The sequence below is a fragment of the Bartonella chomelii genome (genome assembly GCF_014138465.1).
GTDB lineage: Bacteria > Pseudomonadota > Alphaproteobacteria > Rhizobiales > Rhizobiaceae > Bartonella > Bartonella schoenbuchensis.
In genome coordinates this window covers 1-47,470 of record NZ_JACJIR010000005.1, presented here as the reverse complement: position 1 = coordinate 47,470, position 47,470 = coordinate 1, and the positions used below count along the sequence as shown (strand labels likewise).

General features: G+C 36.7%; 27 protein-coding genes, 5 tRNA genes and 1 pseudogene. 10 read left to right on the top strand and 23 right to left on the bottom strand.

From position 1 onward, the window contains the following. Nucleotides 1-216: 216 nt before the first annotated feature. From GGR10_RS05660 to rplU, 6 genes are all read right to left on the bottom strand, one after another. Complete coding sequence (locus GGR10_RS05660) at nucleotides 217-4,890, bottom strand: YadA-like family protein (protein ID WP_182480296.1); 4,674 nt, start codon at nucleotides 4,888-4,890, stop codon at nucleotides 217-219. A 1,971-nt stretch (nucleotides 4,891-6,861) separates the two neighbouring features. Further along, a tRNA-Ser gene (locus GGR10_RS05655) sits at nucleotides 6,862-6,951 on the bottom strand. A 124-nt stretch (nucleotides 6,952-7,075) separates the two neighbouring features. Continuing rightward, on the bottom strand, nucleotides 7,076-7,648 hold the full coding sequence (locus GGR10_RS05650) for an invasion associated locus B family protein (RefSeq protein WP_182480295.1): 573 nt from the start codon (nucleotides 7,646-7,648) through the stop codon (nucleotides 7,076-7,078). Then, on the bottom strand, nucleotides 7,648-9,858 hold the full coding sequence (locus tag GGR10_RS05645; protein ID WP_182480294.1) for a YadA-like family protein: 2,211 nt from the start codon (nucleotides 9,856-9,858) through the stop codon (nucleotides 7,648-7,650). Before GGR10_RS05645 ends, GGR10_RS05650 begins: the two co-directional genes overlap by 1 nt. 1,937 nt (nucleotides 9,859-11,795) lie before the next feature. Further along, a complete protein-coding gene (rpmA, locus tag GGR10_RS05640) occupies nucleotides 11,796-12,050 on the bottom strand; it encodes a 50S ribosomal protein L27 (RefSeq protein ID WP_007477873.1) in 255 nt (84 codons plus the stop codon). An 11-nt stretch (nucleotides 12,051-12,061) separates the two neighbouring features. Further along, nucleotides 12,062-12,538 (bottom strand): 50S ribosomal protein L21, encoded by a 477-nt coding sequence (gene rplU / locus GGR10_RS05635; RefSeq protein WP_182480293.1) that lies wholly within the window; start codon nucleotides 12,536-12,538, stop codon nucleotides 12,062-12,064. 275 nt (nucleotides 12,539-12,813) lie between these two features. On the opposite strand from rplU, the gene GGR10_RS05630 reads away from it, so the two are divergent. After that, nucleotides 12,814-12,903, top strand: a tRNA-Ser gene (locus tag GGR10_RS05630). 34 nt (nucleotides 12,904-12,937) lie between these two features. Here the strand turns inward: GGR10_RS05630 and pgi are convergent. The 3 genes from pgi to GGR10_RS05615 all read right to left on the bottom strand — a co-directional run bounded on the left by pgi (nucleotide 12,938) and on the right by GGR10_RS05615 (nucleotide 19,055). Further along, entirely contained in the window at nucleotides 12,938-14,587 is a 1,650-nt protein-coding gene (gene pgi / locus GGR10_RS05625; protein WP_182480292.1) for a glucose-6-phosphate isomerase, read from the bottom strand. A 188-nt stretch (nucleotides 14,588-14,775) separates the two neighbouring features. Continuing rightward, complete coding sequence (locus GGR10_RS05620; protein ID WP_182480291.1) at nucleotides 14,776-17,916, bottom strand: efflux RND transporter permease subunit; 3,141 nt, start codon at nucleotides 17,914-17,916, stop codon at nucleotides 14,776-14,778. Then, nucleotides 17,913-19,055 carry an efflux RND transporter periplasmic adaptor subunit gene (locus GGR10_RS05615; protein WP_182480290.1) on the bottom strand — a complete coding sequence of 381 codons (1,143 nt, stop codon included), beginning with the start codon at nucleotides 19,053-19,055 and terminating at the stop codon, nucleotides 17,913-17,915. The genes GGR10_RS05620 and GGR10_RS05615 overlap by 4 nt, the downstream gene beginning before the upstream one ends. A gap of 369 nt (nucleotides 19,056-19,424) precedes the next feature. Between GGR10_RS05615 and GGR10_RS05610 the strand changes: the two genes are divergently transcribed. Together GGR10_RS05610 and rpsU are read left to right on the top strand one after the other, a co-directional pair. Further along, nucleotides 19,425-19,501 (top strand) — tRNA-Arg (locus GGR10_RS05610). Between the two features lie 445 nt (nucleotides 19,502-19,946). Beyond that, nucleotides 19,947-20,180, top strand: a complete 234-nt coding sequence (gene rpsU, locus GGR10_RS05605; protein WP_078662929.1) for a 30S ribosomal protein S21 — start codon at nucleotides 19,947-19,949, stop codon at nucleotides 20,178-20,180. Between the two features lie 269 nt (nucleotides 20,181-20,449). Here the strand turns inward: rpsU and GGR10_RS05600 are convergent, their stop codons facing one another. Beyond that, nucleotides 20,450-21,823, bottom strand: coding sequence for a glutamate--cysteine ligase (locus tag GGR10_RS05600; RefSeq protein WP_182480289.1), 1,374 nt, complete (start codon nucleotides 21,821-21,823; stop codon nucleotides 20,450-20,452). A gap of 69 nt (nucleotides 21,824-21,892) precedes the next feature. Continuing rightward, nucleotides 21,893-22,636 carry a 16S rRNA (uracil(1498)-N(3))-methyltransferase gene (locus tag GGR10_RS05595; protein WP_182480288.1) on the bottom strand — a complete coding sequence of 248 codons (744 nt, stop codon included), beginning with the start codon at nucleotides 22,634-22,636 and terminating at the stop codon, nucleotides 21,893-21,895. Nucleotides 22,637-22,868: 232 nt separating this feature from the next. Here GGR10_RS05595 and GGR10_RS05590 point away from each other — a divergent pair, with 232 nt between their 5' ends. Continuing rightward, nucleotides 22,869-23,012: a hypothetical protein gene (locus tag GGR10_RS05590; RefSeq protein ID WP_182480287.1), complete on the top strand. Its 144-nt coding sequence runs from the start codon at nucleotides 22,869-22,871 to the stop codon at nucleotides 23,010-23,012. Between the two features lie 92 nt (nucleotides 23,013-23,104). Here the strand turns inward: GGR10_RS05590 and GGR10_RS05585 are convergent, their stop codons facing one another. Beyond that, complete coding sequence (locus tag GGR10_RS05585) at nucleotides 23,105-24,985, bottom strand: AsmA family protein (RefSeq protein ID WP_182480286.1); 1,881 nt, start codon at nucleotides 24,983-24,985, stop codon at nucleotides 23,105-23,107. 308 nt (nucleotides 24,986-25,293) lie between these two features. Between GGR10_RS05585 and folD the strand changes: the two genes are divergently transcribed. Then, the gene (gene folD / locus GGR10_RS05580; protein WP_182480285.1) at nucleotides 25,294-26,193 is read left to right on the top strand and encodes a bifunctional methylenetetrahydrofolate dehydrogenase/methenyltetrahydrofolate cyclohydrolase FolD; all 900 of its coding nucleotides are present in this window, start codon (nucleotides 25,294-25,296) and stop codon (nucleotides 26,191-26,193) included. A gap of 68 nt (nucleotides 26,194-26,261) precedes the next feature. Here folD and GGR10_RS07035 read toward each other — a convergent pair whose 3' ends face one another. From GGR10_RS07035 to GGR10_RS05555, 5 genes are all read right to left on the bottom strand, one after another. Further along, a complete protein-coding gene (locus tag GGR10_RS07035; RefSeq protein WP_182480298.1) occupies nucleotides 26,262-26,363 on the bottom strand; it encodes a hypothetical protein in 102 nt (33 codons plus the stop codon). Between the two features lie 602 nt (nucleotides 26,364-26,965). After that, nucleotides 26,966-28,252: an NAD(P)/FAD-dependent oxidoreductase gene (locus GGR10_RS05570; protein WP_182480284.1), complete on the bottom strand. Its 1,287-nt coding sequence runs from the start codon at nucleotides 28,250-28,252 to the stop codon at nucleotides 26,966-26,968. Between the two features lie 11 nt (nucleotides 28,253-28,263). Further along, nucleotides 28,264-29,667: a glutamine synthetase family protein gene (locus GGR10_RS05565; protein ID WP_210268809.1), complete on the bottom strand. Its 1,404-nt coding sequence runs from the start codon at nucleotides 29,665-29,667 to the stop codon at nucleotides 28,264-28,266. Nucleotides 29,668-29,871: 204 nt separating this feature from the next. Then, a tRNA-His gene (locus GGR10_RS05560) sits at nucleotides 29,872-29,948 on the bottom strand. Between the two features lie 103 nt (nucleotides 29,949-30,051). Continuing rightward, the gene (locus tag GGR10_RS05555) at nucleotides 30,052-31,143 is read right to left on the bottom strand and encodes a quinone-dependent dihydroorotate dehydrogenase (RefSeq protein ID WP_182480283.1); all 1,092 of its coding nucleotides are present in this window, start codon (nucleotides 31,141-31,143) and stop codon (nucleotides 30,052-30,054) included. 580 nt (nucleotides 31,144-31,723) lie between these two features. Here GGR10_RS05555 and mscL point away from each other — a divergent pair. Continuing rightward, the gene (mscL, locus tag GGR10_RS05550) at nucleotides 31,724-32,137 is read left to right on the top strand and encodes a large conductance mechanosensitive channel protein MscL (RefSeq protein ID WP_182480282.1); all 414 of its coding nucleotides are present in this window, start codon (nucleotides 31,724-31,726) and stop codon (nucleotides 32,135-32,137) included. Between the two features lie 15 nt (nucleotides 32,138-32,152). Here the strand turns inward: mscL and GGR10_RS05545 are convergent, their stop codons facing one another. Next, nucleotides 32,153-34,420: a PAS domain-containing sensor histidine kinase gene (locus tag GGR10_RS05545; protein ID WP_182480281.1), complete on the bottom strand. Its 2,268-nt coding sequence runs from the start codon at nucleotides 34,418-34,420 to the stop codon at nucleotides 32,153-32,155. A gap of 179 nt (nucleotides 34,421-34,599) precedes the next feature. Further along, nucleotides 34,600-37,185, bottom strand: coding sequence for a DNA translocase FtsK (locus tag GGR10_RS05540; protein ID WP_182480280.1), 2,586 nt, complete (start codon nucleotides 37,183-37,185; stop codon nucleotides 34,600-34,602). Between the two features lie 479 nt (nucleotides 37,186-37,664). On the opposite strand from GGR10_RS05540, the gene GGR10_RS05535 reads away from it, so the two are divergent. The 3 genes from GGR10_RS05535 to rpoH all read left to right on the top strand — a co-directional run bounded on the left by GGR10_RS05535 (nucleotide 37,665) and on the right by rpoH (nucleotide 41,215). Continuing rightward, on the top strand, nucleotides 37,665-39,095 hold the full coding sequence (locus GGR10_RS05535) for an aldehyde dehydrogenase family protein (RefSeq protein ID WP_182480279.1): 1,431 nt from the start codon (nucleotides 37,665-37,667) through the stop codon (nucleotides 39,093-39,095). 35 nt (nucleotides 39,096-39,130) lie between these two features. After that, nucleotides 39,131-40,156 (top strand): RluA family pseudouridine synthase, encoded by a 1,026-nt coding sequence (locus GGR10_RS05530; RefSeq protein ID WP_182480278.1) that lies wholly within the window; start codon nucleotides 39,131-39,133, stop codon nucleotides 40,154-40,156. Nucleotides 40,157-40,288: 132 nt separating this feature from the next. Then, nucleotides 40,289-41,215 (top strand): RNA polymerase sigma factor RpoH, encoded by a 927-nt coding sequence (gene rpoH, locus GGR10_RS05525; RefSeq protein ID WP_182480277.1) that lies wholly within the window; start codon nucleotides 40,289-40,291, stop codon nucleotides 41,213-41,215. 95 nt (nucleotides 41,216-41,310) lie between these two features. On the opposite strand, the gene GGR10_RS05520 is transcribed toward rpoH, so the two are convergent. From GGR10_RS05520 to GGR10_RS05510, 3 genes are all read right to left on the bottom strand, one after another. Further along, nucleotides 41,311-42,759: a hypothetical protein gene (locus tag GGR10_RS05520; RefSeq protein WP_182480276.1), complete on the bottom strand. Its 1,449-nt coding sequence runs from the start codon at nucleotides 42,757-42,759 to the stop codon at nucleotides 41,311-41,313. A 252-nt stretch (nucleotides 42,760-43,011) separates the two neighbouring features. Then, complete coding sequence (locus GGR10_RS05515; RefSeq protein WP_182480275.1) at nucleotides 43,012-44,301, bottom strand: adenylosuccinate synthase; 1,290 nt, start codon at nucleotides 44,299-44,301, stop codon at nucleotides 43,012-43,014. A gap of 337 nt (nucleotides 44,302-44,638) precedes the next feature. Then, on the bottom strand, nucleotides 44,639-45,814 hold the full coding sequence (locus GGR10_RS05510) for a phosphoserine transaminase (RefSeq protein WP_182480274.1): 1,176 nt from the start codon (nucleotides 45,812-45,814) through the stop codon (nucleotides 44,639-44,641). A gap of 400 nt (nucleotides 45,815-46,214) precedes the next feature. Between GGR10_RS05510 and GGR10_RS05505 the strand changes: the two genes are divergently transcribed. Then, nucleotides 46,215-46,290, top strand: a tRNA-Phe gene (locus tag GGR10_RS05505). 110 nt (nucleotides 46,291-46,400) lie between these two features. Here GGR10_RS05505 and GGR10_RS06990 read toward each other — a convergent pair. Next, nucleotides 46,401-46,593: pseudogene (locus GGR10_RS06990) on the bottom strand (helix-turn-helix transcriptional regulator). Nucleotides 46,594-47,470 lie beyond the last annotated feature (877 nt).

Below are 47,470 nucleotides of genomic sequence, written 5' to 3'. Positions count from 1 at the left end.
TTGGTAAAGATTGAAATGTGTTTTATTTCCAAGTGAATCTATGGGGTAAACCACGGTGGTTTTGTGCGGTTTTTCGTAATAATACGTCAAAAAAAGCTGTGGATAAGTTTTTCCTTTCATAAAAAGGTCTTTTTTATTTAAGCCGTTTTATCCAAATCATATCTTTGACGTATGGTATATTAATTCTTAATGTGACGTTATTAATAATGTGGTGTATTAATTCAGCGTAAAGCTTATTCCTGCTCCTACACCCCAGTGACCTCCAGAAGTGGTAACGGAGAAGTTGGAACGTATCTTTCCATCTTCAGATGTATAACCAGTTCCAAAAGCAAGTGCTGATTGACCACGCCATACACCACTACCAAATGCAACACTGAGTATTCCTGGTGTCTCAATGTAATGCAAGTTCGCTACTGCCAAACCGATCGCTGCTGCTTGTCTTGCTTCTTTTTGGATGCCTTCAACTTTATAATTTAAGGCCTCAAACTTCATATCAGTATAGGCATTAGCTTGTGCAACAGCATTATTAACCATATTCCCTATTTTTTCATCTGTATATTTGTTGGCATCTGCGAGAGTAAGTTGTGTTTGTTCTTTAACGTAATCATGCAGCTGCCCACCATTGACTGCTTGTTTTGAACCTTTTTCGATTTCACCATCTGCAACATTGTCAATGAGCACAGGTGTATCATCATCAGTACCTACTAAAGTGATACTATTGATTTTGTTGCCTTGTTCATCTTTATCATAAGTAACAATCCCATCAGTAAGGGTGCCAACTTCGTTAACTATACTATCAACTTTGCCTTCAAGAATGTTAACCTTCTCATTTGTCGCCCAAAGTTGATTACCTGTAACCACATCCGTGGAACCTTGTGCAATTGTACCATCTGCTACATCGGTTATCTTACTAGCCTGACCATTATGATTAGCGCTATAGGCATCTTTGCCATCATTCCAGTTTAAACTATTAGAATTCACCTGAGTTTCAACCTGTTGAATACGATCATCGAGATTAGACATACTGTTATTAACAGCCTCAAAAGCATCAGCTACATTATTATATGCTTGTTTTTCATTCTTGCTCTGCGCACCAAAATCCGTAATCGTAAACGTTGGATCTATCCACTTTCCATCCTGATAACCAGCTCCTCCACCGAAATAAGCTGCTAGCTGTTTATTTAGCACATAAAGTTGATTACCTGTTATCGCTTCCGTCGAACCATCTACAATATCCCCATCTAAAAGAAACTTTAGCTTGTTATTTTCTGCTACCCCTCGCCCTTCTCCTTTATTCACATGAAGCGCAACAAAGGCTTCCTCCTTATCACTCCAAAATAAAGCATTTTCCTTAACCGCTGTAGTATTTGTATTGATATTATTCTGCAACTTCGTCAGTGAAGCATCAACACCGGCAAAAGCAGCTCCAACATTGTTATAGCTCTGTTTTTGAATAGTGTAAGTCGGTGAAACACCCTCTAGTATGTTGGCACCACCACCTAAATACTCATTAATATTTGTATCAAGCTTTGTCACATTCTCTTGCACATCAAACATTGTGCTCGTCAACGTCTCAACATTTTTCTTGACTCCATAAAGCTGCTTGCCATTAACTGCCTCTGTCGAGTCTTCTGTAACAGCCCCATCAGTTACCCCAGAAAGTGCCCGAGATTCTCCTTCTTTATTAGCAATAGAGACTTCATTACCACCTGTTTTGGCACCAATGGTGATCTTACGCGTCCCTAGCTCTTGTTGGACAAGGTCGCCACGTACTACATCATCAATTCTATCAACAAGCTGTGTCAGTGTATCATCAACAGCTACAAAGGCAACTCCGACATCACTATATTCTCCATTCTGAATAGTATACGTCGGTGCTTTATTCTCCAATATATTTGCACCACCACCTAAATACTCTGAAATATTTGTATCAAGAGTTGTAACATTCCTCTCAACTTCTAATATAGTGCTTTGCAAATTGGTAACACTTTGCGTAACTCCATGAAGCTGCGAACCTGTTATCGCCTCTGTTGAGTTTTCTGAAACATCTCCATTTGCCAAGCCAGTAAGTTTCCGAGATTCTTTATCTTTGTTAGCAATAGAGATCTCATTCCCACCTGTTTTGGCACCAATAGTGATGAGCTCAAATATGGAATCTTGCTGGACAAGACCATTATTCAACACATTTACAACACCATCAATCTTACCAGAAAGCTGTGTTAATGTATCATCAACACCAGCAAATGCAGCTCCAACATCATGATGATCCTTCTCCTGAATTGTATACGTCGGCGCTGTATCTGCAAGTACGCTTGCACCCCCACCTAAATACTTATTAATATTCTTATCAAGCTTCGTCACATTCTCCTGCACACCAGACACTGTGCCTGCCAATACATCAACGCTTTGCTTGACTTCATGAAGCTGCGAACCATTAACTGCATCTGTCGAATCTTCAGTAACTTCCCCATTCTTCAAACCTGTAAGCTTCCGAGATGCTCCATCACTGTTGCTAATTATGATCTCACTGCCCTCCACTTTAGCACCAATGGTGATCTTATGCGTGCTTTGTTCTTGCTGAACAAGGTTGCTACCTACCACATCATCAATTCTACTAGAAAGCTGCGTCAGTGAAGCATCAACACCAGCAAAGGCAGCTCCAACATCATTATGAGTTTGTTTTTGAATCGTATACGTCGGCGCTGTATCTTCTAGTATGTTGGCGCCACCACCTAAATACTGAGATATATTACTGCCCAGTTTATAAAGCTGCGAACCATTTACTGCCTCTGTCGAATTTGCAGAAAGATCTCCTACCTTCACACCAGAAAGCACCCGAGATTCTCTGTCTTTATTAGTAATGGAAATCTCATTGCCTTCAACTTCATTACCAATTGTAATCACCTTCGTTCCTGAATTTTGGTGCACAAGAATGTTTTCAACTTTACCAAAAAGCTGTGTCAGTGCATTATCAACGCCCTCAAAAGCACTACCAACATTACCGTATTCACGACTTTGTATTGTATAAGTTGGTGCCTTATCTGTCAGTATATTTGCACTACCACCCAAATACTTTGAAATGTTCGTATTAAGTTTTGTGACACTAGTATCAAGGCTTGCCATTTCCCCTTCAACTTTTGATACAGTGCCACCTAATGTCTTAACACTTTCATCCACCTTATAAAGCTGAGCACCGTTAACTGCTTCTGTCGAACGTGCAGAAAGATCTCCGTCCTTCACACCAGAAAGTACCCGAGATTCTCCTTCACGGTTAGTAATTTCGATCTCAGCACCATCGGTTTTGGCACCAATGGTAATCCGCCTTGTTCCTGAATTTTGCTCTACGAGAATGCTATCTACCACATCGTTAATTTTTCCAGAAAGCCGCGTCAATAAAGTGTCAACACCTGTGAATGCATCTCCAACATTATTATACTCTTGACTTTGAATTGTATAAGTTGGTGCCACATTTTCTAATACGTTTGCATTACCCCCTAAATACGTTGCAATCGTACTGTTCAGTTCATAAACCTGACCGGCATTAACTGCATCTTTCGACCCTCTGAGGAGAATTCCATCCGCCACACTTACAACTTTCATATCTGAAGCATTGATTCCAGCAGTAGTCACTGATGGACCATTCAGAATAAATAAGCCACTGTCTATTAAGCGGACATTTCTTGTCCAGACACTCGTCAGTACAAGAGTCTCAGCTAAATCAAATGTTACCCTATTGCCACTTTTGACAATCTTAATATTGTTACTTCCAGCAACTAAATCGAGATTACTGTCTTTATTAACTTTTGTAGCATCTTGACCGTTAACAGAAAGCTGCCAAACACCACCTTCTTCTTCTATCCATGTTTTTAATGCTTTCAGCTGGGCAATATTTACTGCATCAGTCTCTTTAAAACCAGCGGCTACTCCTGTAATTTGTCGTGTTTTTCCACTGTTTACATCACCAACACTAACTGCACCTACAGTACCTCTCCATACCGGTGACGTGTCCATTGAAGCGATGCCACTTCCAGGATCATAACCTGAAACCCATTTTCCAACTTCTGCTTTAGAATCATCACCTAAAGCAACACCGCCCTCCACAGATGATTGTGCATGATCACCAAAAGCAGTACCTAATTTAGCCTCAGCAAAAGGCCCTATGGCTATTGCCTTCATCCCCTCCGCTTTAGCAAAAGAACCTATAGCTATTGTCTTCATTTCCGCTGCACTTGCGTAATTGCCTATAGCAATAGAATGTATCTTAAAAGCCTTACTAGTTAAACCTAGAGCCATAGCACCACCACCCTTAGCCCATGCACTTACACCAACTGCAATATCCTCTTTGGTTTCTGCATTCGCATTAAGACCAAGCTGAGTACCAACCCCCCTAGCTTCAAAATAACCCTGTATTCCCTCTGACGTTGTGGCAACTTGTCTCATATTCACACCAGCAGCAATAGCACTGAACATAGTATTCGTATCATCACTACAAGTAACTGGTTGAATTACAGAAGCATTAGGATTATAATTAACAAACTGTTGATTAACGTTCAATTTCTTATACTGCTCTTCTGCAGATACTTTCTTACCTGATGACAAACCACGGCTAACAACTTGGTCCACCCCACAAGAACGGTCACCATTAGCCACCCCAACACGCCCACCAACACGCCCATGAGCAACGTTAGCAGAAACCACACCTGCACTGACACTTACACTTTGAACTGTCGATCCCGTTGAAGAAAGATGAGAAGCAAAAACTGGAGAAACACTCGACAAAAGCCCAGCCATTACCGCCCCTAATGAAACAGCTCTAACCAAAGATACCTCACAAAGAGGCCTTGGAGCATTGAAGCTTTTGTCTTTTGGAGCGATATGTACTTTTTTCATAACAAATCTTTCAAAAATAAAAAAACATATTTGGACATCAAAAAGTCACAATTGGGCGCTATGTGATTTGACAATGGGTTTTGTGTTGCAAAAAAAAACATAAAAACAAACCATAAAGCGGAGCCAATTTCGTAGCTAAAAAACAAAAGAGTGCAGTTTTTCAGTCTTCAAATAAGCTTTCGTGTCAACAATAATTAGTAAGGAAAGAAGACCTTTAAGAGCCTATCCTTACAAAGGGCGTGTAAATTTAAGTGTGTGTGTTTTTCATAGCAAATCCTCCAAAATAAAAATGTTAAGTAGTACAGTTGGGTAGCAGAAGTTATTTAGTCGCCATGAGGTTAAGTTTAGTCCTTGTTAGCTTAAAAGAGTGTGTGTGCTTTATTCAAACAAAGAGAAAAGTAGTGGTGTTGGATCTTTGAAAGAATAAAGTTATATGGGTGGGTTCTTAATAAGCGTTAGTGAAGAATCTTTTTCTCTTTAATGTGGGGGTGTTGGAATATTTAAAGAGAGGGTATTTTGTTTTTCAAAAGCGTTATTTAGAAAGCTAAACATAACTAATGGGGCGTGTTTGTTTTTTGTATCTCCTTAATTTAAAGCAATTAACCTGAGTGCAGTTAACTGGAGTGCAGTGGTTACCTTTAACTCTGTTCGGAAAGCGACTTGGCTTTATGTTAAAGGGTAAGGGGGTATATGTATAACGAGCAAAAAATTTAAAGGGGGTGCTTCATTTTTTCAAAACGAATTCCTAGTAAAGTATTTTTCGTAATGTATTTATTCTTAAATTGAAGCTGGCCTTGTCTTGTAGGTATTTATTGGGATATTTCGTTAAATAAATTGGGGCATTTTCAATTTCTGTGTAATGAAATAAATGGTTTATAAGGGGTTAATTTGCAGAGTAGTGTAATTATTTGAGAAATTTTATAATACTGTGTTGGTAAATGTCTTTTATTTGGAGAGGGTGTTAAGAATTTTGGGTAAATTTGTTTATCAACAATACCAGTAACTACTGAGTGTGGTTGTTTGTGTAAAATCTCTCTCTTACGAGAAATGTTTACAAATGGTTTAGCTATCCTGATGCACTTGAAATAAGATCTCTTTCTATCTCAACAACTTCCCTTTTTGTTGTGTTTGGGTCCATCAGTCATCACAATAGCTTCAAATGCTAGCAATACTAATTAGCTCTACTATTACGGAAGTAGACATTTTTTGATATAGACTTTGGCTGTGATCTCTTTTCTATTACCTTCAATGATTATATAAGGCGCTTCTCCATAACCACTTCCATTCTCCTTAATGCTGGCCCACTTCTCCTTCTGAAACACTGGCTCTTGTCTCAACATCTCCTGTTATTTTAACAGGAGTTTGTGTATAATTGTTTTGTTGCCTTGCAACTTTTACAAAGCTCACACCAGAAAAGTGTTTGTAGGTAAACCAAGAAAAGTCAAAATGCATAGCGTTTGCCTAACAAGTAGATTGTGCTCTTATCAAAGAGTCGACACCTTCGTAAGAACAAGAACCATCAGCGTTATGGTTGAAAAATCGTAACGAACAATATTATTTATTTAAAGATAGAAAAAACGCAAATTCCAAACAGATATTCTTCTTCCCATCTTACCTAAATCAGTAAAAGCACTTGGGATTGATCATATGGGTGATGAAATATTCATCAGCGACAAGTAGAGCAAGAAACTTATCAAAGAAACCCCTTGGTAACTCGCTTAGAAAAGTATGTAATGCAGCGAACATTAAAAATCAGCTTATAGATTAAAAACACAACCTATAATAAAGCTAGCTCATACAGAGATATAATTTCACGCATAGAAGCAATTTTGGGTGAATAGCAAAAGAACGGCGTCTCTTTATAAAGAGTGCTAACTACAAAAAGGCAAAAGATAGCATCTGAAAATTTAATAAAATCAAAGCAATAAAAATTCTCTAACTTCTACATAACTATTTGATTATATTATATTTTGGCGGAGAGAGAGGGATTCGAACCCTCGATATGGTTTCCCATATACACGCGTTCCAGGCGTGCGCCTTCAACCACTCGGCCACCTCTCCAGAGGTTTGCACTATATTCAGAAAGAAATAACCTGCAAGCTTAATTATATACTTTAAGCAATAAAAAATTACTTTATTCATTAAAACAATGCTGAAATAGGTACAATAATATTTTTTGATTTTATTATTGCAAAGAGAGAAGCGCTTCCCCCAAACCCTTAAATGGGGCTAGAAAGGAAAGCATCTTTCCCTCTTTAAGCTGATAAGAAATGCGTACATTGCTACTCTTACTTATCTGTTTCATTAAAACAGGCCCTACAGGATACTGCGCTAAACAGATTTCTTGATTGCACTGCTTATAACTAATAAGAAGCGGCTTTTTGACACCTTCCATAAAGACTTGAATAGGAGCATCTGTATTAGCGTTTGGCAATGTCCGTAACAGCATAACCGGTTGACCATTTTTTGTAGAAACAAGAGACCAGCTAAAAACTTTGTTACCTTCTTTATCATCATGGATTGTCTGAGTTACATTACAGATGCCCTGTTTTATTGTTTTGTTTTCATCGCAAATTAATGTCCAGTAATCAAACTGCATAATAATCCGGCGTGTTTCACCAGGCTTTCCACCGGGCACTGATAATTGCGGTGGATGCACTGTATAAACACTCTCTTGCTCTTCAGCAAAACTTACAGCCTTTCCTAAAAAAACAAGAACAAACAAAAGACCTGCAATAATTTTCCGATTTCTCATCATTATTTTAATGCTAAGCTTAATCCTGCTCCTACACCCCAGTGACCTCCAGAAGTGGTAACGGAGAAGTTGGAGCATACCGTTCCATCTTCAGACATATAACCAGTTCCAAAAGCAAGTGCTGATTGACCACGCCATACACCACTACCAAATGCAATACTGAGAGTCCCTGGTGTATTAATGTAATGCAAGCTAGCTATTGCCAAACCAATTGCTGCTGCTTGTCTTGCTTCTTTCTGGACACCTTCAACTCTATAATTTAAGGCTTCAAACTTCATATCAGCATAAGCGTTGGCTTGTGTAAAAGCAGCACTAACCATATTTTCTATTTTCTTATTTGCATATTTGTTTGCATCTGCAAGAACAACGCCCATCTGTTCTTTCAACTGCCCACCATTGACTGCTTGTTTTGAATCTTTTTCAACTTTACCATCTGCAACATTGTCAATGAGCACAGGCTCATCTTCTTTACCACCTACTAAAGTGATACTATTAACTTTACCACCATGTTTATCTTTATCATAAGTGACAGCTCTATCACTGAGATAGTCAACTTGATCACTCACATTATCAACTTTGTCTTCAAGTTTATTAACCTTCTCTTTTGTCTCCCACAGCTGATGACCTGTAATCACATCAGTAGAACCCTTTTCAATAGCACCATTCGCTACATTAGTGATCTTACCAGCCCGACCATTATGGTTAGCATCATAAGCCCCTTGGCTATCATCCCAATTTAAACTATTAGATTTTACCCAAGTTTCAACTCGTTGAACACGATTGTTAATACCGAACATGCTATCATTAACAGCATCAAAAGCAGCAGCTACATTATTATATGCTTGTTTTCCATTCTTGCTCTGCTCACCAAAACCCGTAATTGTAAACGTTGGATCTGTCCACTTTTCACCCTGATAACCAGCACCACCGCCGAAATACTGTGCTATCGTGGTATTCGTCTCATTAAGCTGCGCACCTGTAATAGCATCAGTGGAGTTATGAGTAATATCTCCATTTGCAAGAAAAGTAATTTTGCTATTTTTTCTTTCTCCTCCTTCTGTATGAAGCGCAACAAAAGCTTTGTCACGTTTATTCCATAACAAAGTACTATGCTTAAATTTTTCAGAAATCTTATCAATCGCTTCCGTAAAATTACCGGACACATATTTTAGATGATTATTTACATTCTTGATATTTGCATCAAGTTCTATAAAAGCACTACCAACATCATTAAAATCAGCCTGCTCCACAGTCCCATCTGTAGAAACTTTAGACAAAATATATCGTGGCCCGAAAAAACCATCCTCACGAACCGCTGCACCACCACCTAAATGAGTTGCAAGCTGGTTGCTTATTGAATAGAGCTGTGCACCATTCACTGCATCTGCTGATTCTTCAGTAATTTTTCCTTCTGCCACATTTGTAATATTTTTATTTCCAGCATCAATCCCATTGCCATCTATTTTCAAACCAGCTTTTTCTATTGAAATGCTCGATACTTGAAGTTCATCAGCCAAACCAAATGTGACTTTATTATTGCTTTTTGTAAGCTTAATATTGTTACCTCCAGCTAAATCAATTTTGTTTTTTGATGTAACTTTTATAGTATCTTTTATAGTATCTTTGCCATTTACAGAAAGTTTCCAAGTGCCACTTTCTTTTTCCATCCATTCTCTTAACGCTTTCAGTTGTGCAACGTTTACTACATCAGTATCTTCAGTACCAGCCGCTACCCCTACAATTTGTCGTGTTTTCCTACTATTCACATCGCCAACACTAACTGCACCCTCAGTACTTTTCCATGCAGATGACGTGTTTAATGAGGCTCCATCCTTTCCAGGATTATAACCGGCAATTCCTCCCTTAACATCAGCTTTAGAATTACTGCCTAAAGCAACACCACCCCACACAAGCGATTGTGCATAATAACCAATAGCTGTATCTAATGTAGTTCCACTGGGATCAACCATAGTAGTAGCTAAAGTACCTATAGCTGTCCCGCCATGACCCAACGCTTTTGCGTACCTACCTATTGCTGTAGAATTTAACTGCAAAGCCTGACTAGAAGAACCTACAGCCGTAGCACCGTCCCCCTTAGCATCAGCTTTCTCGCCGATTGCAGTATCTGATTGCTTCTCTGCTTTTGCACCTGAACCATATTTAACACCCTGATCAGTAGCAAAAACTGGAAAAACACTCGATAGAAATATCATCACTGTAGCCCCTAATGAAACCACCTTGATCCAAAACGATTTATAGAGAAAATGACAACAATTCGATTCATTGTTTTTTGAGCTTAAATACAATTTTTGCATAACATCCCTTGAAATAAGGCAATATATTGAAGCACCAAAACAGAGACCAACATCATCACAAAAAGCAAAGAAAAGCCTTTCGCAAAGCCACTGTTGCGCACTAGGAAAAAATGAAAAAAGGTAAAAACAATTCTTTCGATGCTACGGTTTATTTCAGCATCGTTCTAAAATCTCTTAAAAATATTGGAGCTTAGAAAAGATTAAAGCCTTTTTAATTAAAGGCTTTCAAACAAAGAAAATATACAACTTATTCTTAAAAATATTGCATAACCTCCATTAAATATAATCCATTTTGCTGCAAAAATTTCTTTATTAAAGATCAATTTGTTTTTTAAATAACGCACATTAATAAAATGGCAAGAGCACCAATAAATAATTTTTTGTGTATTTTATAAGATGGGTTCCAACGAACACTGAAATGCATTTTATGTTCAATGATATCTACAGCACACCTTTAAAATCTTGGAACTTACATAATAATAGGCTGAAAAAATAATCGTTATTATAGCCAACGATACAACTATCAGACAATTTCAAAAAATCTTTCAGTATTGCTAATTTTGTTTTATGGAAAAATACTGTACAGATGTAATTGATTGTTTTTATAATAAAAATATTGCTATTTTAACTTTATATTTTATTATTATATATTTATTTTTGTATAACATATAAATAGCATAATGTTCTTATCAGTAAAATCATTAGAAATTAATGGAAAGACTGTTCAAAAAACATTTCAATAATACTTAAACACTCACCTAACGACGACATTAAAACTACAAAGTACCATCATCAGGATAATTCTCGTGTAAAAATACCTACTTTGTAGCTATTTTCATTTTGTATAAGTGAAGTAAAATCCTTAAAATCTGTAATTAATTCAGAAATCCATTTATAGCCCACACAAGAATGAAGTGAAACTTTTTTATGTATCAATAAATAACCCTAAATAAAAATTACCAATTTATTTCATTACGATTTTTCTCGTTCAAATAATTCAGAAATACTCAATAGAAAAGAATTGATACCATAAACAGGATCATGTTTTTCATCGTTGTGGTAATTAACTTAATAAACAAATTTTCAGATAGTTTTAATATAATGATAGTACTTATGGTTATCTCTTCATCAGATCAGTTATCATAAAAGCTACCTATATCACTTACTAAGCAATACCTACTTAATCTTAACACTAAAATTGATTCTTACAGTAAAAATTGCTGAAATATTAAGTGTATACTAATAAAATAGCTATATGAAATATTATCCCCTAATATCGTTATCAACCTCACAACTTTTGTGCAGTCAAAGCCAAACTGCATCAAAAATAATAAATTGTCTGTAAAATGATACTAAGTGAAATATCATTTAAAATGAATAACTTATACTGTGGATTTGAGTTCAGTTAAATTAAATACCCAACAATTCAAGAGAGCACATCTCAATAAAGAACCATTTATCTTTAACATACACTTACGAAGTGCCTACCTGCTCGATTCTTCTAAGATCAAGCAATACCACGGCATTCCATTCTCAAAGGACAAACTTGAGCAATCAAAGTTTCATTTTCAAGTAAAATTGTATAAACAGAAAAAATCTGTTGTAGAATCCAAATTATCACTCAATATCTTCAGATAAAGGAAACCTAAAATGAATCTTTCAGCAAGATAATTAGAAAATTCTGTTTTGCGTCAGTTTCTTATATAGCTCTAACACTTATCGTATATCTAGAATAAAAAGATGGGACATTATTTTTTTAATGCCCCAAAATTTTAAAACCGAAATCCAATATATACTGATCTATTTAAAGAATACTCAGATTATTTCTATCCCCATCACATAGGAATGACTGAAACATAAGCACGGTTATCTGCTTTCTTACGAAAAGAAACTTTCCCATTTGAAAGAGCAAAAAGAGTATGATCTTTCCCAATACCAACATTCTCGCCAGGATGCCAACGTGTACCACGTTGACGTACGATAATGTTTCCAGCAATAACAACTTCACCACCAAATTTCTTAACGCCAAGACGTTTTGATTCTGAATCGCGGCCATTACGTGAGGAACCGCCAGCTTTTTTATGTGCCATGGAATTCTCCCTTAGTCTTCTTTACTTTTTGATATCGCAACTGTTTTTTGTGACGCAACCTTCTTTTTAGCAGTTTTTGTGGCAGTTTCTTTAGGAGGAGTAGAAGCTTTTGCCTCTTTTGGTACAGCTGCTTTCTTCTCAACCGACTTAGCTACTGCTTTTTTAGGCTTTGAACCATCTGCTAAAATTTCTAAAATACGAAGTGTCGTTATTTCTTGGCGATGACCACGAGTACGCTTCGAATTTTGGCGACGCCGTTTCTTAAATGCAATAACCTTACGAGCACGCCCTTGTTCTACAATTTCAGCTGTAACTAAACCCTCAGCGATAACAGGCGCACCAATAGTTACACTCTCCCCCTCACCCATCATCAATACATTGTCGAATTTAACGATATCACCAGCGTTGCCAATGATCTTTTCAACTTTTAATACCTGGTTAGCAACAACACGATATTGCTTACCACCTGTTTTAATGACTGCGAACATTTTTTATCCTTTCGTTCGATCCCGCTCTTATTTCACTTCTGCTTTAGTTCAGTAGGGAAATAGGCTTCTTTTTATCAGTCGTAATAATTTAAAAGGGATAAACAGCACCTTTTAGAGCACAAACTCCCTTAATGTTTCATATATGATAGAATTTCTATTCTCTGTCAAGAAAAGCCAACAAAGAAACAAAAAAAGGTTGTACTTAAAACAATTGAAGATTATCAAGCATCCATACACAAATTATATAACGGAAAAACTTTATTGCATTTACATATGGAGAGATGGCTGAGTGGTTGAAAGCACCGCACTCGAAATGCGGCATAGGGGCAACCCTATCGGGGGTTCAAATCCCTCTCTCTCCGCCAGTACTAAGAAAATTGAGATAAGTTTCAAATCTTTTTATTCAACACGTCTCGCTTGAATATGCGCCAACAGTCCTAATGTTGAACTATCGCGGTTATTAGTTTTAGATTCTCCACGTATAACGGGTAACAATTCATTTGCTAATTCTTTACCAAATTCAACACCCCATTGATCAAATGAATTAATATTCATTAAAACACCTTCAATAAAAACACGATGCTCATAAAGCGCCATTAAACGACCAAGCGCAAAGGGTGTTAATAAATCCTGAATTAGCATAATGCTTGGCCGGTTCCCTCTCAAACTTTTATGAAGCACTAAATTATCTGCTTCACTACCATCAATTGCATTATTAACAACAGTGTTCCAACTGTCTTTAATAATGTGGCCTTTCATCAAGGCCTCTGATTGCGCCAAACAATTAGCCATTAATATATCATGCATATGACTTAAATGTGGTTCATGCCCTTTGATAAATAAAACAAACTCCACAGGAATGATATCCGTTCCTTGATGCAGAAATTGAAAAAAAGCATGTTGTCCATTTGTTCCCGAATCGCCCCAAACAACTGGACTACTTGAAAAGCCTATTGGCTTGCCATCTAAAGAAATATGCTTGCCATTTGATTCCATATCAAGCTGCTGTAAATAAGCTGGAAAGCGCACTAAACGCTGCGCATAAGGAATGACTGCACGTGATGAATAACCACAAATAACACGATGCCAGAATCCTAAAAGAGCAAATCGAATCGGAATATTTTTATGCAAAGGTGCAGTTTTAAAATGCTCGTCCATCTGGTGCGCACCCTTGAGAAACTGGCGAAAGTTTTGACCACCAATTGCCAACATAACAACAAGACCAATCGCTGACCAAATTGAATAACGCCCCCCAACCCAATTCCAAAATTCAAAAATCCTTGAAGAATCTATACCAAATTCCATCACTTTATCGGTTGCGCTGGAAACACCAACAAAATGCATTTTTACCGCTTCTTCTCCTAAATGTGAATGGATCCATTGGCGTGCAACTTTAGCGTTTGCTACTGTTTCAGATGTTGTAAAAGTTTTAGAAGCAATAATAAAAAGTGTTGTTTTCGGATTCAAATTAGCAAGAACATCAACAATATGTGCACCATCCACATTAGAAATAAAATGACAACGCGGTCCATCATGATAAGGTTTTAAAGCATGGGTAACCATTGCAGGTCCAAGATCAGACCCTCCAATACCAATATTTACAATATCAATTATTCTCTCACCACTATACCCTCTATAGTTACCACAACGAACCATTTCAGAAAATTTTTCCATACGGGTAAGAACGGCTTGGATGTCCTGAACAATATTACGCTCATTTAACATAAAAACTTCATCAGCAGACAAACGTAACGCAGTGTGAAGAGCCGAGCGTTTTTCAGTTACGTTAATAGCTTCACCCGAAAACATCGCCTTACACTTGCCTGAAACATCTGCTGCAATAGCAAGATTATCTAGGAGTTTCAGCGTATTTAACGTTACACCACACTTTGAAAAATCAAAAAGGAAATCATCAAGTCTTAAAGAAAAACGAGTAAAGCGCTGTTCATCTTCTGCAAAATGTCGACGAATATCACAAACCTCGTCTTCTATAATATGCCTTTTCAAAGCCTTCAAAGCTACTTCAAAGGCTCTTTCATTGCGAACCATAATTATTTTCCCACGGTCATTTACAATAATATCAAAACACAAATGACTCTAAAATAGAGGATAGTTCCTATACTCTAACCTATTTTGACTGCTCACATATGAAATAACACAAAAATAGAAAGATAAGCACTCAAATGGTATTTTTAGACAAAAGTAAAAAACTGCATCAATCGTCTGTTTAAAAGCAGTTATTTGACTTGACTTAATTCTTTTGTCAAATGTTCAGCTTCTTCTGCTTTTGATTTTATAAAACGTCCAAGAAATAGATAAACAACTGGCGTTACATAAAGGGTAAAAATAGTTGCCAAACCCAAACCACCAACAATAACCCAACCTAAAGCTACACGTGCTTCTGCACCAGCACCCTTTGCTAAAACCAAAGGAATACCTCCTAAAATAGCGCAAATCATCGTCATACAAACTGGTCTAAGACGAACATTAGCTGCTTCTTCTACAGCTTCACGTACACTTTTACCTTGATCGCGCAGTTGATCTGCAAATTCAACAATCAGAATACCATTTTTAGCCATAATACCAATTAATAAAATCAAACCAATTTGACTATAAATATTGAGACTAACACCACCCAAAAGCATGGCAATTACTGCGCAACCAACTCCTAATGGTACAGTAGCCATTATAATAAAGCCTGAAATAAAGCTTTCAAACTGCGCAGCTAAAATTAATAAAATAATTACAAAAGCAATTCCAAAAACGATCATTAAATCAGAAGACGTTTCACCAAGAGTTGCTGCATCTCCTAAAGGAATAATATAATTTCCCTCCGACAATAAAGGAAGCGCAGCTTCTTTTACAGTCTTATAAGCACTTCCTAAAGAAACTCCTGGAGCAAGATTTGCACCTATAACGACAGCACTCATGCGTTTTTCTCGTTTTAATTGAGGCGCAATAGCTTTTTCATGTAAATCCGTAATAACCGACAAGGGAACATATTTACCGTCTTTAGTTTTTAAAAAAACATTCTCTAAATCAGCAGGATTATTAATAGGATTTTTACGCGATGTAAGTTTTACATCATAGGCATGGTCATCCACATAAATCGAGCCAATCTGCTTTCCGTCCACCATTGTTTGCAATGTATTACCCAAATTAGTGATATCAATCCCTAAATCAGAAGCTTTTTCTCGGTCAATTTCAATAAAAAATTGAGGTTGCGTCGCATCAACAGTAAGCCGCGGACGAACAAACTGTGGATCAGTACGCAAAATGCTTACAAGCTTATCAGCAATTGATTGTAGTTGGGTGTAACTATCTCCAACAACCGCAAATTGCAATCCTTGGCCAATTCCTGAAACCCCTAAAGAACTAATTTGTGCAGCAAACGCAAAAACTCCCGGAAACTGCCTAACTTTTGCATTAACATCCTTTAAAATTTCCTGCTGGCTACGCGAACGCTTGTCCCAAGGCGAAAGCAACAAAATAAGAAAACCATTATTAGATGAACCTCTAGCTCCAGAAATAGAATAACTGTTAACAATCTCACCAGCATCACGCAACGGTTTTAAGCTCGCTTCAATTTGCTGCACTTGTTCATTCAGATACTGTACTGAAATATCTTGCGGCCCACTAACAACTAAAAAAATAATTCCTCTATCTTCTGCTGGCGTTAACTCCTGCTTAAGCGTCATATAGCCCCCAAGACAGAAAACAAAGAAAATAAGCGAACCAAAGACAACAGTCCAAGGTCGTTCCAAACATTTATGCAAACTATGAGCATACCCCCTACTAAAGAAAGCACTCATCCGAGACAGAAAAATTAAACGATGTTCCTTTTGTTCATCATCTTCAACATGCTTTTCTTCTTTAAGAAAGCGTGAAGCAAGCATAGGACAAAGAGTTAAAGCAACAACCGAAGAAAGCAGAACAGACACTGCCAACACAAAACCAAATTCTCTAAAAAGTCCCCCTATCTGCCCAGGAAGAAAGGAAATAGGCACAAAAACAGCCACCAAAGTTAATGTCGTTGCCACAACAGCAAAAAATACTTCCTGTGTTCCCAACACCGCTGCTGACCGAGCACCAAATCCCATATTGCGCCACCGGACAATATTTTCAAGAACAACAATTGCATCGTCCACAACAAGCCCTGTTGCTAAAACAAGCCCCAAAAACGTGAGAATGTTTAGAGAAAAGCCTGCAAGATAAATTGCAGCAATTGTCCCAATCAGAGCTACTGGAATAGACACAGCGGGTATAAGTGTTACACGAACATCTCCTAGAAATAAAAAAATGATCAAAACAACACTAAGCACAGCAATAACTAATGCAACCTCAACTTCATGAAGAGCACTCTTAATAAAAATAGCATCATCATTAGGAATACTTATATGAACAGAAGAAGGAAGAACATTTTTAAGGCGCTCAACAACTGCCCGAACATTTTTGGAAATATCAAGAGTATTAGATTGCGCCTTACGCACAATACCCAACCCAATCCCCACCTTTCCGTTTACACGAAGAATAACTGTTTCTACATCAGGGGACAAAGTAACATGCGCCACATCACCAAGACGTACATGAGGCTTTAACACAACTTGTTCAAAAGCTTCTGGTGTTGTTAAACGAGCGGTTGCACGCACAATTAAAGCCTGCTCGGAATTACGCAATGACCCCACAGGTGCATCAGTGGTCATATCAGACAAAACACGTGAAATATCCCCTACAGTTAACCCATAACTGGCAAGCTTTGCTTGATCAATATCAATTTGAAAAATCTTCACACGTGCGTTATCAACCTGCACATCACCAACACCATCAACAGCAGAAAGTGCATCAACAATTTGATCGTTTACAACCGTTGTTAAATCATCAATATTCATCGTTGGTGATGTTACAACCAAATACATCATCGCAGCAGCATTTGAATCTGCTTTAATGATTATAGGTGGCTCCGCATCTTTTGGCAGAGAATAAGTAATACGAGAAATAGCATCGCGAATATCAGATGCTGCAACATTCAAATCAACACCAACATTAAATTTAACCTCCACATGGGAACGACCAAAAGAGGAAGTTGAAGAAATTGTTTTAACACCTGATACACGAGAAACGGCATCTTCTATAACTTTTGTAATTTCACGATCAATTGTTTCTGCTGACGCACCAGTAAAAGCCGTCTTAATTGTTGCCACTGGAATATCTACATCTGGCAATTCACGCACATCAACGCTCATCCATGCAGAAATCCCTGCAATCACAATCATAGCATTTAAAACAAAGGTAAAAACTGGCCTGCGAATAAAAAACGCCATTATACCGGTTTGTTCTGACTTTGTTAAAGATTGTTGCTTCTCAACTTCTTGACTCATTGCCCATCCTGCCCATTAGGTTCTGATAATTGCTTTTGATGAGCCTTTGAATCATTAATAATGACATGACCACCTGGACGAAGCATTTGTACCCCTTGAACGACAATCTGATCACCATCTTCCAAGGGAGCTTTTACAAATACTTGATTTTCTCTATGCTGAATAATCGATACTGGAACATATTCTACTTTATCCTCTCTCACACGCCAAACGAATGACCCCCTACTGCTCCATTGAACGGCAAGAGGATCAACAACCGGGAAAGAACCATCATGAAATTGAAACGTTACAGAAAAAGACATACCAGACATAAGTACATTTTTTTCATTCTGGATTTCAATTTGAACGTGAAGTGTGCGGCTTTGTGCATCAACCATATTATCAAGCGCATACACATGGCCAACAAAAGTCTTATCCGGCTGGGCTATTAAGGTTGCAGTCACTTCATCCCCTTTATGGATCCGTGATGCATATCGTTCAGGCACCCAGATATCAACCAAAATACGGTCGTTATTCTCAATACGACCTACCACAGTATCAAGACCAACAGAATTTCCCACATCAATAGGTAAAATACCAACAATTCCACTAATTGGTGCACGAATTGTTCGCCGATCAAGTGCTAAATCAGCATCAGACAAAGTTAAATTTGCATTCTCTAATTCCAAGCGCGCAGTAATCTCTTGAACCTCCGTTGCTGTATTAGTCGCACGTAACTTAAGAATACGTGAAAGCGTTAAGGCACTATTGTCGCGTTGAACTTTCGCTCTTGCAGCTGCTATTTCTTCCTTTTTAGAATCAAGCTTTACAATTGCATCACCCGCCTGCACTTTTGTACCAGCAGACACAAAAATCTTATCAACAACACCTCCTGACCAAGGAGTTAAATTGACCTCTGCAATAGCCCGTCCACTACCAATAGCATTAAGACGTTCATAAAAATCCTGAACTTTAACAAGATCAACGACAACATTGACCGGCGGCATTCCCATTGATGCTTTTGATACAGCATGTGGTGCATTTTTTGTTGTACCTTCTGTATGAACAAGGTACTCTATATTGTGTTTTGGCCAAAAATAAATGGCAATACAAATAACACCCAAAAGCATTAATGGAATGATCTTTTTCAGCGACTCCATACATCTATCCTTGCTTTGTCGTTTACTTACACCAATGCATTTGAAATAGTCTCCAGCAGCAACATTCGAATTTTGCAAAAATCGAATCGTAAAGAGTGTAACCACACTGCAAAAACGTATCTCATCTATATAATCCTATTAATTTGACTATCTTTCATAAAACAGACCGTCAAGTTAACTATCGTTCATCTTAGATTCTTACCATGAACCAAATGAAGAAAATAATAATACTACACAGAAGCTTTATAGAAATCATAAATACCTTAAACTTTAAACAAAAAAACTTTTTTACCAAGTTTTACTTGCAATTCATCAACGAAACGATTAGGAACCCCATGTCTTAACGATATTAAGAGACTGAAAATTTATGCACCCGTAGCTCAGCTGGATAGAGCACCAGACTACGAATCTGGGGGTCAGGAGTTCGAATCTCTTCGGGTGCGCCAAATATCAGTAGAATCAAAAAGCTATAGAGAAATTAAAGGCTTTTGATTTTGTTAGTTTTAATGAATTCTTGATTTCTCCCTCTCCCATATTTTTTGCAGCTTTTAATTGTTTTTATGTTGAATCGCTTTCTATTAGCCACCTTGGTATAGAGCAATTGCTAGAATAGCATAATCTATGTCTAACCCTACTTGTCACTGAAAATTCATCTTGATTTTTGATTTAAACAATGAAATTAGCAATTTTTATAAACACATATTTGTAAGTGCAATTGTTCATTGTAAAAAACTGCGTACAGCAAAAAAAATAGAGTTTTTGAAAAGCAATATAGACAACCACCTTATTTATATGATATGCGCATTGTTAATGTAATCCTTTTGACTTTGTTCAAAGGGTGATAGGTTTTTATCTATTTATTTAGAACATTGAAACAAAGTAAGGTAAACTGTGCAAGTACTCGTTCGTGATAATAATGTTGATCAAGCATTGCGTGCGCTAAAAAAGAAAATGCAGCGCGAAGGCATCTTTCGTGAAATGAAGATGCGTGGATATTATGAAAAACCATCGGAAAAACGGGCTCGTGAAAAGGCTGAAGCTATTCGTCGTACACGTAAACTTGCTCGTAAACGTGCGCAAAGAGAAGGCCTTATTAGTAACGGTCGAGCTGTTTTTGTACGATAATATATTTTTTGTTTATGCGCTACAAAATGGCTCAAACGAAAGAGTTACGTGATATTAAATATCCAGTCTTAAATGATAATTTGTAAATAGAATTCTCTTTTTATTTTAAATAAACTTTACTCTGTACCTAAATATGATTACCGATTCTCATTATTTGTTGAGAGCTTCATAATTACAAATATTTTAGCTATTCTTAAAGAATAGACAAAAGAAAGTGTGTATGGTTTTTTTACCACAAAGACACAAAAAGTTTCTCCTACTTTAAAAATCTAATAAGCACATTCTAAAAACACTGGCTCTACAGACCCGCTCCAAATAGAATGATACTTAGATAACAATCTATCAGCATCCGTTTGACCCACTGCAATCATTTCTTCTAAAGGATTAAGAAAACTTTCTTCATCATAACCGCAAGTATCATATTGCTTGCGATTTCTTAATCCCTTGCGTGAAATCGCAATAGCCTGACGTGCTAATTCTAAAATCATTGTTTGACGAAAAGGCGTTTGTAATCCCTCTTTTGGAACACGTCTACGCATATCCAAAACTTCTTCAAAACACCAATCTTTCGTTAAAGCTTCTGCTTCATTAAGTGCTTCGCTATCATAAAGAAGACCAACCCAAAAAGCAGACAATGCACAGATATGTCGCCAAGATCCACCATCAGCACCTCTCATTTCTAAAAAGCGCTTTAAGCGCACTTCAGGAAACAAAGTCGACAAATGACCTACCCAATCTCCTATATTAGGTGTTGAATCTACAATTTGCCCTTTTAATGCTCCATTCATAAATTGGCGAAAAGTTATATGTGTACAATCATGATAATGCCCATCGCGTATAATAAAATACATGGGTACATCAAGTGCCCATTCAACATAATCAGCAAACCCAAAGCGTTCGGAAAATATAAAAGGAAGTATTCCTGTTCTTTGATCATCAGTATTACACCAAACATGAGAACGCCATGATAATAAATCATTTGGTCGCCCCTCAACAAAAGGTGAACTAGCAAATAATGCTGTTGCAATGGATTGCAATTTCATTGACACTTGCATTTTCCGCCGCATATCAGTTTCAGATGAAAAATCAAGATTTACTTGAACAGTCGCTGTTCTATACATCATATCAAGACCATTATGACCAACTTTTGGCATGTATTTAGTCATAATTTGATAACGTGATTTGGGCATTTGCGGTGTTTCAGCTAAAGTCCATTTTGGACTAGCCCCAATACCTAAAAAACCGATACCTAATGGTCCCGAAATTTTTTTGAGGAGAGTCAAATGCTCCATCAGCTCACAATAAGTGTGGCCAACCGTTTTCAATGGTGCACCAGATAGCTCAAACTGCCCACCAGGTTCTAAAGAAATTGCACCTTGACCCGCTGACTCTACAAGCCCAACAATATTTCCTTCATCTAAAATAGCTTTCCACCCTAGAGCTTGTTGCATCCCCTCTAAAAGTGCACGAATACCTTTTGCACCTTCATATGGAACAGGACGAAAACCATTTATATAAAATGGAAATTTTTCATGCTCTGTACCAATACACCAGTCATTTTCTGCTTTACAACCCTCTTGGAGATAACCAACTAGAGAATCTAAATTGTAAATTTCACTTTCATCAGCTGTATCAAGCGCCATAAATTATTTTACCTTATCAATAAGTTCCACTATTTTAAATGAATTGTTTTAAATGATATTGCAAGCTTCTTAATCGATTGACCAAGCCTCTATTGTAGTATTAATAAGGGCCAAAGCCGCAACAGCTGCAGTATCAGCACGTAAAATACGTGGACCTAATGATATAGAAATCACAAAAGAATGTTTTCTTAAAAGGGCCTGTTCTTCTTCACTAAATCCTCCTTCTGGTCCAATAAGAACACCAAGCGGAACAGTTCCATGCTTCTTTAAAAGAGGTAATGGATTTTGTATTTCATGCGACTCATCACAAAAAAACAAAGAGTGTGTCTTATCCCAATGCGCTAAAAGTGTTTTTAACGATACAGCAGGTAAGCATTCCGGTAAAGATAAAATGCCACATTGTTCAGCCGCTTCAATAATATTAGCCTTTATACGTGCCATATTGATACGAGAAACTTGTGTATGATGTGTTATAACAGGCTGTAAAATAGATACCCCCATTTCTACAGCCTTTTGTACCATATAATCTAAACGCGCATGTTTAAGTGGAGCAAAACAATAAATAAGATCTGAGCATGTTGTTTGAAGCCTTGTTTGATGAATAAGTTGAACCACTACAAACTTTTTTTTAATAGCAGTAATCTTGGCCAACCATTCACCATCTTGCCCGTTAAAAAGCAAAATCTGAGCTCCCTCTTTCATGCGCAAAACATGCACAAGATAAGAAACTTGAGCTCCTTCTATCTCTATTTCTCTGTTCAAAGAAAGTGGTTGCTGAACAAACAACCTTTGAAATTTATAATTCACACGCATAAAAAATTTGTGACAGAGCAAATTACAATCGTCAAGATGATAAAATAAAAAGTACAATCAAAAGAAAAATCAGCCCTATAGAACTACAATATATTGAAGAGTAGTAGAATTATTTACTTTTATTTATAATAATTGGAACAAATAGAATGTTAAATGATTCTGTTCGCATAAAAATTGATCACAAAATACTCTCTCTTGCACTCAACGATTTGCCCTATGATTGGAGGAAGATATGTCTGCTAAAAGAGCCACTGTTATTACTATTGCCACAATTTTATCCTTTATTCTGATCACTATAGGAATTAGCTCAGTTGGAACAAAGGGAAAGCATATAATTGCCACAGATGGTTACGGTATTTCCTCTCAGGTGCGTTAAAAACCCATGAGTGTAATCTTCAAATTTCATTTTAAAACAATATTTGTCGAGTGATTTTCTAAAATCAAAATCAACAATAAAAAAACAAAGATTTAATTTTCATCGAGATTTTTCTTAACAAAAAATTGTTCTAGAGATTGCTCCGTAGAGCTAAGTGAAAAACTAAAAGGTCGCACAAGGCTATTAATAAGACACTGAACATCTTTGCATAAAGTATCTGAACGATTATTTTTCTGTAATCGTCCTTGCAATATAAAATCTTCCTGCTTTTTCTTGGTAATAGGCACTGCAATCGAACCACCAATAGACAAATTCCAATCTGCCGTATGCATTAATGATTCTATCTCCGTCACTATGCCATCAGAAAATTTTGCTTTAATATTTAAACGCTCAAAAGGTGTTGAAACCGCGTGGTTATTTATTAAAAAAAACTGTTCATTCTCTGAAAGCTTGTGCTGAAACTCATTTAAATCGTATCTCAACAATCGGCCAGAAGGCATATTCACTGTTAATTGTCCCTGCATTTTCTCAAGGACTTCTGACCAACTACTAACAAGCATTTGTATTGTGACGATGAAGTCAGTTTTAGCTTGTATAGATGGAGTTAATCCTAAAGCCTCTGAGAAAGTTTGTGCATCAACAGAAGTCCCCGAAATGCGCCCTTCAAAACGCGCCTTTTTACCATCTGGTACAATTTGGACATTACTCTGAATAGATCCACCAAAAATATTTGCATTTCCAAGATCAAAAATCCCATGCCCATTTTTAATTTGCATTGTTGCAGCTAAATTTGTAAGTGCAATTTTACCTATTTTTGCTTGGGGTGCTGAAATTCGCACATCTAATCCAATACGATCAAAAATTGCTGTATCAAGGAATTTATTTTCCTTACCAAGTGGTGAAAATATCGACTCCAATATATTAAGACTTATACCATCAAAAGCTAAAGATCCTATTATGTTAGGAACACGGTTTTGAAAATCAAATTCCAAAGCTCCACGCGCATTTGCAGTACCCATATTAAATGTAATATTATTCATTTCGATACGTTTTGGCTGTGCTAAAAAATGAGATTCCCATACAATAGGTAGCTTTAATCTTCCTCCCCAAAACTGATTTCCACCAATCCAAGCTAATGTTTGATTCCAGCCAGGAGAACGCATCGATACTTTTCCGTCAAAAATGTAATATTCAGATAATCGTGCTTTCCCCGTAAACGTTATACCACCGCGCAAAGAATTGAAGCTCACTCTAAGCGAGCTTTGGCCCCCTGCTAAAAGCAATAAAGCTTGATCAGCATTAATTAATAATTCCGTTAACTCTCCATGCCAACGAGCATTTGCACGAAACCGCGCTGCTTGTGTAGATTCTGACCAATCGATAGTTGCATTCAGCCCTGTTATTTTTTCTGTCACATCAGAAACACTATCACGATAAATAAGAACACCATTTTCGATAACAATACGTCCAAAAGGTTGGTTTAAAAGGCTCTCTATATCTGGTTGATCAGGATTGAGCTTAACAATTTCACGAGCATTACGTACTGCTAACCCCAAAGTACCTTGCGACCGTGAAAGCGTATTAAAAAAGTCAGACACTGTTTTAAAAGGTTTTTCCATAACAAATTGTGGACGCACAATTCGTGTTTCTGAAAAAGAAATACATCCCCTAAGAAGATCAATTAAAGAAAGATCTACTTCTATCGATTCTGCTTCCATTAAAGGTGCAACATCATCAATTTTGGATGTTAAAGTAATTCCTGAAAGAAATGCTTTTGGATAAGGAAAAAGTTTCAAACGTGGCGGTTCACGCAATTGCACATTATAGCCTGTCCACGCGCTTAAATCCTGTGCCATTCGGACACGAATCGCGTCTGTTGATACAAGATAAGGTAAAACGATAACAGAAGTTCCAAGCAAAAAAACAACTGCTACAAAAACCCCACTCAAAAATTTTATTATTCTGATGAGCACAATTTCCTCTATATTTTTTACCCTATAATAGATTAAAATGAAACTAAATGATCATTAAAAAATGGTTTTGATAATCCTATAATCTGCTATATCTATTTAATAACTCAATTATCTTTATTTTTATTCAAATTTTATTAAAACAATAATGTCACTCTCTCTTTATAAGGCAACTATTTTCCATTACTCTCCAAAAGAAAAAAGATAGGCAAACCATGAAATTATGGTTATTCAAATAGTGCCATAAAACTCTTTTTACTATCAGCAAATACTTTAAAAAATGAATATCCCTACCTGAAAGGATTCTTCTTATGGACAATATTATTGACGGAAAAAAACTTGCCGAAAACATCATTAATAAAGTCAAGAAAGAAACAAAAAAACTTCATAACAATCATAAAATACAACCTGGGATAGCCGTTATCATTGTTGGAGATGATCCTGCAAGTCAGGTTTATGTTACCTCAAAAAGTAAAAAAGCTGAAGAATGTGGTTTTCTTTCAATTAAGCATACAATTCCCCAAGATACGAAAGAAGAAGAACTCCTGCAACTCATTGAAACGTTAAATTCCGACCCTAAAATCCACGGGATTTTGGTGCAACTCCCCCTACCCACTCATATCAATACGAACAAAATAACACAAGCTATCGCCGTCCAGAAAGATGTTGATGGTTTTCACTATATCAATATAGGAAAACTTGCAGCAAATATATTTGAAGATACTATCATTCCCTGTACACCTGCTGGTGTTATGATGATAATCGAACAACAATGTGGGCGAGATTTATCAGGTCTTGATGCGGTCATCGTTGGGCGTTCTAATATTGTTGGTAAACCTATGGCAGCCTTATTGATGGCAGCCAATGCTACCGTAACAATTGCCCACAGTCGTACCCGTGATCTTGACGAAGTGTGTCGTAGTGCTGATATTTTAGTTGTAGCTGTTGGTCGCCCACATATCATTAAGAAAGATTGGGTAAAGCAGGGAGCTATTGTTATTGATGTTGGTATTAACCGGATTGAAGCTTCAGAAAAAGGTACTCATAAAACCCGTCTTGTTGGCGATGTAGATTTTGAAGAAGTTAAAGAAAAAGCTGCTGCTATTACTCCTGTACCAGGAGGTGTTGGTCCTATGACAATTGCCATGCTTATGATCAATACGCTTAAAGCTGCTGCTCAAGCACATAAATTACCTATACCAAAATTTTAAGATTTCTTGCACTTTTACTTTTATCACATGCACGTAAATTCTCTGTGTTTTGTGTTCTCATTCTGCCATCACAATAGGTATTTCTTGATTTGCGCTATTTCCTTTTTAAGATAATGATTAATGCAAAAAATCTGCTTTTCATCAAATACCTGCGCAAATGTATCTTTAATTCAATTGCCGTTTTTTAATTACGGACAATTGATTTTCATAAATAAAATTACGTGTAGCTACGCTACTAAACCATTCTATCCCAATCTAATTATGAGATACCAAAAAGTTATAAACTAACTACCGAATAAAAAGTTTAAATATCAACCGCATCTTTCGACAACAACAGAGTAAGATTTTTCTGTCCTCTCAGGACAATATAATCTCAGTAGAAATATAAAGGGTAACTACATAAGAAAGTGATCAAATTTAGCCTGATTGAAAACTATGTAACAAATATGCTTTTCAAGAAAAAGAATGAAAAACTGCATCATTCTTCATTACTCAGAAGAAACTTTAAAAATTTTATAATACAACTGTTGGCTCACTAAACTGCCTCACATATTAACAATGATAAAAACAAGAGCAATTTTCGTTCCGTCAAATCACCACTACCATTAAACACAATCAGAAAAAGATATTGGAATAATTTCACTAACTATCACGGACTTATCCATTTTTCCGCTCAGTTATATAAGCTTACAAAATTTACAAAAGCTTTTACCATTACAATAGATAGATATTAAATAAGCCATTAATTTTCTTCATTTCAAATGGTAACTGATTAAAAATGGTCCATCAAAGAAAAGTAATTCATTGCTAAAAATATAAGCGGATAACGAAAAATCTTACCACCCGGAAAGGATGAAATTTTTAAATCCTGAAAATACTTAAAACGTTCACGTTTTCCAGATAACCATTCAGCATATAATTTTCCTATAAAGGGAGCAAGCATAACCCCGTGCCCTGAATATCCTCCACAATAAGTAACACCTGGCATAAGTTGGCGAACATAAGGCATACGCTCAAACGTAATTGCTACTGTTGCTCCCCAACGATGGGTCAAATTTATAGACTGAAGGTGTGGATAAATTTCAACAATTTGCCGACGTATACGTTCATCTAAATCAACTGGATACTGGTTACTATAACTTTCCACCCCACCAAATAATAAACGATTGTCGATACTTTTTCGAAAATAACGAACCATAAAACGGGAATCATCTACCGCTTCTCTTCCAGGAAGAATCCGACTACACTCTGATAATGGTTCAGTTGCTCCAATATAAGAGCGAATAGAAAAAATATGTTTCTGCACAAAATCCTGCAGCCCAAGATTATATGCATTGGTTGCCAATAATACATTCTCAGCCTTTATATTGCCTCGTTTTGTCACCACCACGCACTGGTTATTGCTGCGCTCTATCGCTTTTACCTGAGTCTTCTCATAAAGTTTAGCGCCAACTTTCTTTGCTTTTTTTGCCAACCAAACAATTAACTTTAATGGATTGATATGGCCAGTATCTACATCATAAATACCACCATGATAAAAAGACGAACCAAGCCGTTCATCTGTTTCAGCCTTATCCATAAAAGTAAGACCACGATAACCATAACGCTGCATAGCCTCAACATGCTGCTGATAAGCTCTGATCTCACGTTTTTTATGGGTAACAGAAAGTTGGCCTGCTATAAAGTCGATATCACAATCAGGCATGGTGCACCAAGATAAAATATCCCTTTTGGCCTCTTCAGCTAAATCAAATAATATTTTACTTCGTTCAAAACCATACTTGTTCTCTAGTGTTTCTACCCATTGTCGTTGACCTGTCCCCAATTGCCCACCATTGCGCCCCGAAGCGCCATCGCCAAAACATGAAGCTTCAAACAAAACAACACTCATTCCAGTCTTAGCTAAATGATAAGCAGCTGAAAGCCCTGTAAATCCGCCTCCAACAATAACTACATCGCACTGTATCTGTTCACCAACAAACAACGGATAAGAAGGACGCTCTTCCAACGTATCCTCATACCAAGAAGCTCCTGGAGAAATTTGATGAGAATTAATCATAGTGATAATATTTAAACATTAAGCAGGAGATATTCACGCTCCCACGGGCTAATCACTTGCATAAAAGTTTCAAATTCTTGTCGTTTAATAGCAGCATAAGTGCTTACAAATGCATCTCCTAAAATAGCACGTAATGCTTTATCTTGTTCAAATAAATTGACCGCCTCAATTAACCCACGTGGTAATTCAATATTATCGGCATTTACAGTTTTTTCTGCCGGCTCATCTGGTTCAAGCTTGTTCTGCAAACCAATAAGACCACACGCTAAAGAAGCAGCAAGTGCTAAATAAGGATTGGCATCTGATGAAGGAAGCCTATTCTCAACGCGTCGTCCTTGTGGAACAGAACGTGGCACACGAAACGCTGTAGTACGATTATCATACCCCCATCGCAAATTAACCGGTGCAGAGAAACATGGCATAAGGCGCCGATAAGAATTAACATAAGGAGCAAGCATAACAAATACTCCAGCCATATGCTTTTGCAAACCACCAATAAAGTGGCGAAAACGCATACTTTCCCCACCATCTTTCTCTGTAAAAATATTGTCTCCAGTTTTTTGATCGATAACAGATTGATGAATATGCATGGCAGACCCCGGTTGCCCCTGAATAGGTTTGGCCATAAAAGTTGCATACATATTATGTTTAAGTGCCGCTTCACGAATCGTTCGTTTAAACATAAAAACCTGATCAGCTAATTCAATAGGGTCACCATGACGTAAATTAATTTCAAATTGACCGGCTCCTTCTTCATGAATGAGAGTATCAATTTCCAATCCTTGTGCCTCTGAAAACTGATAAATATCGTCAATCAGCTCATCAAATTCATTAACACCCGCAATCGAATAGCCTTGCCCACCACCAATTGAACGCCCAGAACGACCAACTGGAGGTACCAAAGGGTAATCAGGATCAGGATTCTTTTCCACTAAATAAAACTCAATTTCTGGTGAAACAATCGGTTTCAACCCCATTTGAGTATAAAAATCAATTACTGTGCGCAAAACATTACGTGGTGTATAATCAACAGCCTGCCCATTTTGATATACAAGATCACAAATCACCTGCGCTGTAGGTGCATCTTCCCATGGTACAATACTCAGTGTAGAAAGATCAGGCTCAAGACGTAAATCACCATCTGTTTTTGGATATTCAAAACCATTTCCATCTTCAGGATAAGATCCTGAAATTGTTGTCATAAAAACTGCTGAAGGCAATGCTAAAGATGTCTCTGATGTGAATTTTTTAGAAAGCATCATCTTGCCACGTGCTACCCCCGCCTGATCAGGTGTGATACACTCAATATCTTCCACATCTCGGAATGAAAGCCATTGCGAAACTTGTTCCCAATTATTTACACCACGCAAACTTTTTAGAAAATCAGAAACAGGCTTATAACCTTCGCGTTTCATTGGCTCGCTATTTCTCACAGCTATAACACACAAACTCAAAAAACAATTAAAGCTCCCCCTTTTTATGGCACCATTTTATGCACAAACACCGTGTAAAACTGCATTAATTTAATTTGTTTTACAAAACATCACAACCTTTATCAAGATAAAATGCGCTTTGCGATCTTTTTAAGCTTTCCATTATCTTAAAATATGTTGGAAAAATGGTACGGTTGGTGGGATTTGAACCTACGACCTCTGGTGCCACAAACCAGCGCTCTAACCAACTGAGCTACAACCGCCTAAAAAATATTTATCCTCTATCTGTGTGACATACGGAAGATCAAGAGAGTTTGCAAGCCCCTTAAAAAGAATCTTACATTTTTTTGTGAAAATACAACAACCTCATGACAAAAGAAGTGCACGTTTTGCCCAATTGTCAACATTATGATCGCGATAAGTTTTTATAGTATCAACACCATCTTGCTGCATAATCTGCAAAACATCTCTCATAATAGTTACGGCAAGTTCTGGCCCCTCATAAACCATTCCGCTATAGAGCTGGACTAAATCCGCTCCGGCTTTGATTTTTTCCAAAGCTGTTTGTGCATTACGTACACCACCAACACCAATGATTGCAATATCTTTACCCAATCTTTTACGCATTTTCGCAAGTACAACGGTGGAATGCTCAAACAGTGGACGTCCTGACAACCCTCCCTCCTCGCTAATCAATGCACTATTCTTAAGACCTTGACGTGAAAGAGTGGTATTGGAAACAATTAAACCATCAAAATCAGATAGTTTCATTTCCTCAGCTATATCGTCTAATTCTTGCTCAGTTAAATCAGGTGCAATTTTTAAAAAAATCGGAACAGAGACACCATGTTTTTCTTTTTTTTCATTGCGCGCTTGTGAAACAGCCTTCATTAAAAGATTCAAATTACTACGTGCCTGCAAATCACGCAAACCTGGCGTATTAGGTGAAGAAACATTAATCGTGAAATAATCAGCTACATCATAAAAGCAAGTAATGCCCGTAATATAATCGTCAATCTTATTGACCGTATCTTTATTAGCACCAATATTGATCCCTACAATACCGCCCTGCTTACGCACGCAAATCCTTTTGTAAACAGCCTGATGCCCGTCATTATTAAAGCCCATTCTATTAATAATAGCTTTATCTTCCACCAAACGGAAAAGTCGTGGCTTGGGATTTCCCATTTGCGGTTTTGGTGTAACTGTACCAATCTCAGTAAAACCAAATCCTAAGGCTAAAACAGCATCTATAACCTCTGCGTTTTTATCAAAACCTGCAGCAAGACCAACAAAATTTTTAAATTTAAGGCCTGCAACAGTTACACACAAACGCTCATCAAAAATTTTTTGACACCCACTTAACCCCGTTTTCAATCCAGCAATGGCTAAACGATGTGCACGCTCTGGATCCAACATAAATAAAACAGAACGACCAATACAATGAAAAAAACTCACAAAATCTCCCTCCATAAAATGAAAACTACCCTTTTCATCTCATTTAAGCTTCTCAAAATAAAAAACACCCATAAAATATATCATACAAATAAAGAAATTAACTCCCATAACGAGAAGAAACAACTAATCAAGTTTTATTTAAAAACATCGAGTGGTAAAAGATTGTCCTTATTTCGAAAATTCTTTCCTACTTCCTTTAATAACCTACTCATATATTAAAAAGTTGACCAATTTTCTCGAAGGGAAAAAAGTAGTCCTGTAAATGCATCTTCTTTTTTAAAATTTTCCATAGAATTTCTGCAATGATTTCATCAATCAAATATATTTTCTCACTTTATCATTGAAAAGAAGAGGATATACAGCCTTTTAGCAAGAAGCTTTCCATTCATCTGAACCTTAAAAGCATACTATCATATAATGAAGCATTAATTAGCACTTTTTATACATTGCAATACTATGAGAAAAGAATGCTGATATTTGAAATGTAATTTTTCAAGAAAACAAGTTTCTCCCTCTTTCTTTTTTTATCAAAAGCGATAGTTAAATTGCTGTACATCATATATGCGAGGAGGGAAATGCAATGCTTAAAGAATTCAAAGAATTTGCCTTAAAAGGAAATATGATTGATCTTGCTATTGGTGTGATTATAGGTAGCGCTTTTAGTGGCTTGATCAATTCAATTGTTAACGACATTTTTATGCCAATCATCGGCTTTATCACAGGCGGCATTGACTTTTCTAATATGTTTATTCAGCTCGCCGGAGAGAAACAAGCCACATTAAGTGCTGCAAAGGAGGCAGGTGCTACCATTGCTTATGGAAACTTTATGACACTTTTTATCAATTTTTTGATTATTGCTTGGATCCTTTTTTTGTTTGTCAAAGGCTTAAATAAAATGCGCCGGCAAAAAGAAGAAGTGGAAAAGCTAAAAGAAATGTCTCTTGAAGAACAGCTCTTGACAGAAATCAGAGATTTATTAACCCCAAAAAACTAAATCCATTCCATAGCTTTACTCACAAAGCATGGGAAAAAACATCTCCACAGTTGTTCCATGATTGGGTTTTGAAAATAACAAAAACTGACCACCAACCTCTTCCACCATTGTTTTACATATTGGAAGCCCTAAACCAGTCCCGGCAAATATGTTGTCTCCACACTGGCCATCTTTGCGCTCTACCTGACCATAAGGTTGCATAGCTTGCACAACCTCTTCATCACTCATCCCAAGACCATTATCACTAATTGAAATCTTTACTCGCTCTTTTTTTCCATAGGAAACATGGATAACAATTTGTCCACCTGAAGGCGTAAAACGGATGGCATTGGAAAGAAGATTCCATATAATCTGTTGAAATATCTGTTGCGATATACCGATAAATGGCACACGTGCCGGTGAAACAATACGCATAATAATGCCATTATGATTCGCCTGCGTTTCAAGAAAAGCTATACTGGAACGCAAACAAGCTGTTACATCAAATTTTTGTGTCATAAGAGGTGCATCAATTGTGCTATTTAAGCTAGAATAATTTGCTTTAGAGTGCTCTAATAATTGATTAACCAGAGATAATATATGTTTTCCAGACGAGACAATATCACGTAAATATCTACGGTAACGCTCATTTTCTATTAAACCAAAACGGCCATCTCTCATAATTTCTGCAAAACCAATAAGAGCATTCAAAGGTGTTCGCATTTCATGAACAACTTCAATCATTTTATTTTCTTCTGATATTTTATCTAAAGGTGATAAAGTCATTTCTGTCATATCACGCAACATAACGACATAATTGTCTTGTAGAGTCAAAGGTACAATTGTTATAGAAACCTTTATATTCTCATGATTTTTTGTCATTAAATCAGCTGTCTCACCACGATTAAATACTTGATTTTTTCCCTTCATACGGATCAATTTAAAATATTCTTCAATCAAATCTCGGCTTTGAAAAGTAAATAGTGATGATAACTGCTGCGCCAGTAACTCACCCATTTCATAGCCAATCAATGCCAAAGCAGCGTCACTAGCGAACTGAATGCAGCCTTGTCCATCAAGCCACAAAACGCCATCAGTTACTGTATCCAACAATGATAAAATTACTTCAGGTTCCTTGATTAAAGCCTGTTTTATGACATCTACCGGTAATGTCTGTGCACATGACAACTGGACTGGTGTTTCCTTAGCTGTATTTTCATACCCTAAAGACAAATGTAATTCACCGCGCAATCGTTCTGCAATTTCATGAAAAGCTGAGCGCTCTATCTCTGAAAGACCAGATGTTTTTATACCCGGCTTTTTATCACTTTTATCTTGTATATTTTCTTGCGCCTTTAAAACCCCAAAACCATGGTATCCCTTAAGCTGACGGTTGGTATCAAAAACTGGAATAGCGGACAACTCAACATCAACCCGTTCTAGACAATCATCAACAGGCCACTGAACTTTCTGTTCTCTCCAAGGTATAGCAGCTTCAATAAAGCTACTTAATGACCGATATCCTTCATCATTAAATTGATCAGCAAGTTTATGACAATCAGATCCTATAATACGGGAAGACATAGGGCCGACAGTTTCAGCTAACTCTTTTGAAACTTCACAAAAATAACCATCTGCATCCATTTTCCAGATAAAACGCCGTGGTAAAAGATGTGGCTTAAAACTAAAAGATCCTTGACCTCTATTCAATTCATCCCCATTCAATTGCGCATATAACACTAAAAAACTTGTTGGCTTTACTCCTAAGCGGATCACACCGACTTGTGTATTAACACCTGCTATAGGTAAAACAGTTTTCACCGGAAGATCATCATCAATCGTTTGGAGTAGAATTTTAATTGTTTCATCAACAAAATTAAAATGAGAAGAAGCCTCCAACACAGTTGCATGTTGATCAATGATTGCAGCAGAAATTGTTGCATCATCCAAACCAGTAATAAGAGAAACATTCTCTTCTAGCAAAGCTTCAAGTAAAAATGCTTTACCTAAACCAGTAATATCAATAGAAGCTATAAAAAATTCAGCACAGCGTTTTAAACCACGCAACGTGATAGAGCGTGTATATTGAGCATTCCTTAATATTTGGCGACGCAGTTTTTCATCAAAAAAAGACTGCTGTTTAATTGCATCTGTAACAGAAGAAAGACCAAAAAAGCACGCTGCAGCACCATTTAACCAAAGAATATTTCTACCATCGAAGGATAAGACAAAAGCTACCTTTCCTTTTATAAAGGCTTGTTTAATTTCTTTACATTTTAGATAATCTAAAAATGCTAAAGACATTTTCAACCTCTTTTCTACTCATCTGCACTACCTACTAATAATCGTAAATATAAGATAGCATTTCTATTTTGTCTTTCTGTATAAATTCTTTTTAATATTTCGCGACAAAAAATAAGAGCGGAAATAATGTCCGCCCTTATGAAATAAAATCAAGTTTTTAGTTTTTAAAATTACTATCGTTATGTACCCTTAAAGCCATCTTGATCATTGCGCCCATTGAGTAAAATTTCACGTTTTCCCACGTGATTGGCAGCTCCAACAATACCTTCTTCTTCCATTCTTTCAACAAGAGAAGCAGCCTTATTATAACCAATTGCAAGTCGACGCTGGATATAGGATGTTGAACATTTTCTATCACGCATCACAACCTTAACAGCTTGCATATAAAGTTCTTCACCGTCCTCACTAGAGCTTCCTGCAGCAATAATTTCAGCAATCGAATGAGCATCTTCCATCTTATCATCATCGTGTTCACTATCTGTTACTGTTGCTAAATAATCAGGTGTTCCTTGTACTTTAAGATGTGCAACCACAGATTCAACTTCTTCATCAGAAACAAAAGGCCCGTGAACACGCTCAATGCGTCCTCCACCAACCATATGAAGCATATCTCCTTGACCTAAAAGTGTTTCAGCACCTTGTTCTCCCAAAATTGTACGACTATCAATTTTTGAAGTTATCTGAAAAGAAATACGTGTAGGAAAATTTGCCTTAATCGTGCCAGTAATCACGTCAACAGAAGGACGCTGTGTTGCCATAATAAGATGAATACCTGCAGCACGCGCCATTTGTGCTAAACGTTGAATGACGCTCTCAATCTCTTTACCAGCAACCATCATGAGATCCGCCATTTCATCAACAATAATAACAATATAAGGCAATTGTGTTAAATCCATCTCTTCTTCACGATAAAGTATTTCACCACTTTCTCTGTCAAAACCGGACTGAACGGTGCACATAATTGTTTCACCTTTTTCGACCGCAAGCGCAACTCGTGCATTAAAGCCATCAATATTACGTACACCTAGTTTCGCCATTTTGCGGTAACGTTCTTCCATTTCACGAACAGCCCATTTTAAAGCTGTTACAGCTTTCTTTGGATCAGTTACTACAGGTGTTAGAAGATGAGGAATGCCATCATAAATAGAAAGCTCTAACATCTTAGGGTCAACCATAATTAAACGGCATTGCTCTGGTGTCATTCGATAAAGAATCGATAAAATCATTGTATTAATAGCAACAGATTTACCCGACCCTGTCGTGCCTGCAATCAACAAATGAGGCATTTTTGCTAATTCTGCAATTACAGGATCACCATTAATTCCCTTCCCCAAAGCAAGAGCTAATTTAAATTCACTATCGCGAAAAGTGCTCGACTGAACTAATTCACGCAAATAAACAGTTTCACGTACTGCATTTGGCAATTCAATTCCAATAACATTACGCCCAGGAATCACAGCAACACGTGCAGACATGGCAGACATAGAACGAGCAATATCATCAGAAAGACCTATAACTCGCGATGATTTCACCCCAGCAGCGGGCTCAAATTCATACATTGTTACCACCGGTCCTGAGCGAACATGAATAATTTCGCCCTTAATACCAAAATCTTCCAAAACGCTTTCTAAAAGTCCAGAACTGCGCTCCAGCATTTCTTGAGAAATCGCTGTATCATCCTGAAAAACAGGCTCTTGTAATAATTCAATCGGAGGTAATTCATAAATATTACTGTTAACAGATTGAGAGCTTGGGATAAAAGCAGAGGTATGATTGCTAAACGACATATCTGTGGTTTCCATCGTACTTCCTACTGCTTTTATTACAGAAAGATCTTCCACACTTTTTGTCACATCAGTTGTCATACAATTAGCAATGTTATGGGGATCATTGCCTACTGCAGTGTCTATCACGTCGCTTATCTCATGATTAGGTGTTTCAACAACAGACAGTTCTTGAACCTTTTCAATCTCTTCATTTTTTCCGAAAACAGGTTCAGTGCTCTGTATTTGAACTTCTCTAACAATTTCATCGTTAGTATAATCTAAATCAGAAGTTTCCTCATTACCCTGAACATCATTTTCTGAAACTTCTGGCACAGTCACATTACAAGATTGCGGGAAATGACATTCAAGCACACGGTAAAAAGTAGAAACTGATTCATCAAAAGAAGAAGCTTTTCCCAACAAAGCCTTATTATTTTCTAAATTAACAGATGTATCTTTTTCTTGTGAATTTTTAACATTGACTTGCTCTAGTAAAAAAGGCTCACATTCAAAAAATGCATCATCAGAAAGATAAGAAATAGGTTTTGTTTCTTGCGCTACGCTCTCTACCTGTAAGGTATTTTCAATTGTATTTCTTTCGATTGGTGTATTAACAGTCTGTTGCACTGATTGTCCAAGAGTTGTTGAACAATAAAGTGATACTTTATTTTCAAGTGATTGAGAATGAAATACCTCTTCTGTCAATTGAGGTTGCATTTTAAATTCTGCAACATCCGTTAATTTTTGCGGTTCTTGCTTTGCAAAAGTTTCAAATCGCTTTGCAAAAATTGGATTTTCTTCTATACGACGACGCAAAATTTCAACTTCTGGAGTTCGAGTGAAACGCACATTCTGTTCAAGAGTAAATGCCTTTTTCCACACTGTCGGATAAGAAAACATCTTATCAGAACTGCCAGATGAGTTTTGTTCTGATGCATCTGCTGTATCCTTATCAACCAAACAAGACGTAGACATAGATATAGTTTTTAAATTACGCATAATATCCAACAAAATTATAGTAACGAGAACGATTCTTTAAAAAAGAATGCGCAAACGATACACTATGAAGGTTAATAACCTTTTGTCATCAGTCAATTTTAAACGAAAAATAAGCATCATTAATTGTATTTTTATTAAGAAAAATTTAAATGCATCTAAAAACTTCAGAAATCCATCTAATAAAAAGATCTGATCTTGATTTTATTTTCTCATAAACTTTCAATACTGAAACACTTTTCATAAGATATGCTCTATGAACAATACATCAAATCAACTACTCTATTAATGCAAACACCATTATAAAATTATATTAAAAATAATTATCACCTTTCTTCAATTCGGCAAAATCCCACCATCTCAATACGCTTAGTGCACACTTGCGATATAATAATCAACGTTCACGCATACTTAAGCAAAATACTCTTGTTATAAAAATCTAGTAGTATACAATTTAAAAACGAAAAAATAGGAAGCAAGCCATGTTAAATAAACGAAAATTTTATATTAATGGCCTCTGGAATGATCCGAGTACTCCCAATGATCTGTATGTTATTGACCCCTCAACAGAAGAAGCTTGCGCTATTATCAATATTAGCAGTATTCAAGATACAGATAAAGCGATTGTAGCTGCTAAAAAGGCTTTTCAAAACTGGAAAACAACCACACCGAGTCAACGTCTTTCCTTTGTTAAAAAAATTTTAGAAATCTATGAAAAACGCTCTGAAGATATGGCTAAAGCCATTTCAATGGAAATGGGTGCGCCTATCGATATGGCACGCAATGCGCAAACTACAGCTGGTAGTGATAATATTCGCGATTTCATTAAAGCTTTTGAAGAATTTTTATTCCAAAAAGCTTTAATAGAAGGAAACAATAACGCAATCCTTCAATATGATTCTATCGGTGTCGTAGGGTTGATCACTCCATGGAATTGGCCCATACATCAAATAACCCTTAAAGTTATCCCAGCATTATTGGCTGGTTGCACTATGGTTTTAAAACCCTCTGAAATTGCTCCTCTTTCTGCCATGCTCTTTGCTGAAATTTTAGATGAAGCTGCTCTACCTGCCGGCGTTTTTAATCTCATCAATGGCGATGGAGATAACGTAGGCTCTTATTTATCTTCTCATCCAGATGTAGCAATGATTAGTTTTACCGGCTCAACTAGAGTAGGAAAAATTATTTCTAAAAACGCTAGTGATACTTTAAAGAGGGTCTGTCTAGAACTTGGAGGTAAAGGAGCCAATATCATCTTTGCTGACGCCGATATAGATGCCGTTCAACGCGGTGTACGGCACTGTTTTTACAATAGTGGGCAGAGTTGCAATGCACCAACGCGCATGCTTGTGGAACATTCAATCTATAATGAAGCTGTAAAAACAGCACAGCATATTGCTGAAACAACCACAGTAGCCCCAAACCACAAAGCAGGAGATCATATTGGCCCTGTAGTCTCAAAACAGCAATATGATAAAATCCAAGCCCTTATTCAATCTGGAATTGATGAAGGTGCAACTCTTGTTGCAGGTGGAATTGGCTTGCCCATAGGAATGACACGCGGTTATTATGTACGCCCAACAGTTTTTGCTGATGTTAAATCTGACATGCGCATTTTCCGAGAAGAAATATTTGGTCCAGTCCTTTCGATCCTTCCCTTTAATACAGAAGATGAGGCTGTAGCCTTGGCCAATGATACAGAATATGGACTCACAAACTATATACAATCGCAAGATCAAGCTAAATGTCGGCGTATCGCTGCACAATTGCGTTCTGGCATGGTGGAAATTAATGGACATAATTTACCAAATGGTAGTTATTTTGGAGGAGTAAAATTTTCTGGACGTGCTCGTGAAGGTGGAAAATGGGGAATTGAAGAATTTCTGGATACCAAAGCAATTTCGTACTGGTAAAAGAATCTCATAAAAAACTTCAAAAACAGGACCGTATGGTGATACAACAAATAACCGATGAAAGTGCTCTTGGGCAACGTATTGATCAATGGCTTGCTAAAAAATATCATAATGAGCTATCGCGTTCACGTTTGCAAACTCTGATACGTGAAGGTTACCTTAAAGTTGATGGTCAATTAATAAAAGAACCAAAAACAAAATTGCAACCTAACCAGACGATTGAATTGATAATACCTCCTCTCAAGAACGTACATCTTGAAGGTGAAGCTATTGTACTTGACATCCTATTTGAAGATGACCACGTCATTGTTATCAATAAACCAGCTGGCCTTGTTGTCCATCCTGGTAATGGAAATTGGACTGGAACATTGGTTAATGCCCTTATTCACCATTGTGGTGATAGTTTATCTGGTATTGGTGGTGTTAAACGCCCTGGTATTGTCCACCGTCTTGACAAAAACACAAGCGGGGTGATGGTTGTTGCTAAAAATGACTTTGCTCATAAAAGTCTCAGTGCCCAATTTTCTGACCATGGGCGTACCTGCGCATTAGATCGGCGCTACCATGCTTTGATTTGGAATGCTCCACGTCGCAACATTGGAACAATTGATGTGCCCCTTGGCCGCTCCCCCCATAACCGAATAAAGCAAACTGTTGTCCGCCACCAAAATGTTCATGCTCGCCATGCCATTACGCATTTTTCTTTACTTGAAAAATATAAAACCTGTGCGGATGCAGAACCCTTCGCCAGCCTTCTGGAATGTCGCCTGGAAACTGGACGCACACATCAAATCCGTGTTCATATGGCCCATATCGGACATCCACTTGTAGGTGACACAGTTTATGGAAATGCCTTTAAAACAAAAGCAAACACACTTAATTCGACGATTAAAAACGCTATTGATCAATTCAACCGGCAAGCACTTCATGCAGTTAGCCTAACTTTCGAGCATCCCGCTAAAGGTGAAATTATGTCTTTTTCCTCACCTCCTCCTCAAGATATGGCTGAACTTATCAATCATTTTAAAAAACTTAATTGGAACTTTTACCCATCTCAATGATTTCAATAATAAAATATCCATTTTCGAACAAAATTAAAAATTATAGTGATGGAAAAAAGAAAGAAATACTTATATAGTACTTGGAAATAGAATTCGCCTTATTAGGGAATTCATATGAAAGGAGGGTGCTATATGGCCCATGTAAATTTACCATCAATCATAGCAGGTGATGGAGGCTTAAATCGTTATTTAGAAGAAATACGTCGTTTTCCAATGCTTAAGCCAAAAGAAGAGTATATGCTAGCTAAACGGTATCGTGAACATGACGATCCAAAAGCTGCGCATAAACTAGTAACGAGTCATTTACGTCTCGTAGCTAAAATTGCAATAGGATATCGAGGTTATGGCTTACCTATTGGAGAGGTTATTTCAGAAGGTAATATTGGACTTATGCAAGCTGTTAAGCGTTTTGAACCAGAACGTGGATTTCGTCTTGCAACTTATGCGATGTGGTGGATTAAAGCATCAATCCAAGAATATGTTTTACGTTCTTGGAGTTTAGTAAAAATGGGAACAACTGCTAATCAAAAGCGTTTGTTCTTCAATCTTCGTAAACTAAAAAATAAACTTCAAGCTCTTGATAACGGTGATCTCAATGCAGAACAAGTCAAAGAGATCGCAACCCGATTAAATGTCACGGAAGATGAAGTCGTATCCATGAACTATCGGCTTAGCGGCGATACTTCACTCAATGCGCCTCTTCGCACAAAAGAAGGTGAAAAGACCGAATGGCAAGATTGGTTAGTTGATGATTCAAATAGCCAAGAGCAAATTTTGATTGAACAAGATGAATTAGAAAACCGCCGCTCTATGTTAATACACGCTATAGATAACCTTAATGAGCGTGAAAAGCATATATTTAAAGCACGCCGGTTAAGTGATGAATCGCTGACACTTGAAGAACTCTCAAATACATTCAACATCAGTCGAGAGCGTGTAAGACAAATCGAAATGCGTGCATTTGAAAAAGTGCGTAATTCTATTAAAGCAGCTATTCTATCCCAGAAAAAAGCACAACAACAGCGCTCTTTGCGCATTTCTGAAGTGAATCGGAATTAAAACAGAGAGATACCCCAACCACATCCTATAAACCAACCTATTAAAAGGCTGGTTTATAGGGGTTGAGCTCTTTTTTCATTTTAATATATTATTTCCTAATCAAAAATTGTTTGTTTCGCTGTTTGTGCAAGCCATTGTTCAATAACTTCATTAAAAATAGCCTTACCTGTTGGCCCTTTTGCAAAAGTTAATTCGCTCATATGGCCGTTTTTGTCACTTATCACCAAATGAATCCAATCTAACTCGCGAATTATTTGTAAGTTTTGGTCAAGAAATGGATGATTGTTATTTAATGCAAAAAGAAAAAAATCATCATCAATCTTAGCTATAGAAGCTCTTTTTAAGGGTTGACCGATTGATTGTTTACTGGCCTTAAAGGTTAATTCTTTAATATCATGTATTGCTTGACCTGAAAATTTATCAGTAGTCATAAAAACAAGATCCATAATATAAGCTGTAGGGAAAGACGGATCAACATTACGGCGTAAAGTTAACTGTAATAATAACCCCTCACTTGGAATGTTTATATCACCTCGTATAGCTAATTCTTCTGGTGCATTTTTAACAGAAGATTCTTTTATAAGCGACCACCAAGCATTACCCATTACCACTTTTTCTGAATCATGATCTGCATGTGTCTTATAGAATATAGCTTCACCTGGATGTTCAATTGTTTTCGAATTGCCAGCAACAACTGTTGATGCCTCTTCCTCACTCAGAAACTCTGTTTTTTCATCTGTTCTCTCAATTGAACCAGCATCGACTTCACTTCCATCTTCCAATAAGCGTTGCGTCAACTTTTGATTAGCTTGGCCCTCTTTTTGTAATCCATTAGAAGCTTGAATATTTACCTCTTGTATCTGATTATTGTATGATGTGAACATATATTCACCAACAAAAAAAGCGCCGATCAATAGAATTAAAAAAACAACAAAAATAACGATACCTATTAAGATACGCTTTTTTATAATTGACCGATTAGCACGCCGAAGAGCCTGAGCAAAAATATGTGAAACAACATGAGAAGTATCTGTTTGTAAAGCTGTATTTTTACGAGTATTTTTTTTAATATTCGAATGCACTTTACTCGAACAAGGAGCCAAAGAAGTATCCATATCGGTAGGCTCTGTATTTGACATTTTCGATTCTACAGAAAGCTTATCAGGTGTTTTTTTACTCTTTCTACCACTAACAGATTGTTGTTGTCTTTTTTTTTCTTCTGTAACTATAGCTGATGTATCACCACTTTGTGATAATATAGACTTTTGTACATTTTCGTTATTGTTATCTTTACCTGTAAGATCCCACCCCATAACCGAAGAAAGCAACTCTTTTTCAGCAGTTAAATATTCCTCTTCAATAGCCACAATAGCACTTCGTAAAGCCTGTCTTTGTGCATCTGCCATTTTTTTGGGCATTTTTATTTCTAAAAATTTATGCTCTAGTATTTCAAAGGCTTGTTTATAAATCCGCTCACGCAACTGTGGTGTAATATTATTTTGTGCATCAATTTTCTTTTTTAAAATCCCAATAAAATCTACCATATTTTATATAGTCTTTCTCAAATTTAAGAAAAATTTAGTTCACAAAAGCTTAAATCGTTTGCAGTCTTTCTTCCTGAATCCTATAAATTGATTATAATTTACATTGGCAAAAAATACTGTAGCAGTTTTAAAACGCACAAAAAATAAACAATATTAATTTACATCCCTTTTCGACATATATGAATCTTTATTCTCACTAAAAAATAAAGAAAATATAGAATTAAAGCCAATATTGAAATTTATAAACAACGACTAATTTGCGAAAGGATCAGTAATCATAATTGTATTTTTACGCTCAGGGCCAGTTGACAATAAAGCTACCGGTACACCTATCAATTCCTCAATATAGCGTATATATTCTATAGCCTGCACCGGTAATTCTGCCCAGCTCTTTGCGCACGCTGTTGTTTCTTTCCAACCTTTTAATGTTTCATAAATTGGCTTCACATGAGCTTGCGCCTCCATAGAAGATGGTAAATAATCAATTTTTCTACCATCAAGCTCATAACCCACACAAACTTTAATTGCTTCTAAACCATCCAGAACATCAAGCTTTGTCAGTGCAATACCATGAATGCCGCAAATACCTACCGTCTGACGTACTAAAACAGCATCAAACCAACCGCATCGACGTTTTCGACCAGTCACAACACCAAACTCATTCCCATGTGTCCCAAGAAATTCACCAACATCATTTATCTGCTCTGTTGGAAATGGCCCCTCCCCCACACGTGTTGTATAAGCCTTTGTAATACCTAAAACATAATGGATTGAACCAGGCCCCATACCTGACCCTACAGTAGCTTGCCCAGAAACTGTATTAGACGATGTCACATAAGGATAAGTCCCAAAATCATTATCTAACAACGCACCTTGCGCTCCTTCAAAAAGAATGCGCTTTCCCATTTGACAGCTTTCATTCAAAAGACGCCACGTACAATCCATAAAGGGTATAATTTTATCCGCCACCTGCATTAATTCATCATATAGAGTTTGTGAATTAATTTCTGCAATTCCCATACCACGACGTAAAATATTATGATGTTCCAAAAGCCGCTCGATCTTAGCCATAAGTGTATCAGCTTCAGCCAAATCCATTACACGGATAGATCGACGGCCTACTTTATCTTCATAAGCAGGACCGATACCACGCTTTGTTGTGCCAATTGGCAAACTTGAAATATTATTTTCTCTCACCGTATCAAGATCACGGTGTACAGAAAGAATTAAAGGAGCATTTTCAGCAATACGCAAAATTTCTGGTGTAATCTTTACACCCTGAGAATACAACTTGTTTAATTCCGCAACAAAATGATGGGGATCAACCACAACACCATTACCGATAATTGACAACTTTCCACGAATCAAACCTGACGGTAAAAGTGATAATTTATAACTCACCCCGTCAATAACCAATGTATGACCTGCATTATGCCCCCCTTGATATCGGACAACAATATCTGCACGTTCTGACAACCAATCTACAATTTTACCTTTGCCTTCATCGCCCCATTGTGTGCCGACCACTACTACATTGGCCATAATTTTCTCCGTCGTGTTTGGTGAAATAACGTCAGCACCCCAAAACAAGAGGCTTTTTATAGAGAAACCCTATAAAAAGTGCGACTTTTCATTTCAACTTTTTGCCGATTTTATATTATTAAGCCACAAATTCCTCGATAATCAAGATAAATCACACCATAAGTACCAATTTAACTCATTTTTTCTTGTCTTTTCCAACATATGGCGAATAACTAATTTGTACATCCCGATCTTCAAAACCCAAACAATAGTTTGTATAATTTAGCTGATATAAACACACAAAGTATCACATAAGTTTTTTCATTTTATTTGCTTAAAAAACAGCATTATGAAAACATTAAAAGTTATTAAAGAGATGAGCTTTTTCAACTTGAAATGCCCATTCAAGCCAATTTGTTAATAACTTAAGATCAGAAGCTTCAATTGTTGCACCAGTCCAAATCCGAAACCCTGGAGGTGCATCCCGATAAGCACCAATATCATAAGCAACACCAGCTTTCTCAAGACGGGTTACAATCGCTTCTACAAAAGACCTCTGCCTTTTAATATCCAGATTAGCAATAATTGGATCTACAATTGTTAAACAAACAGATGTATTAGAACGTGTCTGAGGAACTTTTGCTAAATGTTCTAACCAAAGTGTTTTACAGACAAAACTATCAAGAACGGCAAAGTTTTCATCAGCTCGCCTTATTAATGCCTGCAAACCACCTAGAGATTTTGCCCACCTTAATGCATCAAGATAATCTTCAACACACAGCAAAGAAGGTGTATTAATCGTCTCACCATTAAAGATACCTTCGTTTAATTTTCCATCTTTTGTCATGCGGAAAATTTTAGGCAAAGGCCAAGCTGGAATATAATGTTCAAGCCGCCTCACAGCACGAGGACTTAAAATCAACATACCATGAGCTGCTTCACCACCTAAAACTTTTTGCCACGAAAAAGTAACAACATCTAATCTTGAAAAATCAAGATTTTGTGCAAAAACTGCTGATGTTGCATCACAAATTGTTAATCCTTCACGCTTCTTTGGAATGAAATGTGCATTAGGAACGCGCACACCTGAAGTTGTCCCATTCCACGTGAATACAACATCACGATCAAAATCAATTTGTGTTAAGTCTGGCAATTCACCATAAGGTGCTTCCAACCGACGCACATCAGAAAGTTTTAATTGCTCAACAACATCGGTAATCCAACCTGAACCAAAACTTTCCCAAGCCATCATATCAACACCGCGTTCCCCTAATAAAGACCACAGAGCCATCTCAACAGCACCTGTATCCGAGGCAGGAACAATACCAATACGATAATCATAAGGAACATTAAGGATATCACGGGTTAAGCTAATAACTTCAGAAAGTTTTAATTTGCTCATTTGAGCGCGATGCGAACGCCCAAGCAATGCATTTTCAAGAACCTCAACACTCCACCCAGGCCGCTTACTACAAGGACCTGAAGAAAAATGAGGATTATTTGGACGAGAACACGGCTCGTTCAACAATATCATTATCCCATTCCGACAAAAAGCTTACTTTTCGTTGAAGAAAATCGCTTACTAAAATGTTACTCTTATAGCTGAGTTATGCGAGCATAAAAAACGTTTTCCATTTTATTGTATAAAATTAAACATAAAAAAAGCCATTATGAATAACACTTTAATTAAGAGCACTTCTAATTAAACCCTTAAAGAAATTGTTCTTTATTTGTATCAAAAGAAAATAGTATTCTGACCACAACACATCTAATTTACCACAAAACACTCAATCAAATTAATTTTACAAAAGAATAATCATAATATCTGAAATATAAAGATAAACTTATAAAAATTGATTATTTTTATTTTGACGGCTAGACAGAGAGAATTTTAATGTTATAACCGCACACGTTTCATATATTTATTGAAACGTGCCCAGATAGCTCAGTTGGTAGAGCAGCGGACTGAAAATCCGCGTGTCCGTGGTTCGAATCCGCGTCTGGGCACCATTTTTTATCTTCAACATGTTGAAATATATAGATTTTTACTTAATTAGATAATTTTTAGTCCACTCTTTAGTCCACCCTTTGGAGTTTATATAATTTTATCTAAATTGTTGTTATTTGCAGCTTATTTCCTTTGGAATAAATGCCAAGATTTCTTTTTTTTCCATCTTACTGATTTACCCAGCTTATATGGTTTGGGAAATAATCCTCGTGTTACCCAATTGCGAATCGTTGTTGTTGATACAATTAAAGAAAGCCATGCGTATTTACATATTGTAGCATATCTATATCATCATCAAATATCATCTCATTGCCTCTCTCTTTATATTACATAATGGGTGGGAGCGCTTGCTTGTAATAATAATGAAATAACGCTCCCCATAAGTTAAGCAACTTGAATCAAAATTTGTATTTCTTGGTCTAATAATCATATTTTGCACTATTTCTGCTATGAAAAAGTTATCATAACTTGTTATCCTTAATTTTGAGTGCATCTCATTTATGACGTGAAACACGCATGTATTGAAAAGGGTTGTTTTTGTTAGTTTTTTTAGGCATGTTGAGAAAAATATTATTGCTGTAACGTTTAGATTACGTGAGGAAACAAGACCCTATGAAATCAGCGAGGAAGATCTTATAAAACGATACACAGATTCGCTCACAAATTATGAAAGAACAACAAACGTGGCATAAAACAAGATTTTGATTCTTGAATGAAATGGTATAAAGCAACTTTTGCAGAATAAGATAAGTCGATTGAGAAGTTGTCTACTTTAGAAGTTGTCTACTTTAATTGAGCAAAAAACAAAACACTGTATGATCAAAACAAAAATTAGCTTTCAAATTGAAGGTGCTTAATAACTTGAATTATATAGAGTTAGTACATTAACCAATAAAAAAGAAGATCTCAGATTATATAGTTTCTCTTACCAAGTTGAAAGTGCTAATTGCTTATCATACCAAAAGGAAATATCTTCAGTCAAAAGATATGTTCAGAATTGACTTAGGTATACGTCTCTTTTAAGCGTAGAGTGGCACCCAGAAATAAACAGTACATGTTTCTTCTAGATTAATAATTGAGGTGTGTTCCGGCTTTCCATTTAAAAATGGATCAAACGATGTCACCATTGTTCCTAACAGCTCAGTTTGATTGTTGATATCCATCAACCCAGTATAGAACAAA

Coding starts and splice junctions, on each gene's coding strand:
- pgi (WP_182480292.1), bottom strand. CDS start 14,587: ATGGTTCGCAATGAAAGAGCCTTTGAAGTAGCTTTGAAGGCTTTGAAA.
- GGR10_RS05545 (WP_182480281.1), bottom strand. CDS start 34,420: ATGTCTTTAGCATTTTTAGATTATCTAAAATGTAAAGAAATTAAACAA.
- rpmA (WP_007477873.1), bottom strand. CDS start 12,050: ATGGCACATAAAAAAGCTGGCGGTTCCTCACGTAATGGCCGCGATTCA.
- GGR10_RS05510 (WP_182480274.1), bottom strand. CDS start 45,814: ATGATATTGTTGAACGAGCCGTGTTCTCGTCCAAATAATCCTCATTTT.
- rplU (WP_182480293.1), bottom strand. CDS start 12,538: ATGTTCGCAGTCATTAAAACAGGTGGTAAGCAATATCGTGTTGTTGCT.
- rpoH (WP_182480277.1), top strand. CDS start 40,289: ATGGCCCATGTAAATTTACCATCAATCATAGCAGGTGATGGAGGCTTA.
- GGR10_RS05540 (WP_182480280.1), bottom strand. CDS start 37,185: ATGCGTAATTTAAAAACTATATCTATGTCTACGTCTTGTTTGGTTGAT.
- GGR10_RS05535 (WP_182480279.1), top strand. CDS start 37,665: ATGTTAAATAAACGAAAATTTTATATTAATGGCCTCTGGAATGATCCG.
- GGR10_RS05595 (WP_182480288.1), bottom strand. CDS start 22,636: ATGCGTGTGAATTATAAATTTCAAAGGTTGTTTGTTCAGCAACCACTT.
- GGR10_RS05615 (WP_182480290.1), bottom strand. CDS start 19,055: ATGGAGTCGCTGAAAAAGATCATTCCATTAATGCTTTTGGGTGTTATT.
- mscL (WP_182480282.1), top strand. CDS start 31,724: ATGCTTAAAGAATTCAAAGAATTTGCCTTAAAAGGAAATATGATTGAT.
- GGR10_RS05570 (WP_182480284.1), bottom strand. CDS start 28,252: ATGATTAATTCTCATCAAATTTCTCCAGGAGCTTCTTGGTATGAGGAT.
- folD (WP_182480285.1), top strand. CDS start 25,294: ATGGACAATATTATTGACGGAAAAAAACTTGCCGAAAACATCATTAAT.
- GGR10_RS05660 (WP_182480296.1), bottom strand. CDS start 4,890: ATGAAAAAAGTACATATCGCTCCAAAAGACAAAAGCTTCAATGCTCCA.
- GGR10_RS05520 (WP_182480276.1), bottom strand. CDS start 42,759: ATGGTAGATTTTATTGGGATTTTAAAAAAGAAAATTGATGCACAAAAT.
- GGR10_RS05650 (WP_182480295.1), bottom strand. CDS start 7,648: ATGATGAGAAATCGGAAAATTATTGCAGGTCTTTTGTTTGTTCTTGTT.
- GGR10_RS05590 (WP_182480287.1), top strand. CDS start 22,869: ATGTCTGCTAAAAGAGCCACTGTTATTACTATTGCCACAATTTTATCC.
- GGR10_RS05530 (WP_182480278.1), top strand. CDS start 39,131: ATGGTGATACAACAAATAACCGATGAAAGTGCTCTTGGGCAACGTATT.
- GGR10_RS05600 (WP_182480289.1), bottom strand. CDS start 21,823: ATGGCGCTTGATACAGCTGATGAAAGTGAAATTTACAATTTAGATTCT.
- GGR10_RS05645 (WP_182480294.1), bottom strand. CDS start 9,858: ATGATATTTCTATCGAGTGTTTTTCCAGTTTTTGCTACTGATCAGGGT.
- GGR10_RS05515 (WP_182480275.1), bottom strand. CDS start 44,301: ATGGCCAATGTAGTAGTGGTCGGCACACAATGGGGCGATGAAGGCAAA.
- GGR10_RS05565 (WP_210268809.1), bottom strand. CDS start 29,667: ATGAAACGCGAAGGTTATAAGCCTGTTTCTGATTTTCTAAAAAGTTTG.
- GGR10_RS05620 (WP_182480291.1), bottom strand. CDS start 17,916: ATGAGTCAAGAAGTTGAGAAGCAACAATCTTTAACAAAGTCAGAACAA.